Origin of the sequence: Streptomyces sp. B15 (assembly GCF_018070605.1) — a bacterium.
GTDB classification, from domain to species: Bacteria; Actinomycetota; Actinomycetes; order Streptomycetales; family Streptomycetaceae; genus Streptomyces; species Streptomyces smyrnaeus.
Genome location: NZ_JAGPXJ010000046.1, coordinates 1 through 56488, shown reverse-complemented (window position 1 = coordinate 56488; position 56488 = coordinate 1). Strand labels below are relative to the sequence as shown.

The 56488-nt window shown below is 71.0% G+C and carries 54 protein-coding genes and 1 pseudogene (1 of these 55 cut by a window edge); 40 read left to right on the top strand and 15 right to left on the bottom strand.

Annotated features, from left to right (window positions below; translation table 11 throughout):
- The 6 genes and pseudogenes from KBY19_RS20795 to KBY19_RS20775 form a co-directional block, all read left to right on the top strand.
- Positions 1–744, top strand: partial view of an acetoin utilization protein AcuC gene (locus tag KBY19_RS20795; protein WP_099883350.1) — the 3' portion only. It extends 435 nt beyond the left edge of the window; only the last 744 of its 1179 coding nucleotides appear in the window; the start codon falls outside the window, past its left edge; it ends in the stop codon at positions 742–744.
- A gap of 523 nt (positions 745–1267) precedes the next feature.
- Positions 1268–1444, top strand: a pseudogene (locus KBY19_RS37800) (hypothetical protein); the annotation flags it as partial.
- Positions 1445–1572: 128 nt separating this feature from the next.
- The gene (locus tag KBY19_RS20790) at positions 1573–1782 is read left to right on the top strand and encodes a helix-turn-helix domain-containing protein (protein WP_157846443.1); all 210 of its coding nucleotides are present in this window, start codon (positions 1573–1575) and stop codon (positions 1780–1782) included.
- 183 nt (positions 1783–1965) lie between these two features.
- Complete coding sequence (locus KBY19_RS20785; RefSeq protein ID WP_003948845.1) at positions 1966–2064, top strand: AURKAIP1/COX24 domain-containing protein; 99 nt, start codon at positions 1966–1968, stop codon at positions 2062–2064.
- Positions 2065–2197: 133 nt separating this feature from the next.
- Positions 2198–3265, top strand: coding sequence for an NAD-dependent epimerase/dehydratase family protein (locus KBY19_RS20780; RefSeq protein WP_099883351.1), 1068 nt, complete (start codon positions 2198–2200; stop codon positions 3263–3265).
- Positions 3258–4538, top strand: a complete 1281-nt coding sequence (locus tag KBY19_RS20775) for a lysophospholipid acyltransferase family protein (RefSeq protein ID WP_210966382.1) — start codon at positions 3258–3260, stop codon at positions 4536–4538. Before KBY19_RS20780 ends, KBY19_RS20775 begins: the two co-directional genes overlap by 8 nt.
- A 79-nt stretch (positions 4539–4617) precedes the next feature.
- Here the strand turns inward: KBY19_RS20775 and KBY19_RS20770 are convergent, their stop codons facing one another.
- The 3 genes from KBY19_RS20770 to KBY19_RS20760 all read right to left on the bottom strand — a co-directional run bounded on the left by KBY19_RS20770 (position 4618) and on the right by KBY19_RS20760 (position 8491).
- Positions 4618–5967: a DUF5667 domain-containing protein gene (locus tag KBY19_RS20770; RefSeq protein ID WP_099883352.1), complete on the bottom strand. Its 1350-nt coding sequence runs from the start codon at positions 5965–5967 to the stop codon at positions 4618–4620.
- A 216-nt stretch (positions 5968–6183) separates the two neighbouring features.
- A complete protein-coding gene (locus KBY19_RS20765; RefSeq protein ID WP_210966381.1) occupies positions 6184–7170 on the bottom strand; it encodes an ECF subfamily RNA polymerase sigma factor, BldN family in 987 nt (328 codons plus the stop codon).
- Between the two features lie 382 nt (positions 7171–7552).
- Entirely contained in the window at positions 7553–8491 is a 939-nt protein-coding gene (locus KBY19_RS20760) for an HAD family phosphatase (protein WP_185017823.1), read from the bottom strand.
- A 237-nt stretch (positions 8492–8728) separates the two neighbouring features.
- Here KBY19_RS20760 and KBY19_RS20755 point away from each other — a divergent pair, with 237 nt between their 5' ends.
- The 12 genes from KBY19_RS20755 (at position 8729) to KBY19_RS20700 (ending at position 19783) form a co-directional block, all read left to right on the top strand.
- Positions 8729–8965 carry a glutaredoxin family protein gene (locus KBY19_RS20755; RefSeq protein WP_099883355.1) on the top strand — a complete coding sequence of 79 codons (237 nt, stop codon included), beginning with the start codon at positions 8729–8731 and terminating at the stop codon, positions 8963–8965.
- 356 nt (positions 8966–9321) lie between these two features.
- A complete protein-coding gene (locus KBY19_RS20750) occupies positions 9322–10134 on the top strand; it encodes a redox-sensing transcriptional repressor Rex (RefSeq protein ID WP_099883356.1) in 813 nt (270 codons plus the stop codon).
- Entirely contained in the window at positions 10131–11438 is a 1308-nt protein-coding gene (locus tag KBY19_RS20745) for a glutamyl-tRNA reductase (RefSeq protein WP_099883357.1), read from the top strand. Before KBY19_RS20750 ends, KBY19_RS20745 begins: the two co-directional genes overlap by 4 nt.
- Complete coding sequence (gene hemC, locus KBY19_RS20740) at positions 11435–12445, top strand: hydroxymethylbilane synthase (RefSeq protein WP_099883358.1); 1011 nt, start codon at positions 11435–11437, stop codon at positions 12443–12445. The genes KBY19_RS20745 and hemC overlap by 4 nt, the downstream gene beginning before the upstream one ends.
- 86 nt (positions 12446–12531) lie before the next feature.
- Positions 12532–14184, top strand: coding sequence for a uroporphyrinogen-III synthase (locus KBY19_RS20735; protein ID WP_099886698.1), 1653 nt, complete (start codon positions 12532–12534; stop codon positions 14182–14184).
- Positions 14181–15209, top strand: coding sequence for a porphobilinogen synthase (gene hemB, locus KBY19_RS20730; protein ID WP_099883359.1), 1029 nt, complete (start codon positions 14181–14183; stop codon positions 15207–15209). The genes KBY19_RS20735 and hemB overlap by 4 nt, the downstream gene beginning before the upstream one ends.
- A gap of 327 nt (positions 15210–15536) precedes the next feature.
- A complete protein-coding gene (locus KBY19_RS20725) occupies positions 15537–15893 on the top strand; it encodes a cupin domain-containing protein (RefSeq protein WP_099883360.1) in 357 nt (118 codons plus the stop codon).
- Between the two features lie 245 nt (positions 15894–16138).
- A complete protein-coding gene (locus KBY19_RS20720) occupies positions 16139–17836 on the top strand; it encodes a sensor histidine kinase KdpD (RefSeq protein ID WP_143674906.1) in 1698 nt (565 codons plus the stop codon).
- Positions 17830–18249: a roadblock/LC7 domain-containing protein gene (locus KBY19_RS20715; protein WP_099886699.1), complete on the top strand. Its 420-nt coding sequence runs from the start codon at positions 17830–17832 to the stop codon at positions 18247–18249. The genes KBY19_RS20720 and KBY19_RS20715 overlap by 7 nt, the downstream gene beginning before the upstream one ends.
- Positions 18246–18650, top strand: coding sequence for a DUF742 domain-containing protein (locus KBY19_RS20710; protein WP_099886700.1), 405 nt, complete (start codon positions 18246–18248; stop codon positions 18648–18650). Before KBY19_RS20715 ends, KBY19_RS20710 begins: the two co-directional genes overlap by 4 nt.
- Entirely contained in the window at positions 18628–19239 is a 612-nt protein-coding gene (locus KBY19_RS20705; RefSeq protein WP_210966380.1) for an ATP/GTP-binding protein, read from the top strand. The genes KBY19_RS20710 and KBY19_RS20705 overlap by 23 nt, the downstream gene beginning before the upstream one ends.
- Positions 19220–19783, top strand: coding sequence for a GAF domain-containing protein (locus tag KBY19_RS20700; protein WP_099883363.1), 564 nt, complete (start codon positions 19220–19222; stop codon positions 19781–19783). Before KBY19_RS20705 ends, KBY19_RS20700 begins: the two co-directional genes overlap by 20 nt.
- A 35-nt stretch (positions 19784–19818) precedes the next feature.
- Here the strand turns inward: KBY19_RS20700 and argS are convergent, their stop codons facing one another.
- Entirely contained in the window at positions 19819–21597 is a 1779-nt protein-coding gene (argS, locus tag KBY19_RS20695) for an arginine--tRNA ligase (RefSeq protein ID WP_185017824.1), read from the bottom strand.
- Positions 21598–21744: 147 nt separating this feature from the next.
- Here argS and lysS point away from each other — a divergent pair, with 147 nt between their 5' ends.
- Positions 21745–23478 carry a lysine--tRNA ligase gene (gene lysS / locus KBY19_RS20690; RefSeq protein WP_185017825.1) on the top strand — a complete coding sequence of 578 codons (1734 nt, stop codon included), beginning with the start codon at positions 21745–21747 and terminating at the stop codon, positions 23476–23478.
- Between the two features lie 168 nt (positions 23479–23646).
- On the opposite strand, the gene KBY19_RS20685 is transcribed toward lysS, so the two are convergent.
- The 3 genes from KBY19_RS20685 to KBY19_RS20675 all read right to left on the bottom strand — a co-directional run bounded on the left by KBY19_RS20685 (position 23647) and on the right by KBY19_RS20675 (position 27025).
- Complete coding sequence (locus KBY19_RS20685; protein WP_307843571.1) at positions 23647–25053, bottom strand: DUF2637 domain-containing protein; 1407 nt, start codon at positions 25051–25053, stop codon at positions 23647–23649.
- A gap of 130 nt (positions 25054–25183) precedes the next feature.
- Positions 25184–25897: a DUF3558 domain-containing protein gene (locus KBY19_RS20680; protein ID WP_099883365.1), complete on the bottom strand. Its 714-nt coding sequence runs from the start codon at positions 25895–25897 to the stop codon at positions 25184–25186.
- Positions 25898–26143: 246 nt separating this feature from the next.
- Positions 26144–27025: a hypothetical protein gene (locus KBY19_RS20675; protein ID WP_307842620.1), complete on the bottom strand. Its 882-nt coding sequence runs from the start codon at positions 27023–27025 to the stop codon at positions 26144–26146.
- Between the two features lie 417 nt (positions 27026–27442).
- Here KBY19_RS20675 and KBY19_RS20670 point away from each other — a divergent pair, with 417 nt between their 5' ends.
- Positions 27443–29221 (top strand): BCCT family transporter, encoded by a 1779-nt coding sequence (locus KBY19_RS20670; protein ID WP_099883367.1) that lies wholly within the window; start codon positions 27443–27445, stop codon positions 29219–29221.
- A 128-nt stretch (positions 29222–29349) separates the two neighbouring features.
- Here the strand turns inward: KBY19_RS20670 and KBY19_RS36695 are convergent, their stop codons facing one another.
- Positions 29350–30078, bottom strand: a complete 729-nt coding sequence (locus tag KBY19_RS36695; protein WP_221506020.1) for a hypothetical protein — start codon at positions 30076–30078, stop codon at positions 29350–29352.
- Positions 30079–30205: 127 nt separating this feature from the next.
- Here KBY19_RS36695 and hemL point away from each other — a divergent pair, with 127 nt between their 5' ends.
- The 7 genes from hemL to KBY19_RS20630 all read left to right on the top strand — a co-directional run bounded on the left by hemL (position 30206) and on the right by KBY19_RS20630 (position 37404).
- Complete coding sequence (gene hemL / locus KBY19_RS20660; RefSeq protein ID WP_185017828.1) at positions 30206–31561, top strand: glutamate-1-semialdehyde 2,1-aminomutase; 1356 nt, start codon at positions 30206–30208, stop codon at positions 31559–31561.
- 95 nt (positions 31562–31656) lie between these two features.
- On the top strand, positions 31657–32313 hold the full coding sequence (locus tag KBY19_RS20655; RefSeq protein ID WP_247691227.1) for a histidine phosphatase family protein: 657 nt from the start codon (positions 31657–31659) through the stop codon (positions 32311–32313).
- A 92-nt stretch (positions 32314–32405) separates the two neighbouring features.
- Complete coding sequence (locus KBY19_RS20650; protein WP_099883370.1) at positions 32406–33008, top strand: TlpA disulfide reductase family protein; 603 nt, start codon at positions 32406–32408, stop codon at positions 33006–33008.
- Positions 33009–33081: 73 nt separating this feature from the next.
- Positions 33082–33828, top strand: coding sequence for a cytochrome c biogenesis CcdA family protein (locus KBY19_RS20645; protein ID WP_180289932.1), 747 nt, complete (start codon positions 33082–33084; stop codon positions 33826–33828).
- A 3-nt stretch (positions 33829–33831) separates the two neighbouring features.
- A complete protein-coding gene (locus KBY19_RS20640) occupies positions 33832–35667 on the top strand; it encodes a cytochrome c biogenesis protein ResB (protein ID WP_210966378.1) in 1836 nt (611 codons plus the stop codon).
- Positions 35664–36782: a c-type cytochrome biogenesis protein CcsB gene (ccsB, locus tag KBY19_RS20635; protein WP_185017830.1), complete on the top strand. Its 1119-nt coding sequence runs from the start codon at positions 35664–35666 to the stop codon at positions 36780–36782. Before KBY19_RS20640 ends, ccsB begins: the two co-directional genes overlap by 4 nt.
- Before the next feature lie 40 nt (positions 36783–36822).
- Complete coding sequence (locus KBY19_RS20630; protein WP_210966377.1) at positions 36823–37404, top strand: hypothetical protein; 582 nt, start codon at positions 36823–36825, stop codon at positions 37402–37404.
- A 175-nt stretch (positions 37405–37579) separates the two neighbouring features.
- On the opposite strand, the gene KBY19_RS20625 is transcribed toward KBY19_RS20630, so the two are convergent.
- Positions 37580–37966 carry a PLD nuclease N-terminal domain-containing protein gene (locus tag KBY19_RS20625; protein ID WP_210966385.1) on the bottom strand — a complete coding sequence of 129 codons (387 nt, stop codon included), beginning with the start codon at positions 37964–37966 and terminating at the stop codon, positions 37580–37582.
- Positions 37967–38112: 146 nt separating this feature from the next.
- On the opposite strand from KBY19_RS20625, the gene KBY19_RS20620 reads away from it, so the two are divergent.
- The 3 genes from KBY19_RS20620 to KBY19_RS36690 are packed head-to-tail and all read left to right on the top strand — an operon-like array spanning position 38113 to position 40769.
- Positions 38113–39564, top strand: a complete 1452-nt coding sequence (locus KBY19_RS20620) for a menaquinone biosynthesis decarboxylase (RefSeq protein WP_099883375.1) — start codon at positions 38113–38115, stop codon at positions 39562–39564.
- Between the two features lie 49 nt (positions 39565–39613).
- Positions 39614–40534 (top strand): menaquinone biosynthesis prenyltransferase MqnP, encoded by a 921-nt coding sequence (gene mqnP, locus KBY19_RS20615; RefSeq protein ID WP_099883376.1) that lies wholly within the window; start codon positions 39614–39616, stop codon positions 40532–40534.
- Between the two features lie 46 nt (positions 40535–40580).
- Entirely contained in the window at positions 40581–40769 is a 189-nt protein-coding gene (locus KBY19_RS36690) for a hypothetical protein (RefSeq protein WP_221507153.1), read from the top strand.
- A 19-nt stretch (positions 40770–40788) separates the two neighbouring features.
- Here KBY19_RS36690 and KBY19_RS20605 read toward each other — a convergent pair whose 3' ends face one another.
- Positions 40789–41403, bottom strand: a complete 615-nt coding sequence (locus tag KBY19_RS20605) for a rhomboid family intramembrane serine protease (protein ID WP_099883377.1) — start codon at positions 41401–41403, stop codon at positions 40789–40791.
- A 164-nt stretch (positions 41404–41567) separates the two neighbouring features.
- Complete coding sequence (locus tag KBY19_RS20600) at positions 41568–42740, bottom strand: hypothetical protein (protein ID WP_210966376.1); 1173 nt, start codon at positions 42738–42740, stop codon at positions 41568–41570.
- Positions 42741–42913: 173 nt separating this feature from the next.
- Between KBY19_RS20600 and KBY19_RS20595 the strand changes: the two genes are divergently transcribed.
- From KBY19_RS20595 to KBY19_RS20565, 7 genes are all read left to right on the top strand, one after another.
- Positions 42914–43612 carry a UbiX family flavin prenyltransferase gene (locus KBY19_RS20595; RefSeq protein WP_210966384.1) on the top strand — a complete coding sequence of 233 codons (699 nt, stop codon included), beginning with the start codon at positions 42914–42916 and terminating at the stop codon, positions 43610–43612.
- Between the two features lie 42 nt (positions 43613–43654).
- Complete coding sequence (locus tag KBY19_RS20590; RefSeq protein WP_099883380.1) at positions 43655–44107, top strand: Lrp/AsnC family transcriptional regulator; 453 nt, start codon at positions 43655–43657, stop codon at positions 44105–44107.
- A gap of 61 nt (positions 44108–44168) precedes the next feature.
- Complete coding sequence (locus tag KBY19_RS20585; protein ID WP_307843570.1) at positions 44169–45044, top strand: hypothetical protein; 876 nt, start codon at positions 44169–44171, stop codon at positions 45042–45044.
- 253 nt (positions 45045–45297) lie between these two features.
- Positions 45298–45996 (top strand): UdgX family uracil-DNA binding protein, encoded by a 699-nt coding sequence (locus tag KBY19_RS20580; protein ID WP_099883382.1) that lies wholly within the window; start codon positions 45298–45300, stop codon positions 45994–45996.
- A 109-nt stretch (positions 45997–46105) separates the two neighbouring features.
- Positions 46106–46447, top strand: a complete 342-nt coding sequence (locus KBY19_RS20575) for a DUF4229 domain-containing protein (protein ID WP_099883383.1) — start codon at positions 46106–46108, stop codon at positions 46445–46447.
- 530 nt (positions 46448–46977) lie between these two features.
- Positions 46978–48282 carry a dicarboxylate/amino acid:cation symporter gene (locus KBY19_RS20570; RefSeq protein ID WP_185019474.1) on the top strand — a complete coding sequence of 435 codons (1305 nt, stop codon included), beginning with the start codon at positions 46978–46980 and terminating at the stop codon, positions 48280–48282.
- Positions 48283–48469: 187 nt separating this feature from the next.
- Positions 48470–49123, top strand: a complete 654-nt coding sequence (locus KBY19_RS20565) for a TetR/AcrR family transcriptional regulator (RefSeq protein WP_210966383.1) — start codon at positions 48470–48472, stop codon at positions 49121–49123.
- Here KBY19_RS20565 and KBY19_RS20560 read toward each other — a convergent pair.
- Complete coding sequence (locus tag KBY19_RS20560) at positions 49092–49970, bottom strand: MaoC family dehydratase (protein WP_210966374.1); 879 nt, start codon at positions 49968–49970, stop codon at positions 49092–49094. The two genes, KBY19_RS20565 and KBY19_RS20560, sit on opposite strands and share 32 nt — an antisense overlap.
- Positions 49971–50095: 125 nt before the next feature.
- Here KBY19_RS20560 and KBY19_RS20555 point away from each other — a divergent pair, with 125 nt between their 5' ends.
- The 3 genes from KBY19_RS20555 (at position 50096) to KBY19_RS20545 (ending at position 54146) form a co-directional block, all read left to right on the top strand.
- Positions 50096–51979 (top strand): long-chain fatty acid--CoA ligase, encoded by a 1884-nt coding sequence (locus tag KBY19_RS20555; protein ID WP_099883385.1) that lies wholly within the window; start codon positions 50096–50098, stop codon positions 51977–51979.
- A gap of 109 nt (positions 51980–52088) precedes the next feature.
- Positions 52089–53060 (top strand): hypothetical protein, encoded by a 972-nt coding sequence (locus KBY19_RS20550; RefSeq protein WP_185017834.1) that lies wholly within the window; start codon positions 52089–52091, stop codon positions 53058–53060.
- Between the two features lie 96 nt (positions 53061–53156).
- Positions 53157–54146 (top strand): zinc-binding dehydrogenase, encoded by a 990-nt coding sequence (locus tag KBY19_RS20545; RefSeq protein ID WP_210966373.1) that lies wholly within the window; start codon positions 53157–53159, stop codon positions 54144–54146.
- Positions 54147–54245: 99 nt separating this feature from the next.
- On the opposite strand, the gene KBY19_RS20540 is transcribed toward KBY19_RS20545, so the two are convergent.
- The 3 genes from KBY19_RS20540 to KBY19_RS20530 all read right to left on the bottom strand — a co-directional run.
- A complete protein-coding gene (locus KBY19_RS20540) occupies positions 54246–55184 on the bottom strand; it encodes a TauD/TfdA family dioxygenase (RefSeq protein WP_210966372.1) in 939 nt (312 codons plus the stop codon).
- Positions 55185–55408: 224 nt separating this feature from the next.
- Positions 55409–55852, bottom strand: coding sequence for a thioesterase family protein (locus KBY19_RS20535; RefSeq protein WP_099883389.1), 444 nt, complete (start codon positions 55850–55852; stop codon positions 55409–55411).
- Positions 55849–56488: 3-hydroxyacyl-CoA dehydrogenase NAD-binding domain-containing protein (locus KBY19_RS20530; RefSeq protein ID WP_210966371.1), on the bottom strand; the 640-nt coding region annotated here is incomplete at its 5' end. The genes KBY19_RS20530 and KBY19_RS20535, both read right to left, overlap by 4 nt.

Genomic DNA, 56488 nt, shown 5'->3' with positions numbered 1-56488 from the left:
TACAACGATCCCGCGCTCGCCATCGCACGGCTCCTGGAGCTGGGGGCCGAGCGGGTGGCGTACGTCGATCTGGATGTGCATCACGGTGACGGCGTCGAGGCGGTGTTCTGGGACGACCCCCGTGTGCTGACCATCTCGCTGCACGAGCACCCGGGCACGCTCTTTCCGGGTACCGGGTGGCCGCAGGAGTGCGGTGGCGAGGGCGCGGAGGGCAGCGCGGTGAATGTTGCGCTGCCGCCCGGAACGGGCGACGAGGGCTGGCTGCGTGCGGTGCACGCGGTGGTGCCGGAGCTGCTGGAGGCCTTCGGGCCGCAGGTGCTGGTCTCGCAGCATGGTGCGGACACCCATGTCGAGGATCCGTTGGCGCACTTGGCGGTCAGCGTGGACGCCCAGCGGCTGGCGGCCGAGTCCGCGCACGAGTGGGCGCACACATATGCGGAGGGCCGGTGGCTGGCGACCGGGGGCGGGGGCTATGCGGTGGTCGACGTGGTGCCGCGGACGTGGACGCACCTGGTGGCCATCGCGGCGGGGACGCCCGTGCCGAGGGAGACCGAAGTGCCTGCCGAGTGGCGGCAGGAGGTGTACGCGCGTACGGGACGTGCCGGCGCCCAGCAGCGGATGACGGACGGGCTGGAGCCGCGCTGGCGGGGCTGGGGAGAGGGGTACGATCCCGCGGACCGGCTGGACCAGGCCGTACGGGCGACTCGTCGGGCGGTGTTCCCGGCACACGGCCTGCTGCCCTGAGCGTCGGCGGCTGCCCGGAGAGTTGTCAGCTGCCGTGACCGTCGGCGGCTGTGACGGTGTGGGAGCGAATGGTTCCGTAAGTGGGCCGGTTGAGGGCCGGACGGTGTGGGGTATCGGCAGTCCCGGGACTGTTTCCCGGCGCATCGTGGTCGGTTGTGTCAGCGTGAGGGCCGCGCCGCGGTGCGCTCGTCGTCGGCCCGGTGCTGTCTTCGGACCGACTCCCGGTCTACTACGTCACATTGGCCCCACCCCTGTCGTCGTCCGGATGTCTCGACCTAGCACCGACGCAGGGCGGACGTGTCGACATAGCGATGTGATTCGGGGTACGTCAGTGCGGCTCCTCCTACGTAAGGGGGGTTGTGCTGTTCTGTGAAACCGGCGCCTGCTCAACGGGCCGTGCGCGGGGCGCGAATGTGCGCGCCCCGCGACTCTCCCTGGGGGAGCCGACGGGAGTGGTTGCTGTGCGAGCTCGTCGGCCAAGGGATTTTCCGAAGGCGATGGTTGAGCTGTCAGTGCAGGTCAGCGCGGTAGCGGGACTCCGGGGCCGCCGGGTGCGCAGGGGGCGGCGCTCGGCGCGGGGCGGCGGGAGACAGCAGAGGGACGAGGGCGCTCGGGCGTTCCGTCGGATGACGCTGAGCAATCCGATTACTACCGCGCGCTTACTCGCTATGTACTCAATCGAGCGTGTCTGTCACGGTAGGCGGACGATCGCTACTCCTCTTCACCACTTGCATCACGCGCCCCTATTTTGGGGAGGAGCGCACATGCGAGCAGGAGGCACCGGAGGGGAAGCCGGTGCCCGACATGTGCGGAAGGTTCAGGTGTGACATGGCTGCTGACGAACGGCCGTTGAACGAGGTCGTGTTCCTGACCGTGGCGGAGGTCGCCGCGGTGATGCGAGTCTCCAAGATGACTGTGTACCGGCTGGTGCACAGCGGTCATCTGCCGGCGATCCGGGTGGGCAGGTCTTTCCGGGTGCCGGAGAAGGCTGTCCATGAGTACCTCGAGGAGTCGTACGTGGGGGTGGAGAGCGCCTAGGCCGACATCGGGTGTGATCGGTCACCGCTGCACCGGAACCCCGGTGCCCCTCGATTCACGACCATTCCCGCGTGGCGGGTAGGGTGGACCCATGTAGGTCGTGTGGGCTCGGACGCCCCGCACCGAGTATCGAAATGAGTTCGCCCCGCGTCCTGCGGGGGTGATTCGTGAGCGAGGGTAGTCGTGGGCTCTGTCATCAAGAAGCGGCGTAAGCGGATGGCTAAGAAGAAGCACCGCAAGCTGCTGAAGCGGACGCGAGTGCAGCGTCGCAACAAGAAGTGAGCGAGCGCACCGCACGCCACTGACCGCCGCCTTTCTCTCCGTTCAGTTCGGAGAGAAAGGCGGCGGTTCTGCTATGGATTCGCGGTATTGCCCCGCGGGGCGGCGACCGTGTCCGGGGTGTCAGGGAGGGAACGTGGGCAAGGTGGTGCTCGTCACCGGGGTGGCCAGACCGCTCGGTGGCCGTTTCGTGCGCCGTATCCAGCGTGAGCCCGACGTGAGCCGGGTGATCGGTGTGGACGCCCAGCCTCCCGTGCACGACCTCGGCGACGCGGAGTTCGTGCGGGCCGACATCCGGCAGCCGGCCATCGGCAAGGTGCTGGCCGAGCACGCCGTGGACACGGTTGTCCACATGGATGTGCACGGCACCCCGCCGACGCTGGGTGGTGGCGGGCGTGGCGCGGTCAAGGAGACCAATGTCATCGGTGCCATGCAGCTGCTCGGCGCCTGTCAGAAAGCGCCCACGATCAGTCGTCTGGTGATCAAATCGACGACGAGTGTGTACGGTTCCGCGCCCCGCGACCCCGCCGTCTTCGACGAGACGACCCCTGTCAGGGACCTGCCCAGCGGCGGCTTCGCCAAGGACGCCGTCGAGGTCGAGGGCTATGTACGCGGGTTCGCGCGGCGCCGACCGGATGTCGCGGTGACCGTGCTGCGGTTCGCCCACATCCTGGGTCCCGCCGCCGAGTCGCCACTCGCCGCCTACTTCGGGCTGCCCGTCCTGCCCACCGTCCTGGGGTACGACCCCCGGCTGCAGTTCGTGCACGACGACGACGTGATCGAGGTGCTGCGACTCGCGGCGGGCGAGCCGCGCCGGGGCACGCTCAACGCCGGGACGTTCAACATCGCCGGCGAGGGTGTGCTGCTGCTGTCGCAGTGCGCACGGCGTCTGGGCCGGCCGACTGCGCCGATGCTGCTGCCGGCGATCCGATGGAGCCGCAGTGTGCTGCGCTCGGTGGGCGCGACGGACTTCTCGCCCGAGCAGATACGGTTGCTCACCCACGGACGGGTGGTGCACACGGCGCACGCCCGCGACGTCCTCGGGTTCACGCCGCTCCGGACGACCGCCGAGACGCTCGACGCCTTCGTACGGGAACGCGGCCCGGGCCTGCTGCCGCCGCGCAGACTGGCCGAAACGGTCGACCGGTTCGCTGCGCTGCTGCCGGGGAAGCCGGGCCCGGAGGAGGTGCGCCAGGATGGCTGACGCGAAGGTCATACCCTTCGACGACGACAGGGACCGCTCGCGGGGCTCGGGGGCCTCCGGAGCCGCTGCTGGACGCGGGCCCTCGGGCGAGGGCCGCGCAGCGCGTACGGGCCGCTCCGGCGCCGCACAGCCCTCCGACACGGCCGGTTCCGCTACCGGTTCGGGCACCGCTTCCGATCCGGAGTCGACCTCCGGTCGGGGTACGGGGAGCGGCGGGCGGCGCAGAAGTGGCCGTACGGGCCGCCGCTCGCCTCTGACGACCGTGCCGGGGAAGCAGCCGGACGCGGTTGAGGAAGCCGAGGAGGCCGAGGAGGCCGAGGCGTCGCCGGAGCGGGGCGAGCCCGACCGTTCGGACCCTGGCGCCGGCCCGGAGGGGAGCGACCTGGCGGAGGGCGGCGCGCAGCCCGAGGGGCTGCTGGAGCGCGTGCTCGGTACGGACTGGGAGACCCGGGCCGCACGCGGCCTGGCCTTCCTGCGGCGCAGGCTCACCGGCGAGTACGAGGTCGACGACTTCGGCTACGACCAGGAGCTGACCGATCAGGTGTTGATGACGCTGCTGCGCCCGGTCTTCGAGAAGTACTTCCGCGTCGAGGTGCGCGGAGTGGAGAACATACCCGCGGACGGCGCGGCGCTGGTGGTCGCCAACCACTCCGGCACGCTCCCGCTTGACGGCCTGATGCTGCAGGTCGCCGTGCACGACCACCACCCCGCCGACCGCCATCTGCGGCTGCTCGGCGCCGACCTGGTGTTCGTGCTGCCGGTCGTCAACGAGCTGGCGCGCAAGGCCGGACACACGCTCGCCTGTGCGGAGGACGCCCAGACGCTGCTGGAGCGGGGGGAGGTCGTCGGCGTGATGCCGGAGGGCTTCAAGGGGCTGGGCAAGCCCTTCGCGGACCGCTACAAGCTGCAGCGGTTCGGCAGGGGCGGGTTCGTCTCCACGGCGCTGCGGGCGGGCGCGCCGATCGTGCCGTGCTCGATCGTGGGCGCCGAGGAGATCTATCCGATGGTCGGCAACTCCCGCACCCTCGCGCGGCTGCTCGGCTTCCCGTACTTCCCGATCACGCCGACCTTCCCCTGGCTCGGCCCGCTGGGTGCGGTGCCGTTGCCGACGAAGTGGACCATCCAGTTCGGCGAGCCGGTGCCCACCGACGACTATCCGCCGGAGGCGGCGGAGGATCCGATGCTGATGTTCAACCTCACCGACCAGGTGCGGGAAACGATCCAGCACACCCTCTACAAGCTGCTGGTGCGGCGGCGGTCGGTCTTCTTCTGAGCGAGTTTCCGGAAGCGCTTCTTCCGAGCGCTTCCGTGGCTGCTTCGAAACCGTCCGCCGCCGCACCGGGCTGCCGTGGCTACCTGTTGTCGCCGTCCAGGTCGAGGCGGGGCAGCACGTCGGGTACGAGGGGAGGCAGGGTCACCTTCGGCCCGCCGTCGGGGGTGGACGGGCTCTCGGAGTCGGGGTCGGAGTGCGACGGGCTGCCCTGCCTGCCGGACTCCTCGGGCGGCTCCAGCAGTCCGCCGCCGAGCAGGCCCTCGCGCTCCCGCTGCGAGTCGGAGGGTGACGGCTCCTCGCTGCTCCCGTCGCGCCGCCCGGACATGCCGTCCGCGGACGGGGAACTCGGTCGGGCGGAAGGCTCCTCCTCGCCCGTACGGTCGCCGGTGCCCGGCTCGCGTTCGGACGGGGCCTCCTCCCGATCGCGGGGGAGGAGCGAGCGCAGGGGGCTCACGTCCTGGTCTATGGCGTCGAAGACGGAGCTGACCTCGTCGCTCACGTCGTGCAGCTGCACCGGCAGCCGGTCGCGCAGCCGGGACCAGCTCGCCCGGTGGTTCTTGGAGAAGCTGGACAGGGACCGGATCGGGGCGAGGTCGCCGTTCTTCCGGAAGGCGGCGCTCAGCAGCCGGTGGCCCTCGGAGGCGTCCTGCCGCATCCCGGACAGCGTCTTGCGGACCTCGGCGAGCGCCTCGTGGTCCAGCCCGCCGGAGCGGTCCCGCTCCATGAGACGGCGGGCCTCGTTCATCCGCGTCGAGGCGTGGTCCAGCAGCAGGCTGCCGCGGTCGGCGTCGTCTCCGGCCAGATCGAGCCGGAGGTCCTCCATGCCGCGCTTGAGGCCGTAGAGCGAGTCGCCGGGCAGGGCGTCCGTGCTGGCCGCCGTGGCGCCGCCGAAGGCGCTGGCGGCCACCCCGACGCTCAGGCCGCCGGCTGCGAGTCCCTTGCCCAGCCGGGACTTGGGCCGCAGCTTGCCGAGCGGCCCGAGACCGGGCGCGCGGTGTGCGCCCCGGCCGCGGGAGCCGGTGCGGGCGTCGCGCTGCTCGGGGAAGTGCGCGCCGTGCGCCGCCGTCTCGCCCTCTCCGAACGCGGCTTCCATGGCCGCGATCAGCTGGGCGCGCTGGACAGTCTTGACCTGCGGGTCCAGCGTGGGACGGGGCACCCCGCCCAGTGAGTTCGCCAGGGCGAGCAGCGACCGGTCCGCACCGTCGTCGGCCCGGTGGCTGTGCGGTGTGCCCGTCGGCGGTGTCCCTTCGCCGTTCCCTCCCCCTGGGGGCGCCTCCCAGCGGGAGCTGGGGGAGTCGGGCCGGGAGGTACCCCCGGCCGGGGACTCCTCGGGCCCTGCCTCGGCCGCCGCGCCCGCGTCGCGCTCCTGCTCGTCCAGGGCTTGGGCGAAGGCGATGGCCCGTCGGCTCGTCGGCACGGATCCGATCACCGGCGGCACCTCCTCTCGTCAGCACGGTCGGCTCCCCACCACACAGGCGTGAGCGCGGCCGACCGCGTTCACTCAGGAGTGAGTGGACCCGGGCAGCCACGGCTTCGGGGAGTCTGCAACCCCGACAACGAGCGCAAGCCACTCGGGTTACGGAGTCGGATGTCACGATGATGTGACCGGTGCTGGACGCCGCTCGGCGGAGTGCTCGGCGGGTGCTCAGCGCGCGTCGTCGGGCAGGAGTCTGGCGAGCGTGCGGACGGCGCGGTACTGGAGTGTCTTGATGGCGCCCTCGTTCTTGCCCATCACCCGGGCCGTTTCGGCCACGGAGAGCCCCTGCAGAAATCGGAGCGTTACGCACTCCTGCTGTTGGGGGTTGAGCTTACGTACGGCCTCCAGCAGGGCGGCGTTGGAGAGGGACTCGAGGACCGACTCCTCCGGGGAGCGTTCGACCTCGTTGGCGTCGAGCATCTCGCCGGTGGTCACTTCGAGGCGGAAGCGGCTCGACTTGAAGTGGTCGGCGACGAGGTTCCGGGCGATGGTCACCAGCCACGCCCCGAAGTCGCGGCCCTGCCAGGTGAAGGTTCCGATGCGGCGGAGGGCGCGCAGAAAGGTCTCACTGGTCAGGTCCTCGGCGGTCGCCCGGCCGCCGACGCGGTAGTAGATGTAGCGGTAGACGGTGTCGCTGTACTGGTCGTACAACCTGCCGAACGCCTCGGCCTCGCCGTCCTGGGCGCGTTCGACCAGGTCCATCATCCGGCGGCTGTCGGTGTCCGAGGCGGCGGGGCGCCGTGCGGTCGCACCGGTGCCGCGGGCGCGCCTGCCGCTCGCGGTGGAGGTGCGGGAGGCGGTTACCGCGTTCGAGTGGGCTGCCGACGGAGTCGACGAGGAGGCCGCGGAGGCGGTGGAGGCGGCGGTGGTAGCGGCGGCGGCAGCGGAGGCGGACGACGCCGTACGGGACGAGACCGCCGGGGACGTGGCGGCGGCGGTCGGATCGGCTGCGGTGGTCAGGGCGCGGGCGGCGCGGCGGGCGAGGGCATGGCAGGGACCTGCGGGGACAGTTGAGGCTCCTGCGGGGACAGGTGCGGTTGTTGCGGCAAGGGCAGGGACGGCGTACGCGGTGGGGACGAACGCACGCAGTTGGTCGATGACTGTCGTGCGCAGCGTAGCCAGGCCCGAGGCGTCAACCCCGACGTGTGGGTACACGGGACTCCCAGAGGCAGAGCTTCCATCACGTGCAGTGCGGAACCGTTCACCCGGCGTAGGGACGGATGGGTACCGAATTGCGTCTGAGGAGAATAACGCTTCGTACAGGCTGCGCTACACCTAGTTGCCAAAAACGTCGCTTCGGTTCGTTCCGTTACGGATTGAAGCCGCATTCAGGTACGAATCGAGGATAGTTTTTGATCGTTTTCCTGGCTGAATCTGACGCCTACTTGATGTGTTCCGCCCGACCGAGCAGACCGTGACTGCCGGCCGGGAGTGCCGGGTAACACTGCTGGATTGCTCCGTCCACAGCGGCACACGCCGGACGCACCACGGGTGTTGCCCGCCGCGGGTGCGCGGACGGCGGCCCTAGTGAGGAGGGTCAGCGGCGACGGCGCTGGACCGCGGCCGCGGCGACCGCGCCGCCTGCCAGCGCGCCGACCCCGGCTGCCGCCGGGATGCCCACCTTGGCCGCCTTGCGGCCCCTGCGGTAGTCCCGCAGTCGCCAGCCCATTTCACGAGCATGCGCCCGAAGACGGCTGTCAGGATTGATCGCATACGGATAACCGACGAGCGACAGCATCGGGATGTCGTTCGCCGAGTCGCTGTACGCGGCACACCTGTCCAGGTCGAGCCCCTCGGCCGCGGCCAGTGCGCGTACGGCCTCCGCCTTCGCCGGACCGTGCAGCGGTTCGCCGACCAGCCGCCCGGTGTAGACGCCGCCCACCGATTCGGCGACCGTGCCCAGCGCGCCGGTCAGCCCCAGCCGGCGCGCGATGATCGTCGCCGTCTCCACCGGCGCCGCCGTCACCAGCCACACCTTCTGTCCCGCGTCCAGATGCGCCTGCGCGAGTGCGCGGGTGCCCGGCCAGATGCGGCCCGCCATGTACTCGTCGTAGATCTCCTCGCCGATCGCCATCAGCTCCGAGACCCGGTGCCCCTTGACGATGGACAGCGCGCTCTCCCGGGCGTCCTGCATGTGGTCGGCGTTCTCGGAGCCGGCCAGCCGGAAGTACGCCTGCTGCCAGGCGAAGCGGGTCAGTTCGCGCTTCCGGAAGAACTTCCGCTTGTAGAGGCCGCGGCCGAAATGGAAGAGCGCGGCACCCTGCATGACCGTGTTGTCCAGGTCGAAGAAGGCGGCAGCGCGCACGTCCCCCGCCACGGGGAACTCCGCCTCCCAGGCGCCCTCCGCGCCTTCCCGCCCGGCCGCCGCCAGCTCCTGCTCCTGCTTGCGCGCCGCTTCGGCGGCCGCCTCGCCTGCGAGCACGCTGCGCGCGGTCGCCGAGCGCTTGCGAGAGGTGAGCCATGCAGGAAGGGCCATGCCGCGAGCATAGCCAGTCTGTTCGGTCAGGCGGTTGCGTGTCGGTTGCCGGGGGTGTGGTGGCGGTGGAACGGCCGGGGTCCGGGGGTTGCCTCCGGGGATCGCAGCGTGAGGTCAGGCGGTTGCGTGTCGGTTGCCGGGGGTGTGGTGGCGGTGGAACGGCCGGGGGTGGTGGCGGTGGGCGGCCGGTCCGCTGGGGATTCGGGCCCGGCGGCGGGTGGGCTGGAGAATGGAGGGATGAAGACTGTGACCCTCATCGGAAAGCCCGGATGCCATCTGTGTGACGTGGCGCGGGACGTGGTGGTCCGGGTGTGCGACGAAGTGGGCGCCACCTGGGAGGAGAAGAACATCAACCAGGAGCCGGAGCTCTACCGCCTCTACTGGGAGCAGATCCCGGTGGTGCTGGTCGACGGCGAGCAGCACGACTTCTGGCGCGTCGACCCCGAACGTCTCCGCAGCGCGCTCACCGGGTGACGCGGCGCCGACACCCGCCGTACGTGCCCACATACGTGCCCGGCGCGGGACTCTTCCGTGGCCGCTCGAATTCCGCTCAAGGACCGCCGAGGGCGGGCTTGTCCAGTGGGAATGTGGTCAGGGTTCGAGTTCGTTTCGATTAGTATCGAGGGCGTTTTGCCGTCCGGGGGCGTATACGTGAGGAGTGTGGCCGGGTGTCCCCGTTGATGCCTGTGGCGCCGGTCACGTTGGCCGGACAAACCGGACACAATCTTTGTGCACGCGTTCACAAAGGCATAGCCTGGGCGCGACGGAGCGGTCCGGGAGAGTGCCTCACATACGACCGCTCACCGCTTCGCGCAACCGGCAGGAGCACCGTGGCAACTGGCCGAAATCATCGTCCGGCGACGAGTCGGAGCCGAGGGATCCCCGAGGCGACCGTCGCCCGCCTTCCGCTGTATCTGCGGGCGCTCACCGCGCTGTCCGAGCGCTCGGTGCCCACGGTCTCCTCGGAGGAGCTGGCCTCCGCGGCGGGCGTCAATTCGGCCAAGCTGCGCAAGGATTTCTCCTACCTGGGTTCGTACGGCACCCGCGGGGTCGGCTACGACGTCGAATATCTCGTCTACCAGATCTCCCGCGAGCTGGGCCTCACCCAGGACTGGCCGGTTGTGATCGTCGGTATCGGTAACCTCGGCGCGGCGCTCGCCAACTACGGCGGTTTCGCCTCACGCGGCTTCCGGGTGGCGGCGCTGATCGACGCCGACCCGGGTCTGGCCGGGAAGCCCGTCGCGGGCATCCCCGTCCAGCACACCGACGAGCTGGAGAAGATCATCTCCGACAACGGGGTGTCCATCGGGGTGATCGCCACCCCGGCCGGTGCGGCCCAGCAGGTGTGCGACCGGCTCGTCGCGGCCGGTATCACCTCCATCCTCAACTTCGCACCGACCGTGCTGTCCGTCCCCGAAGGGGTCGACGTACGCAAGGTCGACCTGTCGATAGAGCTGCAGATCCTCGCCTTCCACGAGCAGCGCAAGGCGGGGGAGGAGCTGGGAGCGCCTCCCGGCCGGAGACCGGGGGAGGGCCCCGAGGCGGACACGGCGCCGCCCGCCGCGCCGCCCGCCGTGGCCGTCACCAAGCGCCCTCCCGAGTCCGGAACTGACGGGGATCTGCCCGCCGTGATGCCGGCATGAGCCTGCTCGTCGTCGGCCTGAGCCACCGCAGCGCACCGGTCAGCGTGCTGGAGCGGGCGGCGCTGGCCCCGCAGGCCCGGGGGAAGTTGCTGCAGGACACCCTGGGGGCCGAGCCCGCGGCCGAGGCCGCCGTGCTCTCCACCTGCAACCGGATCGAGCTGTACGCGGACGTCGACAAGTTCCACGCCGGTGTCGCCGAGCTGTCGACGCTGCTGGCCCAGCACAGCGGGGTGGAGCTGGAGGAGCTCACTCCGTATCTGTACGTGCACTACGAGGACCGGGCCGTGCACCACCTGTTCTCGGTGGCGTGCGGGCTCGACTCGATGGTCGTGGGCGAGGGGCAGATCCTCGGCCAGATCAAGGACGCGCTCGCCGTCGCCCAGGAGCAGCACACCGCCGGGCGCCTGCTGAACGACCTGTTCCAGCAGGCCCTGCGGGTGGGCAAGCGCGCCCACTCGGAGACCGGTATCGACAAGGCCGGGCAGTCGCTGGTGACCTTCGGCCTCGAACAGCTGGCCCAGGGAGCGGCTGTCGACGCGTGGGTACGCGGGCGCCGGGCGCTGGTGATCGGCGCCGGATCCATGTCCTCGCTCGCCGCGGTGACGCTGGCGCGCGCCGGTGTGGGCGAACTGGTGATCGTCAACCGGACGTTGGAGAGGGCCCAGCGGCTGGCGGAGAGCCTGGGGGCGAGAGCGTTGCCGATGGCCGCCGTCGCCGAGGAGCTGGCCTCGGCCGACGTGGTGGTGTCCTGCACCGGCGCCGCGGGCCTGGTACTGGGCGCCGCCGACATCGAGGGCGCGGTGCGCGGGCGCACCTCCGCCCTGGCCGTGCTGGACCTCGCCATGCCCCGCGACGTCGAAGCAGCGGTGCACCGCATCGACGGAGTGCGGCTCGTGGACATCGAGTCGCTGGCCGACGCCGAGGCGAACGCGCCGATGGCGGGGGACGTGGAAGCCGTCCGCCGCATCGTCGCCGAGGAGGTCGCCGCGTTCGGCGCCGCGCAGCGGGCGGCGACGATCACGCCGACCGTCGTGGCGCTGCGCACCATGGCCGCCGATGTCGTCGCCAGTGAGATGGCGCGGCTGGAGGGGCGGCTGCACGGTATGGACGACAAGCAGCGCGCGGAGATCACGCAGACCGTGCGCCGTGTCGTGGACAAGCTGCTGCACGCGCCCACCGTGCGCGTCAAACAGCTCGCGGGCGAGCCCGGCGGTGCCGGGTACGCCGACGCGCTGCGTGAACTCTTCGACCTCGACCCGCAGGCGGTCGCCGCTGTCAGCAATCCGGAACAGGAGCGGCAATGAACACCGACGCCACAGCCAACCCCCCACTGAGGCTGGGCACCCGCCGCAGCAAGCTCGCGATGGCGCAGTCCGGGCTGGTCGCCGAGGAGGTGCGCAGGCGCACGGGGCGGCCCGTCGAGCTGGTGGAGATCACCACGTACGGGGACATCAGCAAGGAGCAGCTCGCGCAGATCGGCGGCACCGGGGTGTTCGTCAACGCGCTGCGGGACGCCCTTACGCGCGGTGAGATCGACTTCGCCGTGCACTCGCTGAAGGATCTGCCGACGACCCAGCCGGCGGAGTTCGCGCTGGCCGCCGTGCCCGCCCGGGCCGATGCCCGGGATGTGCTGGTGGGCCGGGACGGGCTCGGCTTCGAGGCGCTGATCGGCGCCTGCGCGCCCGGCGTCGCGCGTATCGGCACGGGCTCGCCCCGCAGGATGGCGCAATTGCACGCCTGGGCGCGTACCCTCGAGGTCGAGATCGAGACCGTACCGATCCGGGGGAATATCGACACCCGGATCGGGTACGTGCGCTCCGGTGAGCTCGACGGCGTCGTGCTCGCCGCCGCCGGTCTGGAGCGCATCGGTCGCCTCGACGAGGAGGCCGCCGAATTGATCGAGCCCGACCAGGTTCTTCCCGCCCCCGGACAGGGGGCACTGGCCGTCGAGTGTGTGGCGTCCGACACGCACCTGGCCGCACAGCTCGCGGAGTTGGACGACCCGTGCACACGGGCGGCCGTCACCGCTGAGCGAACCCTGCTCGCCGCCTTGGAGGCCGGCTGCAGCGCACCTGTGGGGGCGCTGGCCGACCTGCTTGTCGAGGGGCAGGTTGTCACTGAAATGCGCCTGCGCGGCGTCGTCGGCACCACCGACGGTCGCACGCTGGTGCAGTTGTCCACCACCGGTCCCGCACCGGCGTCCGACGGCGGTTCTGCCGACCTTGCGCCCTTCGCGCGCATGGGCCAGGAACTCGCCGAGGAGATGCTCGCCAAGGGTGCGGCCGGTCTGATGGGGGAGCGAGCACTTTGAGCCCCACCGCCGCCGACAGGTCGCGCGCCGACAAGCCAGCCACAGCGCGCGCCGACAAGTCGAGCACCGCACAGAAGACGGCAGTCGTGAACAGACAGCACCTGCACGGTGCACACGGACACGTCACCTTCCTGGGTGCCGGGCCCGGAGACCCGGGGCTGCTGACGTTGCGCGCCGTCGAGGCGCTGGGGCGGGCCGACGTCCTCGTCGCCGACCCACGCGTGTACGACGTCGTACGTGCCCATACCCGTCCAGGTGTGGACACACCGCTGCAGGCCGTGACTGATGAGACGTCAACTGCCAGTGCAGCGGCCGACGATGCAGCCCTCGACCCGGGCGAGTCTGCCATAGCCGCCGCACGCGCCGGCAGGCGGGTCGTCCGTGCGGTCGCGGGCGACCCCGGGCTGGACTCGGACGCCGCCCGCGAGATGCTCGCCCTGGCTGACGAGGGCATTCCGTTCGAGGTCGTACCGGGTGTCGCCGCCGTTGTGGGCGTGCCCGCGTACGCCGGGGTGCCGCTGCGCGACGCGCAGGGCACCGACGTGCGGTTCGTGGACGCGAGCACGGCGGACGACCGGTGCTGGACCGAGCTGGGGGTCAGCGACGCGACCGTCGTCGTCTCCACCACGCTGGAGAAGGTCACCTCCGCCGCGGGTGAGCTGGTGGCCGCCGGCCGCAAGCCGGACACCCCGCTGACCGTCACCCTGGCCGGGACGACCACCCGGCAGCGCACCTTCACCGCGACGCTCGGCGGGATCACCCAGGCCCTCAAGCAGGCCAAGGTGCTGCCCTCCGCCGACGGCGGGCAGCCGGTCATAGCCGTGGTCGGTGAGCGCAGCGCCGCGGCCCAGCGCGAGCAGCTGGCCTGGTTCGAGTCCAAGCCGCTGTTCGGCTGGCAGGTCCTGGTGCCCCGCACCAAGGAGCAGGCGGCCTCCCTCTCCGACCAGCTTCGCTCCTACGGCGCCGTACCGGCCGAGGTGCCGACCATCGCCGTGGAGCCGCCGCGCACGCCGCAGCAGATGGAGCGCGCGGTCAAGGGCCTGGTGACGGGCCGCTACGAGTGGATCGCGTTCACCTCCGTCAACGCCGTCAAGGCGGTCCGCGAGAAGTTCGAGGAGTACGGGCTGGACGCGCGCGCCTTCGCCGGGATCAAGGTCGCGGCGGTGGGCGAGCAGACGGCGAACGCGCTGATCGAGTTCGGCGTCAAGCCCGACTTGGTGCCCAGCGGCGAGCAGTCGGCGGCCGGGCTGCTGGAGGACTGGCCGCCCTACGACCCGGTCTTCGACCCGATCGACCGGGTGTTCCTGCCGCGCGCCGACATCGCCACCGAGACGCTGGTGGCCGGCCTGATCGAGCTGGGCTGGGAGGTGGACGACGTGACCGCCTACCGCACGGTGCGCGCCTCGCCGCCGCCCGCCGAGACCCGGGAGGCCATCAAGGGCGGCGGGTTCGACGCGGTGCTGTTCACCTCGTCGTCCACGGTGCGGAACCTGGTCGGTATCGCGGGCAAACCGCACAACGTCACGGTCATCGCCTGTATCGGTCCCGCCACCGCGAAGACCGCGGAGGAGCACGGGCTGCGGGTGGATGTGATGTCGCCCGAGCCGTCGGTGCACAAGCTGGCCGAGGCGCTCGCCGACTTCGGCGCCCAGCGCCGTGCCGCCGCCGTCGAGGCGGGTGAACAGGTGAAGCGGCCGAGCGAGAAGCGCCCGGCCAGGAGGAGGGCACGCACATCATGAGCACGTACGGCAGCTTCCCGGCGGCCCGGCCGAGGCGGCTGCGCTCCACGGCGGCCATCCGCCGCCTGGTCGCCGAGCACCACACCCGGCCCGCCGATCTGATCCTGCCCGCCTTCGTGCGGGAGGGCATCAGCGAGCCGGTGCCGGTGGGCTCGATGCCGGGGGTCGTGCAGCACACCCGCGACACCTTGCGCAAGGCCGCCGTGGAGGCCGTCGAGGCGGGCGTCGGCGGACTGATGCTCTTCGGCGTGCCGGACGAAGCGAAGAAGGACGCCCAGGGCAGCGCGGGCACCGACCCGGAGGGCATCCTCCAGGTCGCGCTGCGCGACGTCCGGGCCGAGGTGGGCGACGAGTTGGTGCTCATGTCCGACCTGTGCCTGGACGAGTACACCGACCACGGCCACTGCGGGGTGCTGACCGCCGACCGGGGGCACCACCCGGCCGAAGGCTGGGGGAAGGTGGACAACGACGCGACGCTGGAGCGGTACGCCGAGATGGCCCGCGTACAGGCCGAGGCGGGCGCCCATGTGCTGGGCCCCAGCGGCATGATGGACGGCCAGATCGCGCACGTGCGCGCCGCGCTGGAGGAGGCCGGGCACACCGATGTGGCGGTGTTCGCCTACACCGCCAAGTACTCCTCCGCGTTCTACGGGCCCTTCCGGGAGGCCGTCGGCTCCTCGCTGCAGGGCGACCGCAAGACCTACCAGCAGGACCCGGCCAACGCCCGGGAGGCGCTGCGCGAGCTGTCGCTCGACCTCGCCGAGGGCGCGGACATGGTGATGGTCAAGCCGGGGCTGCCGTACCTGGACATCCTGCGGGACTTCGCCGAGCGGGTGGAGGTCCCCGTCGGCGTCTACCAGATCTCCGGCGAGTACGCGATGGTCGAGGCCGCCGCGGAGAAGGGGTGGATCGACCGCGAGGCGGCCATCCTGGAGACGCTGACGAGCTTCACCCGCGCCGGGGCGAACATGATCCTCACGTACTGGGCGACGGAGGCCGCCGGGCTGCTGCGCGCACGGCGCTGAACCGATCCGGCAGTGTGCTTCGGGCGCCATCCGCTGAGCGGATGGCGCCTTTTCGCTTTGTGTGTCCGTTTTTCGCATTGCGCGTTCGTGAATGACGCATGGTGCCCCTGTGCTGAACGGACGTTGTTGTTGTGGCCATGCGGAAGGATCACTTACGCTCGTCCCGCTTTCGAACGGGCGCCGGGCAAATTCCGCCGGTGCCCGGGTAGTTGACGTCATGTCAGCGCACTGTGCTGGGCGGCTGACCCCGCGCGACTCGGCGGTGCACTCTTCCGTCTCGCGAGTCCCCTTTGTCGCAGCGCCATCGCAGAGAAAGAGGAGCACACCATGAGGACTCTCGACCGCCCCGACTTCCACGTGGTCGACACCGAGGCGCTGGGCCGGATCGACCCGATAGAGCTGTACCCCGGGGTGACGGCGCAGGTGGTCGACTGGAGCAGCCCGGCCGACGGTTCGGACCCGCTGCCGCGCGAGGCCTTCGTGCGGTTCGCACCCGGCTCCGGCTACACCGAGCCCGACCACCACGGCGACAGCAGCGAGATCGTGGTCGTCGTGGAGGGCGAACTGCAGGACGAGGCGGGTAGCTATCCCGTCGGCAGCCGGGTCCGCGGGGCCCGGGGCTCCACCCACACCCCGCGAAGCGAACGAGGATGCCTGCTGTACGTCTACTTCCCGCAGCGGTGAGACCGGCAGCCGGCGACCGGGGCCCGGGTACGAGAGCCTGAAGCAGGAGGCCCGAAGGCAGGGTCCGGGCTCGGTGCACAACGTCAACGCTGAGAAATGTGTGGCAGTTGTGACGACGTCGCTTCCGGGCCCCGCCACCGCACAACCGTGGCTAGACTCGCCACCTCGTGGGGAGAAGGAGTGTTCTCCGCCACGCGGAAGCTCTCCTTCCCCCACCCCCCCCACCAGACCGTTCGAGGGAATCGATGTCCGGATCTCCTTCTTCCTCGACACCCACGCTGCGGGAAGCGCCCGCCGGAGCGGGCGCCGCGGGGGAGGCGGCACTGCGCCGCCGCATGGTGCGACTGGCCTGCACGCCCGCCCTCGTCGTGGCACTCGCGGCTGCCGGAGTGGTGACCTACCTGTGGGCCACCTGGGAGCCGGACGACGCCACCGCCGTGAACACCGACCTCGGAGACGCCGCCGCGCTGAGCGTCCTGGCGGGTGCGCTGCTGGTCACCGTGGCGGCACTGGTGGGGGGCGTGCGGGGCGCGTTGACGCAGGCGCGTACGGCACGCGAACAGCACGCCGCGCTGCGAGGCACCGCGGAGGCGGCGGTGGCCAGGGCCGCGGCCCTGGAACGGCGGGAGCGGGCCGCGACCGCCGCAGGCGCCGGGGAGGGCGACAGCACACAGGGGCTGCAGGCCGTCGACCGGGTCGCGGTGTTCGTCAATCTCGCCCGCCGCCTCCAGTCGCTGCTCCACCGCGAGATCAAGGTGCTGGACGAACTGGAGAACCAGATCGAGGATCCGGAGATCCTCAAGGGCGTCTTCCAGGTCGACCACTTGGCCACCCGCATCCGCCGCTACGCCGAGAATCTGGCGGTGCTCGGCGGCGCCGTCTCCCGCCGCCAGTGGACGCGGCCCGTCCCGCTCACCGAGATCCTGCGCTCCTCCGCCGCCGAGGTGGAGCACTACCAGCGGGTCAAACTGGTGCCGCCGATCGAGGGCACCATTCGCGGGCAGGCCGTCGCCGACGTCATCCACCTGCTCTCCGAACTGGTGGAGAACGCCACCGTCTACTCCGCGCCGCAGACCCAGGTACTGCTGCGCACCAGCCACGTCACCGCCGGTCTCGCCATCGAGGTCGAGGACCGGGGCCTGGGCATGACCGACGACGAGCAGCGGCGGATGAACGCCTTGCTGGCCGACCCCGAGCACGTCGACGTCGCGGCGCTGCTGACGGACGGCCGGATAGGCCTCTACGTCGTCGGCACGCTGGCCCGGCGGCACGGCATCGCCGTACAGCTGCGCGGCAACATCTACGGCGGCCTCCAGGCCGTCCTCGTGCTGCCCCACACGATGCTGGGCGGCCAGGAGAACCAGACCGCCCCCGGTGCGGCAGCCCCGGCCGACACAGCCCTGGACGCCCCGGCCCCGACTTCGGCCGCCGCCGCGACCGCCGCTTCCGCCGCCCGCCCGCAGCGCGGTCGCCACGCCGCACCAGCGGCACCCCCATCCCCACCTCCGGCTCCCCCCGCGGATACGGCTCCCGGCGCGGACGCCGGAGCCCGCGGCCGTCCACCGGTGGACCGGGACGAGGGCACTGCCCCGGCGTCCTGCGTCGGACCGGCCGCCCGCCCCCACCCGTCAGCGCCCGACGGAGAGGCGCCCGCCGGGGAACGCGCGGACCGGCGTGGACCGGCGTCCGCAGGCGGGCCGGTCGGGCGGCAGCAGGAGGCGCCCGAGGGGCGGCCCCGGTTGCCGCAGCGCCGAAAGCAGGAGCACATCGCTCCTCAGCTGCGGGAGACGCAGACGTCCGGGACACCCGGCGCGGACGCCGTGCACGATCCCGGGCTCATGGCCGCCTTCCAGCGCGGAGTCGGCCGCGCCGACGCCGAAGCGTCCGGCCGGACGCCGTACGACGGCGACAGCTCGCCCCACCAGGAGGAGACCCGATCATGACTGAAGCACCCACGAGTCGGACGGTGGCGGACCTGTCCTGGCTGTTGACCGGACTCGTCGAGCGCGTGCCGCACACGCGCAGTGCTCTCCTGCTGTCGTCGGACGGCCTGGTCAAGGCCGCGCACGGACTGGAGACCGACACGGCGGACCAGATGGCGGCGCTCGCCTCGGGGCTGTACTCGCTGGGCCGCAGCGCGGGTGTGCGGTTCGCCGACGGGGACGGGGTCCGCCAGGTCGTGGTCGAGCTGGACACCTCGCTGCTGTTCGTCACCACCGCAGGCCAAGGTGCCTGTCTGGCCGTGTTCGCCGGGAGTGAGGCGGACGCGGGCGTGTTGGGCTACGAGATGGCCATGCTGGTCAAGAGCGTCCGTCCGTACCTGGTCACCCCCGCGCGGCAATCCAGCGGCGCATGACGGCGCTCCCAGGCGCCGCCGGTCCGGGCTCCGGAGACGAACCGTGGCTCGACGACGACGCGGGCCGGCTGGTCCGCCCGTACACCGTCTGTGAGGGCCGCACCAAGCCGTCGGCTCCGCTGGACCTGCTGACCATGGTGCGGGCCACCGGGGTGCCTCCGGACGGCTATCTGGGCCCGGAGCACACCGAGGTGCTGCGGCTGTGCGGCGGGCCGGTGTCCGTGGCGGAGATCGCCGCCACCATCCGGCAGCCCGCGACGGTGACCAAAGTGGTGCTGTCCGACCTGGTGGACTGCGGCGCCGTCGCCACCCGAGGGCCCGTGCATCTGCAGCAGGGGTCGAATCCGAACGACCGAGAAGTGCTGGAGGCGGTGCTGGATGGGCTCCGTAGACGACTCTGATCCCCCGCCGACGGCGTCGAATTCCTTTCCCACCGCGCTGAAGGTCCTGGTGGCCGGGGGCTTCGGGGTCGGCAAGACCACCTTCGTGGGAGCCGTCAGCGAGATCGAGCCGCTGAGCACCGAGGAGTTGCTGACGCAGGTGAGCGCGGCCACCGACAGCCTGGAGGGCGTCGAGCAGAAGTCCACCACCACGGTCGCGATGGACTTCGGCCGGATCACCCTCGAGGCCGGCTATGTGCTCCACCTCTTCGGCACCCCCGGCCAGGACCGGTTCTGGTTCATGTGGGACGAGCTGTCGGCCGGGGCGCTGGGCGCGGTGGTGCTCGCCGACACCCGTCGGCTGGAGCACAGCTTTCCCGCCGTGGACTACTTCGAGCGGCGCGGAATCCGCTTCGTCCTGGCCGTCAACGAGTTCGACGGCTCCTACCGCTACACCCCCGACGAGGTACGTGCCGCGATCGATCTCGACCCGGGGGTCCCCGTGGTGCTCTGCGACGCGCGGCAGCGTGACTCCGCGACCGAGGCCCTCATCTCTCTCATCCAGCACCTGCTCGACCCGAGGAGCGCGTATGCCGCCCACACCGCTTGACCTGACGGCTCGTCTGCTGTTGACCCCGCAGGACCCCGAGGGCCCGGCGCGGGCGGCCCGGCTCAAGGAGCTGGGGCTGGGCGACGAGCCGATACCGGAGCTCGACGCGTACGCCCATGAGCTGGCCCGGATCACCGGCGCGCCGGTCGCGGCGGTCAACGTCATCGACGAGCAGCGCCAGTACTTCGCCGGGCTCTACGACGCGACCATGGACCCGGCCAAGGGGCCGGTCGACCCGAACGGCGGACTGGGCCGGGTGATGCCGCGCGAACTCGGGTACTGCGTGCACGTCGTCGCGCGGCGCACCGCGCTGGTGCTGGAGGACGTGAGCGACTTCGCGCGGTTCGCGGTCAACGCCGTGGTGGACGAGGTGGGCGTCGCCACCTACCTGGGCGCGCCGCTCATCGACCCCCTGTCGGGCATGGCGCTCGGCACGGTCTGCGCCGTCGATCAGCGACCGCGCCCCTGGGGACAGGAGGGCCTGCGGACCGTCAAGGCGATGGCGGCGGAGGTCCAGCAGGAGATCCTGCGCCGGAGCCGGTGACTCCTCGACCGGCTCCGGCGGACGGGCTCGGCGGATCAGAGCCGCTCGGGGGTGCGGATGCCCAGCAGCGCCAGGCCCTGGTGGAGGACCTTGGCGGTCAGGTCGCACAGGAACAGCCGGTTCTCGGTCTGCTCCCGGGTGTCCGCCTTGAGCACCGGGCAGTTCTCGAAGAACCGGCTGTAGAGCGTTGCCAGTTCGTACAGATACGCCGTCACCTTGTGCGGCTCGTACTCGTCGGCCGCCGTCACCAGCGTGTCCCCGAACGCGTCCAGATGCAGGGCCAGCGCCCGCTCGGCCGGGGCCAGCTCCAAGTCGGGGTGCGGCACCGGCTCCAGCTCGCCCGCCTTGCGGAAGATCGAGTTGACCCGCGCGTAGGCGTACTGCAGGTAGACGCTGGTGTCGCCCTGGAGGGAGACCATCCGGTCCAGGTCGAAGACGTAGTCCCGGGTCATCGAGTTGGACAGGTCCGCGTACTTGACCGCGCCGATGCCCACCTGCTGCGCCCGCCGCCGGATCTCGTCCTCGCCGACGCTCTCGTCGGCCTTCTCCCGTACGACGGCCGCCGCGCGCTCGACCGCCTCGTCCAGCAGGTCGACCAGCCGTACCGTCTCGCCCTCGCGGGTCTTGAACGGCTTGCCGTCCTTGCCCAGGACGGTGCCGAACGGCAGCTGCCGCGCCGCGCCCTCGGGCAGCCAGCCCGCGCGCTGCGCCGTCTCGAAGACCATCCGGAAGTGCAGCGACTGCCGGGCGTCCACCACGTACAACAGGGTGTCGGCCGCCAGCTCGCCGATGCGGTTGCGGATGGCGGCCAGGTCGGTGGCCGCGTAGCCGAAGCCGCCGTTGGACTTCTGGACGATCAGCGGCGTGGGGGTGCCGTCCGGGCCCTTGACGTCCTCGAAGAACACGCACAGCGCGCCCTCGGAGCGGACGGCCACACCGGACTCCTCCAGGTCCTTGACCACCTGCTGGAGGTCGTCGTTGTAGGCGCTCTCGCCGACGATGTCCGGGTCCCGGATCTCCACGTCGAGCTGGTCGTAGACGCCCTGGAAGTACGTCTTCGACTCGTCGACGATCTTGTGCCAGAGCGCCAGTGTCTCCGGGTCGCCGCTCTGCAGCGCGGGCACCCGGTCCCGGGCGCGGGACTTGAAGTCCTCGTCGGAGTCGAACAGGGCGCGCGAGGACTTGTACAGCCGGTTGAGCCGGGCCATGGCGGCCTCACCGGCGTCCTTGGCGCCCGCCGTGTCCGACTCGTGGTCCAGCTCGTGCGGATGCTCGATCAGATACTGGATGAGCATGCCGAAGTTGGTGCCCCAGTCGCCGATGTGGTGGCGGCGGATCACCTTCTCGCCCCGGTGCTCCAGCAGGTGCACGATCGCGTCGCCGATCACGGTCGAACGCAGGTGCCCGACGTGCATCTCCTTGGCCACGTTCGGCTGCGAGTAGTCGATCACCGTGGTGCCCGGATCGTCCTTGTACGGCACGCCCAGGCGCTCGTCCCGCTGCCGCGCCACCAGGTTCTCCATGATCGCCTTGTCGGCGACGGAGATGTTGAGGAAGCCGGGGCCCGAGACCTCGATGTTGGCGATCACCGCGTTCTCGTCGTGCGCCGGCAGCGCCTCGGTGACCTTGGCGGCCAGCTCCCGCGGATTGCCCTTGAGCTGCTTGGCCAGCGCCAGCATCCCGTTGGCCTGGAAGTCCGCCCGGTCGCTGCGTCGCAGCAGCGGGTCGGCGGAGGCGGCCTCCGGCAGCGCTGCCGAGAGGGCGTCCGAGACACGCTGGTGGACCGTAGCGGCGAGAGAGGGGACCGTAGCCATGAAGTGCTGACCGTTCCGTCGGGGTGGCTGGATACGGGGCCCAGTATCCCACGCGCGCACAGGGGGCCGCCGCCGAGTTCCGGGGTGGGACAATGGGCCCGCAGGCTTGAAGAGTCCCCCGAGAAGAACGAGAAGGAAGTGCCGGACGTGGCTCAGACCACCCATGAGGCCGACTGGGTCTCCCGTATCGCCGATGAGGTCATCGCAGCGGCGGAACGTCGCGGTCTGAAAACAGTGGTCTGCGCGTCCGGTCTGAGCCCCTCGGGCCCCATCCACCTGGGGAACCTGCGCGAGGTGATGGTGCCGCACCTGGTCGCCGACGAGATCAGGCGCCGGGGCGTCCCGTGCGAGCACATCCTGTCCTGGGACGACTACGACCGGTTCCGCAAGGTCCCGGCCGGTGTCGAGGGCGTGGACGAGTCCTTCAGCGAGCACATCGGCCGCCCGCTGACCGCCGTGCCCGCGCCGCCCGGCAGCCCGTACGCCAGCTGGGCCGAGCACTTCAAGGCCGCCATGGAGGCGTCCTTGCTGGAGCTGGGCGTGCAGTACCGGGGCATCAGCCAGACCGAGCAGTACACCTCGGGCGCCTACCGCGAGCAGATCCTCTTCGCGATGCGCGAGCGTGCCCGTATCGACGCCGTGCTCGACCGCTACCGGACGCTGGAGAAGGGCGCGAAGGGCGGCAAGAAGCAGCAGAAGCCCGCCGACACAGCGGAGATCGAGGCCGCCGAGGGCTCGGGCGCCGCCGCCGAGGACGACGGCTCGGGCGCCGGAGCGGGCTCCGCCTACTACCCGTACAAGCCCTACTGCACCGTCTGCGGCCGCGACCTGACGACCGTCAAGGCGTACGACGACGAGACCACCGAGCTGTCCTACACCTGCCGGTGCGGGCACGGCGAGACGGTGGAGCTGCGCACCTTCGACCACGGCAAGCTGGTGTGGAAGGTCGACTGGCCGATGCGCTGGGCGTACGAGGGCGTCGTCTTCGAACCGTCCGGGGTCGACCACCAGTCGCCCGGCTCGTCGTTCGTCGTCGGCGGACAGCTGGTGAAGGAGATCTTCGGCGGCGAGCAGCCCATCGGCCCGATGTACGCCTTCGTGGGCATCAGCGGCATGGCCAAGATGTCCTCCTCCAAGGGCGGCGTGCCCACCCCGGCCGATGCCCTCCAGATCATGGAGGCGCCGCTGCTGCGCTGGATGTACGCCCGTCGCAAGCCGAACCAGTCCTTCAAGGTCGCCTTCGACCAGGAGATCCAGCGCACCTACGACGAGTGGGACGCACTCGGCCGCAAGATTGCCGACGGCTCGGCGCAGCCCGCCGACATCGCCGCGCACACCCGCGCCTCGTCCACCGCGCTGGGCCCGCTGCCCCTCACCCCGCGCCCGCTGCCCTACCGCACGCTGGCCTCGGTCACCGACATCACCGGCGGCCATGAGGAGCAGACGCTGCGCATCCTCAGCGAGCTGGACCCGGAGCACCCGGTGCACTCGCTGGACGAGGTCCGCCCGCGGCTGGACCGCGCACAGCGCTGGATCAACACCCAGGTCCCGGCCGACCAGCGCACCCGGGTCCGCGAGGAGCCGGACACCGAGCTGCTGGACTCGCTGGACGAGGAGCAGCGCGATTCGCTGCGGCTGCTGCTCGACGGACTGGACGAGCACTGGTCGCTGGAGGGGCTGACCTCGCTGGTGTACGGCGTACCGAAGGTGCGGGCCGGGTTCGCGCCGGACGCCAAGCCCACCCCGGAGATGAAGGTGGCGCAGCGCGGGTTCTTCGCCCTGCTCTACCGCCTGCTGGTCGGCCGTGAGACGGGTCCCCGGCTGCCCACGCTCCTGCTGGCGGTGGGCGCCGACCGCGTCCGCAAGCTGCTGGGGGCGTAGCGCCAAGCGGCTGCCGCCGAGTGGAGGGCGTGCCACTGGCTGTGCGTGGCGGGCTGCGGGTGCTCCCCCAAGCTCTTCGAGCAGGGAGGTGCCCCCAGGTTGCGCGCGCCCGCGCGGGGCGGAGCCGCACATCAGTATGGCCCCGCGCCCCTTCCGGGGCGCTTCGCCTCAGCCCGCGAGGCCCATCTCGGTGTTGTAGCGGTCCTTGAACTCCCGCATGTACCCGCCGAGATAGGTCTCGCTCAGCAGATTGCCGTCCGCGGAGGTGACCCCGAAGCCCTCGTAGAGGGTGCGGGAGAGGAGTCGCGCCGTCGGGAACTCGCCGTGCGAGGCGACGTACTCGCGGTACGCGGAGAAGTAGAACTCCTCGCGCGGCACCCCGTCGGGTATACCGACGGGCTCGTCACCGAGATCGGGCGCGTCGGCGTACCCCGGCGGGTCGGTGTACGCGGGCGGGTCCGCGTACCCTGCCTCCGGCTCCGGCTCCGGCTCCGGCTCCGGCTCCGGCTCGGCCTCCGCTTCCGGCCGGAGCGGGGCGGGTTCGATGAACAGCTCCTGTTCGCGGGCCGGGGCGGGCACGGCGAGGGTGCGGTAGCGGCCGGGGGCCACGGGTACGGGGAACTCGGTGGCGGGCGGCACGGACTCCACCGCGGTGTCGGCCTCCGGCGCCGGCGCGGCCTCCGGCACGGCCTCGGCCTTGGTCATCTGTACGGCCTCCGCCGTCGGCGCGGGCTCGGGCGCCGGCTCCGGTTCGGGCGCCGGTACGTGCTCGTGGGCGGGTTCGGCGCCGGTGCCGTGCGCGGTCTGATGAGGGGCCGGTTTCCGGTCGGCCACGTCCTGCCCGGTCACCGGGCCGGGCACGACGTCCGGGTCCGCGATCGGTATCGGCTCCGGCTCCGGCAGCGCCGTCGCCCGGGGCGCCGTCCGGTGCAGCGGTACTCCGTAGCGGGTGAGTTTGAGGGGCATCAGTGCTTCGACGGGGGCTTTGCGGCGCCAGGAGCGGCCGTAGCGGGCGCGCAGTCTGGTTTCGTAGATGAGGCGGTCCTGTTCCATGCGGATCACCTCGTCGTAGTTGCGCAGTTCCCACAGTTTCATCCGTCGCCACAGCAGGAAGGTCGAGGGGAAGGCCAGCAGCCAGCGGGAGAGGCGTACGCCTTCCATGTGCTTGTCGGCGGTGATGGCGGCCACCCGTCCGGTGGCGTGCCGGGCGGCTTCCACGGTGACGACGAAGAGCACCGGGATCACCGCGTGCATGCCGACTCCGAGGGGGTCGGGCCAGGCGGCGGCGCCGTTGAAGGCGATCGTGGCGGCCGTCAGCAGCCAGGCGGTCTGGCGCAGCAGCGGGAAGGGGATGCGGATCCAGGTCAGCAGCAGGTCCAGGGCGAGCAGGACGACGATCCCCGCGTCCACGCCGATGGGGAAGAAGGGGGCGAACGCCCCGAAACCCTTCCGTTCCGCCAGATCACGGACCGCCGCATAGGAACCCGCGAAACCGATCGCCGCGATCACCATGGCACCCGCGATCACCACGGCGATGAGTATGCGGTGTATTCGGGTCAGTTGTACGCCCTGCACAGGAGTTGTCCCCCACCCTCGGAAACTGGCGGGCCCAGCCTGGCACATGTGGCGGGCGCGGATGCGCGCAGGAGCCCGGCCCTCACGGGGAGGGCCGGGCTCCGATGCGGCGGGGGAAGGCGACGGGCGGTTACTTGATCTGCTTGACCGCTTCCTCGGCCGCCTTCTCGGCCTGCTTGTTCACCTCGTCGGCGTCGGGCTTCTTGGCGTCCTCGAAGCCTGCTCCCTCGTAGTCGACGGTGATCACCACATTGGCGGTGCGGGCGATCAGGCGCTCGGCGCGGTACTCCTCCGACTTGTCCTTGGCGTCCTTCTTCTTGGTCTCGTACGCGACCGAGACCGCGTCGTCGCCGATGCCGGAGACCTGCTTCTGCTTCGGCTTCTTGTTGTCCTTGTTGCCGGTCTTCTCCTCGACCTGCTGCTTGACGTAGTCCGCGGCCCGCTTGTCGCCGGAGCCGATCGCCGGGTCGGAGTCGAAACGCTTGAAGGAGAGGGTGAGCTGCCGGTAGTCGTACTTGTCCAGCCCGCTCCACAGACAGCTGTTGGAGTCGTTGGTGTCACCGGTGCCGACGCGCTTGCCCGAGGCGTTGTCCGTGCCGGGTACCAGGTCCTTCACGGTCTTCTTGCCCAGGCTCTTGCACGAGTCGGGCAGCTCCTTGAACTTCGCGGGCGCCACGGTGGGGGACTTGCTCGCGGAGGCCGAGGGGCTGTCGGCCTCCTTGTCCTGGTCGGAGTCGGAGCAGCCGGCGACCAGCAGGACGGGGAGCGCCACTGCCGCACAGGCGAGCGAGTTCCTGACGGTCTTGCTCCGTCGAGGGGCGTTGCGCGGGGCGTTACGGTGCATGGTTCCTTCGCTTCCGGGGTCTTCACCAGTTGTGCCGAGCCGAAAGTGGCCGCGGTGCTGACGGCACGGTACGCGGCGCCTGGGGCGGTGTGGGCGTTTCATGGCACCTTCCACAGCGTGGGACTGCCCACAGGTGGGACTGGCCACATGGGCCGGCCGCAGCGGGAGCGGCCCGCGAGCGGGGTCGGCCGCGTAGCGGGGGAGTCCGCCGTGGTGGGAGTCGTCACAGGGTCGGACGAGGCGGGATCAGTCCTCCTCGAAGCGCCCGGCGAGCTGCTCGGCGAGCTCGCGTGCCTTCTCCTGGAGTTCGTGGCTGTCGGGGATCCGGTGCTTGTCGGTCACCCACTGGTCGTACTCGACGGTGGCGATCACATTGGCCTTCCGGAAGACCAGGGTGATGTCCCGGTGCAGACCGGAGTCCGCGGTGTGCAGGCTGTCGTCGACGTAGGCGGCGTCACCGATGTCGTCCAGGGTGCGGGGGGCCAGGTCCTCGTCCGGGGTGGGGGAGGTGCTCTCCTCGGTGTCGCCTTCCGGGTCCTGGGAGCCGCCCTTGTCACCATCCTCGTCCGAACTGCCCTTTTTGTCGGTGGGGGAGGCGTGGCCCTCAGGTGTCTTCCCGGACGGGCTGCCCGAGGCGGAGCCCTCGGAGGCGACGGCGATACCGGCCTTGCGTGCCTTCTTGGCGTACAGCCGTTCGGCTTGCTCGTCGTCGCTGACGGCGGGGTCGTAGGAGACCACCCGCTCGAAGTCGACTGCCAGGTGCCGGGTGCTGAGCGTGGTGGCGCTCTTCCAGCGGCAACCCACCCGCCGGTCGGTGTCGTAGGTGACGCTCGCCTCGCCCTCGTAGGGGCCGGCGCTGTCGCTGGGGGCCGGGGTGCCCTCTTCCTCGGCCGCCGCGGCGCCGGGGAGCATGTCGCGCAGCTGGCTGACGGCGACCGTGCCGCATGGCTCGGGGAGGGTGTCGTACTTGCCGGGTGCCGCCGCCGAGGGCGAGGCGGAGGAGCTGCCCTGCTTGCCGTCCCCGCCGTCGTCGGGGCCGGAGGAGCCGGTGCAGGCGGTGAGGGCTCCGGCCAGGGTGAGGGCCAGTGCGGCGCTGGTCGCGTACGACGCGAATGTCCCGCGCGTCACATACCTCTTTGCCCTCCGCGGCACGGCTGGCCTCCTCGTTCGGGGTCGTCCTCCGGGTCGTCCGGGTCACCGGGATCGGGGTACGCCCGGAAAGCGTTCCGCCGACGGGGCGACGGCACATGTTTACCGCACCCGCAGCTCAGACGTCCGGTCGCCTGGCCTCTATGGTGCGTGAAGTCAGTTTTTTCCGGTCCGTCACCTTTCCGGGTTTCCCCGCCCGGACTGTCGCGTCCCGGCCGGCCGGCTCCAACGGTTGTGCGAAACAGGGTAGTTGGGCGGGATTTCTCAGCTCGGAGAGGGGTTTTCGGCCGGACTATTTTCCTATCTGCCGGGTAGCGGCCCCCCGAACCATGGGAGCCTCCCCTTCATCAATTCGGAGCCTCCCCGATCCCTCGGAGGAAGGGGCAACAGACAAACGTGAAGCATGAGACAGAGGAGGCACCCGCCTCCAACGGGGGACTGCCCCGGGGACCGCAGACCGACCGGCTCGTGTTCGGTGTCACCGCGCTCCTCACGCTCGCCTTCGTCGTCTGGGGCGCAGTCGGAACGGACTCCCTGGGCGACGTCTCGTCCGAGATGCTGAGCTGGACGATGCACAACGGAGGCTGGGCCTTCGTGCTCGCCGCCACCGGCTTCGTCGTCTTCTCGCTGTGGCTGGCCTTCAGCCGCTACGGCAGGATCACCCTCGGCAAGGAGGGGGAGGAGCCGGAGTTCAGGACGGTGTCCTGGATCGCGATGATGTTCAGCGCGGGCATGGGCATCGGTCTGATGTTCTACGGGGTCAGCGAGCCGCTGAGTCACTTCGGTGCCCCTCCGCCCGGTACCGACCCGGGCAACGACGCGGCCCGCATGGAGACCTCGCTGGCCACCACGCTCTTCCACTGGACGCTGCACCCCTGGGCGATCTACGCGGTCGTGGGCCTGGCCATCGCCTACAGCTGCTTCCGGCGGGGCCGGCGGCAGACGATCAGCGCCGTGTTCACCCCGCTCATCGGTGAGCGGGCGGCCAACGGCGGTATCGGCAAGGTCATCGACATCCTGGCGATCTTCGCCACCCTGTTCGGCTCCGCGGCCTCGCTGGGTCTGGGCGCGCTCCAGATCGGCAGCGGCATGGAGCAGGCCGGCTGGGCGAGCAAGGTCAGCACCGGTGTGCTGGTCGCCATCATCGCCGTGCTGACCGTCGCCTTCGTGGCCTCGGCCGTCTCCGGCGTGGAGAAGGGCATCCAGTGGCTGTCCAACATCAACATGGTGCTGGCAGCGCTGCTGGTGGTCTTCCTGTTCGTCGTCGGGCCGACGATCCTGATGCTCAACATGGTCCCGACCTCGATCGGCAGCTATCTGGGGGATCTGCCCCAGATGATCGGGCGCACCGACTCCAGCAGCGGCAAGGGAGTCGCCGAGTGGCTCTCCGGCTGGACGGTCTTCTACTGGGCGTGGTGGATCTCCTGGACGCCGTTCGTGGGCATGTTCATCGCCCGGATCAGCCGGGGACGCACCATCCGCCAGTTCGTCGGCGGTGTGATCCTGGTCCCCAGCGTCGTGAGCCTCATCTGGTTCTCGATCTTCGGCGGTACCGCCATGAAGCTGCAGTCGGACGGCGTGCAGCTGGGCGACACCCAGGAGGCCCAGCTCTTCAATGTGCTGAACGAGTACCCGATCGCCAGCGTCACCGGCCTCATCGTGATGATCCTGGTCGGCATCTTCTTCGTCTCCGGTGCGGACGCCGCCTCGATCGTGATGGGCACGCTCTCCCAGAAGGGCACGCTGGAGCCCGGCCGGGGAGTCGTCATCATCTGGGGTGTCCTCACGGGCGCCGTCGGCGCGATCATGCTGATGATCGGCGGCGGTGGTGACGAGGCGCTGGAAGGGCTGAAGAACCTCACGATCCTGGTGGCGGTGCCGTTCACGGTCGTGATGGTCGCACTGTGCATCGCGCTCACCAAGGATCTGCGCCGGGACCCGCTGATCATCCTTACCGAGCGGGGCGAGGAGGCCGTGGGCAGCGCGGTCGTCGCCGCCCACGAGCAGTACGGCGGCGAGTTCGAGTTCCGTATCGGCCCGGTGGACCCCGACGCCCCGAAGCTGGACGCCGAGGTGCTGGACGAGGAGGTCGCCCAGGCCGTCGCCGACGCCGCTGTCTCGGCGGAGGACTCCGGCGGCTCGGACGACGCAGGAGCGGACCGGAACAAGGGCTGAACCTGCGGATCCTGCCCGGCTCGCGTACGACGGGCGCCCCGCCACCGCAACAACGCCGGTGCCGGGGCGCCCGTCGTGTGCGTCGTACACCGGGCGCCCCCGTCACCGGGGCGCCACGCGGTGCTGTGCTAGGGCCAGACCAGGCAGTACGCCTGATGGCCCGCCTCGTGCAGGCGGTCGGAGAAGTCCTGCCAGCGGTGCAGGAGCTGGTAGACGTTGAAGGCGTCCTGCGGTCCGGCGCGGTCGGGGACCGTGGACCAGATGAAGGCCGCGGCGCCGACCGTCTCCTCCCCGACGCCGCGGAGCGGGTCCACGACCGTCATCGGGAGCTTCACCACCGCGTAGTCCGGGTGCAGGACGACGAGTTCGAGCGGCGGTACGCGGTGCAGCGGTATCCCCTCGATCCCCGTCAGCACCATCGCCGCCATCGTCTCGGGCTTGATCTTGGTGAACATGCCCTGTCCCAGCTCGTCCCCGCCCAGTTCCTCGGGGCGCATCGAGATGGGTACGCGTGCGGCCGTGGCACCGTCCGGTGCCCCGAAGTACTTGTAGGTCACCCCCACTCGGCCGCCACCCCTGCCGCTCCTGGTCTTCGCCGTGCTCCCGATGCCCGCGAGGCCGCCGCCCCGCACGATCCCGCTGCCGCTGGTGGTGCTGCCGCTCGTGGCGCCGCCCGCCGTGCCGCTCTCGGACGGTGTGCCGCCGCCCGTCGTTCCCCCGTCCCCCGTACCGCTGTTCGCGCCGCTCCCCGCCGTGGTTCCACTCTCGGCCGCAGTGCGCCTGTGGCGCCCCTGGGCTCGCTCCGGGCCAGTCTCCGAGGGGCCGGGCCCCTCTCCCAGTCCGCCACCGCGATGCATGTCACCACCCGACTGCTCATCCGGGCCGCACAGCCGTCCCCGTGCGGCCCGATCATCGTGTCAGAGACCTCCCCGCCCCGCGGAGTGTGAAACGCCCCCAGGCCCCCGCACACCGGGCTCTGACACCATGGCTTTCGTGACTTACTCGTACAGCGCCCCAGTATCGCAGTCGCTCTTCGACCGCGCCGCCGCCGTGACGCCAGGAGGCGTGAACTCCCCGGTCCGCGCCTTCCGCGGAGTGGGCGGTACGCCCCGGTTCATGGTGTCCGGTTCCGGTCCCTACCTCACGGACGCGGACGGCAGGGAGTACGTCGACCTGGTCTGCTCCTGGGGGCCGATGATCCTCGGCCATTCACACCCCGAGGTGACGGACGCCGCGCGCAGGGCCGTCGAGCGCGGTACCTCCTTCGGTACGCCCGTGGAGGACGAGGTGGCGCTCGCCGAGGAGATCGTGCACCGTATCGACCCCGTTGAGCAGGTACGACTCGTCTCCTCCGGCACCGAGGCGACCATGTCGGCGATCCGGCTGGCGCGCGGTTTCACCGGCCGTTCCAAGGTGGTGAAGTTCGCCGGGTGCTACCACGGGCACGTCGACGCGCTGCTCGCCTCGGCCGGCTCCGGCGTCGCCACCCTCGGTCTGCCGGACACCCCGGGCGTCACCGGCGCACAGGCGGGCGACACCATCGTGCTGCCGTATAACGATCTGGACGCGGTCCGCGAAGCGTTCGCCGCGTACCCCCGCGAGATCGCCTGTGTGATCACCGAGGCCTCCCCCGGCAACATGGGCATCGTTCCGCCGCTGCCCGCCGCCGACGGCAGGCCGAGCTTCAACCAGGGGCTGAAGGACCTGTGCCGGGCGGACGGCGCGCTGTTCATCTCCGACGAGGTGATGACCGGCTTCCGCGCCGGACCGCGCGGCTGGTACGGCATCGACGGCGTCACCCCGGACCTGATGACCTTCGGCAAGGTGATGGGCGGCGGCTTCCCGGCGGCCGCGTTCGGCGGCCGCAAGGACGTGATGGACCACCTGGCGCCGGCCGGCCCCGTCTACCAGGCGGGCACCCTGTCCGGGAACCCGGTCGCCACCGCCGCCGGACTGGCCCAGCTGCGGCTGCTGGCCGCCGACGACTTCGCCGCGCACGCCGTGGTGGACGCCGCCTCCCGCCAGGTGCGGCAGCTGGCCACCGAGGCGCTGAACAAGGAGGGCGTGGCGCACACGGTGCAGACGGCGGGCAGCATGTTCTCCGTCTTCTTCGGGGACTTCGGCCACGCCGGCGTCACCGACTACGCGGCGGCCCGGCGCCAGGAGTCCTTCCGCTTCACCGCCTTCTTCCACTCGATGCTCTCCCAAGGCGTCTACCTGCCGCCCTCCGGGTTCGAGGCGTGGTTCGTCTCCGCCGCGCACGACGAGCGGGCCCTGGAGCGCATCGCCGACGCGCTGCCCGCCGCAGCGCGCGCCGCGGCCGAGGCGGTGCCGGCATGAGCGAGCACATCGACCGAGCACGGGAGAGACTCGATGGCGCGGCCTTCGACGGCGGGGGCGAGGCCGCCGACAAGACCGTCACCGTCGTCCATGTGATGCGGCACGGCGAGGTCCACAATCCCGAGGGCATCCTCTACGGGCGGCTGCCCGGGTACCACCTCTCCGACCTGGGCCGCCGGATGGCCGACCGGGTCGCCGAGCACCTGGACCGGCGCGACATCACCCATGTCGTGGCCTCCCCGCTGGAGCGCGCGCAGGAGACCGCGGCGCCGATCGCCAAGACGCACGGTCTGGACGTCGGCACCGACCAGCGGCTGCTCGAGGCCGGGAACGTCTTCCAGGGCAAGACCTTCGGCGTCGGTGACGGGGCACTGCGCAGCCCGGAGAACTGGCGCCATCTGCGCAACCCCTTCCGGCCCTCCTGGGGCGAGCCGTACATCGATCAGGTCGTACGGATGCGGGGGGCGATCGAGAGCGCCAAGGACGCGGCGCGCGGTCACGAGGCCGTCTGCGTCAGCCACCAGCTGCCCATCTGGATCCTGCGCAGCTTCGTCGAGCACCGCAGGCTGTGGCACGATCCGCGCCGGCGCCAGTGCACGCTCGCCTCGCTGACGAGCTTCACCTTCCTCGGCGACCGCATCGTCTCCGTCGGCTACACCGAGCCGGCCCGCGATCTGGTGCCCGCCCATCTGCGGGCCGGCGCCAAGCGCCAGAAGGGCGGCGGCGCCCAGAATCGGGCCGCCGGCGCCTGACCGCTACCGTCCGGGGCCCCGCCGCGGGTGGGCGGCGGCGAGGGGGAGGGGGGCGCGGAAGATCCCCGACGGGCGCATGCGAAACTTTTCACATGAGCCAGACCCGCGCCTCCCGCCGCCGCACCACCCTGCTGGCCGCCGGGGTCGCCGCCGGTGCGCTGCTGCTGTCCGGCTGCGGCGACGAGCAGACCGGTTCGTCCTCCGGCGACACCAAGTTCGTGCAGGGGACGGGCCAGATCACCAAGGTCGCCAAGGACGAGCGCACCTCGGTGCCGAATCTGACCGGCCCCTCGGTCGACGGGAAGAAGCTGAAGCTCTCCGACTACAAGGGCAAGGTCATCGTGCTGAACGTCTGGGGCTCGTGGTGCAGTCCCTGCCGTGCCGAGGCACCCAACCTCGCCAAGGTCGCCCGGGACACCAAGGACGAGGGCGTCCAGTTCCTCGGCATCAACACCCGCGATCTGGACAAGGCCAACGCCAAGGCGTTCGAGCGGAACTACGACATCGACTACCCGAGCTTCTACGACCCCAGTGGCAAGCTCATCCTCAAGTTCCCCAAGAACACCCTCTCCCCGCAGGCCATCCCCTCCACCCTGATCCTCGACAAGGACGGGAAGGTCGCGGTGCGGGCCCTGAAGGAACTGAGCGAGAAGGAACTGCGCTCGGCGCTAGCCCCCCTGATCGACGCGAAGTGACCACCCCATGACCTTGCTCGCGGCCCCGCTGGCGACGGCCTCGCCGGCGACGATCCCGCTGGCGGCAGCCGGGATGAACGGCACCGTCCTCAACGGCGCACTGCTGCTGGCCCTGCCCATCGCCCTCCTCGGCGGGCTGGTCTCCTTCTTCTCGCCGTGCGTGCTGCCGCTGGTCCCCGGCTACCTCTCCTACGTCACCGGCGTCAGCGGCACCGACCTGGCCGAGGCGCGGCGGGGACGGATGTTCCTGGGCGCCGGACTGTTCGTGCTCGGCTTCACCGCGGTCTTCGTCTCCGGCGGCGCCCTCTTCGGCGGCTTCGGCGCCACTCTCCAGGAGAACCGCGTCCTCATCTCCCGGGTGATGGGCGGACTGACGATCCTGCTCGGGCTCGCCTTCATGGGTGCGCTGGGGCCGCTGACCCGCTTCACCCAGCGGGAGGTGCGCATCCACAAGCGGCCGGCGATAGGGCTGGCCGGTGCGCCGATGCTCGGGGTGCTCTTCGGTATCGGCTGGACGCCCTGCATCGGGCCCACGCTCGCCGCCGTTTTGACGCTCTCCTCGAACCAGGCGAGCGCCGGGCGGGGCGCGCTGCTGACGGTGGCCTACTGCCTGGGCCTGGGCGTCCCGTTCGTCGTCGCCGCCGTCGCCTTCCGCCGTGCGCTGGGCGCCTTCGGCTGGGTGAAGCGGCACTACGCGTGGGTCATGCGGATCGGTGGCGGGATGCTCGTCGCCGTCGGTGTCCTGCTCGTCACAGGCATCTGGGACCGGATCGTCTACGAGATCACGGTCTGGTCGTCCGACTTCACGGTGGGGATCTGATCCATGAGCACGACCGGTAGCGGCAAGGGCGTCGTCGAGGCGGCAGCCGACCAGACCGGTGAGGCGACCGGGGCCGCTCAGGAGCGTACGGCCGCCGCCGAGCGGGAGTCCGCCGGTGACCGGGCGGCCTCGGCCCAGCTGTCGACGGCTCCCACCGAGGAGCGGCTGAACGTTCCCTCGCTCGGCCCGCTGGGCTGGCTGCGCTGGTTCTGGCGGCAGCTGACCTCGATGCGGGTGGCGCTGATCCTGCTCTTCCTGCTGTCGCTGGGGGCCATTCCCGGCTCGGTCATCCCGCAGACGCCCGTCGACGCGCTCAAGGTCGAGCGGTTCCGCGAGGAGCACACCACCCTGGCCCCGCTCTACGACAAGCTCCAGCTCTTCGACGTCTACACGTCGGTCTGGTTCTCGGCGATCTACATCCTGCTGTTCATCTCGCTGATCGGCTGCATCGTCCCGCGCACCTGGCAGTTCGTCGGCCAGCTGCGCGCCCGTCCGCCGCGCGCCCCGCGCCGGTTGGACCGGATGCCGGTCTACACGACCTGGCGCACCGAGGCGGAGCCGGAGAAGGTGCTGGGGGCGGCCCGCTCGCTGCTGGGGCGCAGGCGGTTCCGTACGCACCAGGACGGCAACGCCGTCGCCTCGGAGAAGGGGTATCTGCGCGAGGTCGGCAATCTGCTGTTCCATATCGCGCTGATCGTGCTGCTGCTGGCCTTCGCCTCGGGGCAGCTGTTCAAGTCCGAGGGCCGCAAGCTGATCGTGCAGGGCGACGGCTTCTCCAACGTGCTGACGCAGTACGACGACTTCCAGTCGGGCTCGCTGTTCAGCCCCGACATGCTCGACCCGTTCGCCTTCCGGCTGAAGAAGTTCCACGCCACCTACGAGGAGAGCGGTCCCAACAAGGGCACCCCGCGCGACTACCGCGCCGACATCGCCTACACCGAGGGCGCGAGCGGCAAGGAGGAGCACACCTCGATCAAGGTGAACCACCCGCTGCAGATCGGCTCCTCCAAGGTCTATCTGATCGCCAACGGCTACGCGCCCTCCGTCACCGTCAAGGACGGCAAGGGCAACATCGCCTACCGCGGCCCGGTGCCCTTCCTGCAGCAGGACAACAACCAGACCTCCAGCGGCGTGGTGAAGGTCACCGACTATGTGAACGCCAAGGGGCGCAAGGACCAGCTCGGTTTCCAGGGCTTCTTCGTCCCCGACTTCGAGCCGAACAGCGGCACCATGTTCTCCCAGTCGCCCAGCCTGAAGAACCCCACGATGTTCCTGACCGCCTACCACGGCAACCTGGGCGTCGACGGCGGGCCGGCCCAGAACGTGTACCAGCTGAACACCGAGAACATGACCAAGTTCAAGGACAAGGACGGCGACCCCTTCGCCAAGAAGCTCACTCCCGGCGACACCATGACCCTCCCGAACGGCGCCGGCAGCCTCACCTTCGACGGGGTCAAGAAGTGGGCCAACTTCCAGGTCTCCCACCAGGTGGGCAACGGCTGGGCGCTGGGCGGTGCCCTCACCGCCATCGCGGGCCTCGCGGGCTCGCTGTTCATCCAGCGCCGCAGGGTGTGGGTGCGGGCCTACGCCGCCGACGACGGGCGTACGGTCGTCGAGATGGCCGGGCTCGGCCGTAGCGAGTCGGCCCGCCTGCCCGACGAACTCGCCTCCCTGGCCACCGCCATGCAAGACGCGGCGCCCGTCGCGGCCGCGGACGCCGCGGAGCCTGCCGACGCCGCGGAGTCCTCCGACGCCGCCGAGTCCTCCGACGCTGCGGAGTCCTCCGACCCTGCGGACACCGCCGATCCTGCTGATGCCCCCGAAGGAGCAGGCAAGTGAACCTCCTCGCAGCCGACCCCAACGAGCAGCTCGCCCAGATCAGCAACTATCTGATCTACTCGGCGATGGCCGTCTATGTACTGGCCTTCTTCGGCTACATCGCCGAATGGACGTTCGGCTCCCGCAGCAAGGTCGGCCGTACGGCCGCCGCGCTGACGAAGCAGCCCACGGCCGAGGCCGCCGTTCCGGCCCAGGAGGGCGGCGCCGCCGTCCGTGCCGAGGCGAAGGGCGGCAGCACGGCGGTGCTGGAGAAGCCGGCCCCGCCGAAGATCGTCACCCGCTCCGGCAACGGTCGCCGCGGCGAGCTGCCCGATGGCCCCGGCGCGGCGGCGGGCGACGAGCAGGGCGACATGTACGGGCGGATCGCCGTCTCCCTCACGGTGCTGGCGTTCCTGCTGCACTTCGCCGGGGTGCTGACCCGCTCGCTGTCGGTGCAGCGTGCCCCCTGGGGCAACATGTACGAGTTCTCGACGGCCTTCTCGATGGTGGCCGTCGGTGCCTACCTGGGCTTCCTGCTGGCCAAGAAGAACGTCCGCTGGATCGGGCTGCCGCTGGTCACCACCGTCCTGCTGGACCTCGGTCTGGCCGTCACCGTCCTGTACACCGACAGCGACCAGCTCGTCCCCGCGCTCCACTCCTACTGGCTGTGGATCCATGTCTCGCTGGCCATCATCTGCGGCGCGCTGCTCTACCTCGGCTTCGTCGCCTCCGCGCTCTACCTGTTCCGGGACGCCTACGAGACGCATCTGCTGGCCGGCCGCAAGCCCGGAAAGCTGCGCTCCTCGATCATGGAGCGGCTGCCCTCGGCGAACTCGCTGGACAAGTTCGCCTACCGGATCAACGCGACCGTCTTCCCCTTCTGGACCTTCACCATCGTCGCGGGCGCCATCTGGGCGGGAGACGCCTGGGGCCGCTACTGGGGCTGGGACCCCAAGGAGGTCTGGTCGTTCATCACCTGGGTCGCCTACGCTACCTACCTGCACGCGCGTGCCACAGCGGGCTGGAAGGGCCGTAAGGCGGCATACCTCGCGCTTCTCGCCTTCGCCTGCTTCCTGTTCAACTACTACGGCGTCAACATCTTCTTCAACGGCAAGCACTCGTACGCGGGCGTCTGACACACCCGCCGATACCCGGGCGAGCGACGAAGGCGGAGCTATGAGCACCGAAAGCCGGCCGCGGGCCCTCTCCTACGACATCCCGCACGGCACCGCGCGCAGCAGCGCAGACGGTGCGGCGCACACGATCGGCTTCGAGCTGTCCTTCCCGCATCCGCTGGAGAGCGTCTGGGCGGCTGTCGCCACCCCCGCCGGGCTGCGGGGGTGGCTGGCCGCCGCCGATCCGTTCGAACCGGGCCCCGGTGGAGCTGTCACGCTGCGCTGGCTGAACCGCGGCCCGCAGGGAGCCCTACGGGAGGGCGGCCCCGCCTCGGACGAGGGCTTCGCCACGGCCGGGCGGATCACCGCCTGGTCGCGGCGACGACTCGCCGAGTACACCGTCGACGGACGTGGCTCCTTCGGCTTCACCCTGCGCGGCACGCTCGACGACGACCGCACCCGGGTGCGCTTCCGCAACGACTTCACGGGGGACGCCGACTCCCTCCCCGACACCCTCGCCGACTGGCACCAGCACTTCGAACTGCTGGGCGAGGAGCTGCGGGGCCGCCCCGTGGACTGGGCCACCTGGACCCCGGCCCGCTTCGCGGAACTCCGCGGCGAGTACGCACTCTCTCTGAGCTGAGCTGCACTTACCCCGCCGCGAACTTCTTTCGCCGCAACGGCGGCACGCCACCACGAGACAGGGTTCGGCGGAATGACGACGGGCTCGGCCCGTCGCGTATGCCGCCGGACCCTCGCCTTCGTGGCTGGGCGCCGTCGCGGCGACCAAAAGGGCGGGACCCGCGAAGACGGGAGGGTCAGCCCTCGTCGGCGTCCCGTCGATTGCGGAGCTCTTCATCAGAGCGGTCCGGGCGTGGCGGCTCCGCACGGGGCGGCTCCGTCTCATCCGTCGGCCGGCCCCCCGCAGGGGACTCGCCCAGGGACTTGAGGAAGTCCGGGTTGTCGTCCGGTGCGACCCACCTGCGCTCATCGGCGCGCACCGCGCCGTACGGCGCGTTCCGGCGCGGGCGCCCCACCACCAACCAGGCGATGGGTCCCAGCAGAACCTGGCCGAACAGCAGGATGATGATGACCCACACCACCTTCGGCAGCTTGCGCACCTCGTTCTCCGGGGTGTTCAGGCAGTCGATGAAGGCGTAGATCCACAGGGCGAGGATCAGAAGAAAGGGCAAGAGCCTGATGATCACGCGGAACGCCCCCTGGGTGCGAGATGCCGCCGGACGGATGCGGGACGGGGGCCCGACTCGCGGGTCCCCACGGGCCCAGCGTAATGGTCCGGGACAAACCCCCGGCGCTCAGGCCGCGGACATCGGGGAGGATACTGAGGCGTATGGCATACGACGATCTCCGCTCGCTCCTGCGGGCCCTGGAGCGTGACCGCGATCTCGTACGGGTCAAGGCCGAGGTCGATCCCCGGCTGGAGGTGGGGGAAATCGTCGACCGGGTGAACAAGGCCGGTGGCCCCGCGCTGCTGTTCGAGAACGTCAAGGGCTCGGACCTGCCGCTGGCCATGAACGTCTTCGGCACCGACCGGCGCCTGCTCAAGGCGCTCGGCCTGGCCTCCTACGACGAGATCAGCGAGAAGATCGGCGGTCTGCTCAAGCCCGAGCTGCCGCAGGGCTTCGTCGGCTTCCGGGAGGCGTTCGGAAAGCTCGGCGCGATGACGCACGTACCGCCGAAGAAGGTGAAGGACGCGCCCGTCCAGGAGGTCGTCCAGCAGGGCGACGAGGTGGACCTGGACCGGCTGCCCGCGCTGTTCACCTGGCCCGAGGACGGCGGCTCGTTCTTCAACCTGGGCCTCACCCACACCAAGGACCCCGACACCGGCGTACGGAACCTGGGCCTCTACCGGCTCCAGCGGCACGACCGCCGCACCATCGGGATGCACTGGCAGATCCACAAGGACAGCCGCAACCACTACCAGGTCGCCGCCCGGCGCGGCGAGAAGCTGCCCGTCGCCATCGCCTTCGGCTGCCCGCCCGCCGTCACCTACGCGTCCACGGCCCCGCTGCCCGCCGACATCGACGAGTATCTGCTGGCGGGCTTCCTGCAGGGCAAGCGCGTCGAGATGGTCGACTGCAAGACGGTCCCGCTCCAGGTGCCCGCCGCGGCCGAGGTCGTACTGGAGGGCTGGCTGGAGCCGGGCGAGATGCGGCCGGAGGGCCCGTTCGGCGACCACACCGGCTTCTACACGCCGCAGGAGCCCTTCCCGGCGCTGACCATCGACTGCGTGACGACACGGAAGCGCCCGCTGCTGCAGTCCATCGTGGTGGGCCGGCCGCCGACCGAGGACGGGCCGCTGGGCCGGGCCACGGAGCGGTTCTTCCTGCCGCTGCTGAAGGTCGTCGTCCCCGACATCGTCGACTACCACCTGCCGGAGTCGGGCGGCTTCCACAACTGCGCCATCGTCGCCATCGACAAGCGGTACCCCAAGCATGCGCAGAAGGTCATGCACGCCATCTGGGGCGCGCACATGATGTCGCTGACCAAGCTCATCGTGATCGTGGACAAGGACTGCGATGTGCGCAACCTGCACGAGGTGTCCTGGCGGGCGCTGGGCAACGTGGACTACGCGCGCGACCTGACGGTGGTCGAGGGCCCCGTCGACCATCTCGACCACGCCTCCTACCAGCAGTTCTGGGGCGGCAAGGCAGGCATCGACGCCACTCGCAAGCTGCCCGAGGAGGGCTACACACGCGACGGGGGCTGGCCGGAGATGGTCGAGTCGGACCCGCGGGTGGCCGAGCTGGTGAGCCGCCGCTGGAAGGAGTACGGCCTGTGAACCGCGGGTACCCCCGGCCGGAGGTCGAAAGAGGCGAACGGAGAGACGCGTGAGCAGCACAGCTGAGGGAGTGCTCGGGCCCGGTCCGGGCGCGGACATCGGCCGGGTAAGGGCCTTCCTCCGCCTGGTGGTCATCGAGCACTCGGTCTTCGCGCTGCCGTTCGCCTACATCGCCGCACTCACCGCGATGTACCGCGACAGCCGCAGCGTGCACTGGTGGCAGCTGTTCCTGGTGACCGTCGCCATGGTGGGCATGCGGACGTTCGCGATGGCCGCCAACCGGATCATCGACCGCGAGATCGACGCCCGCAACCCGCGCACCGCCGGGCGCGAGCTGGTCACCGGCGCGGTGTCCGTCCGCACGGCCTGGACGGGCGCCGTCGTCGCCCTCGTGGTCTTTGTGGGCGCCGCGGCCCTGCTCAATCCGCTGTGCCTCGCCCTGGCGCCGCTCGCCGTCCTCCCGATGGTCGTCTACCCGTACGGGAAGCGGTTCACCAACTACCCGCACGCCATCCTGGGGCTGGCCCAGGCCATCGGGCCCACCGGCGCCTGGATCGCCGTCACCGGCGTCTGGTCGTGGCACGCCGTGCTCCTCGGGCTGGCCGTGGGCATCTGGATCGGCGGCTTCGACCTCATCTACGCCTGCCAGGACGTGACGGCCGACCGCGCCAACGGGGTCAAGTCGGTGCCCGCCCGCTTCGGCACCGCGGCGGCCATCCACGCCACCCGCGCCGCCCACCTGGTCACCACGGCCCTGCTGCTCGCCTTCGGCCTGGTCACCGACGCGGGCGCCTTCTACTGGCTCGGCCTGCTGATCGTCGCGGTCGCCTTCGTCTACGAGCACACCATCGTCCGCCCCCACGACCTCTCCCGCCTCAACCGCGCCTTCTTCCAGGTCAACAGCTTCATCGGGATTGCCCTGTTCGGGTGTGCCCTGCTCGATCTGGCGGTGCGCGGATTCAGCGTCTGAGTAACCTGCCCCCCTCCACCATCGGGAGCAGGGAAGGGAGAGCGCCGTGACGAGCTCGGAAACCGACCGCCTGCGCTCGCAGCTCAGCCGTCTGGAAGACCGGTTCCCGGGCTACCGGACGGAAATCGCGGGCGGCAAGCCCGTCGAGGTCGCGCTGGAGATCGGCAGGGCGAAGATCGAGACGGACGAGCTGCCCATCGACCGGGAGACCCGCATCCAGCGCCGGGACATGTGACCCGGCGCCGGGAGCCGCGTCAGTGCCAGGCGGGTTTGCCCGCGTCCAGGCGGCGGGGTTCGGCGGTGAGGCGGGCGGCGAGGAGGCCGCCGATCAGCCCGAAGAGGTGGCCCTGCCAGGAGATGCCGGAGTCGGTGGGCAGGACGCCCCACAGGATGGAGCCGTAGAAGACGGCGACGACCGTGCCGAGGGCGACGTCGGTGATACGGCGGTCGACGAAACCGCGGGCCAGCAGATAGCCGAAGAGGCCGAAGATCAGGCCGGAGGCACCGGCGGTGTTGCTGTGCTCCGGGGCGATCAGCCAGACACCGAGTCCGCTGACCACGACGATGATCGCGGCGACGACGAGGAAGCGCCCCACCCCGCGCAGTGCCGCCAGGAAGCCGAGGACCAGCAGCGGCAGCGTATTGGCTATCAGGTGTTCGAAGCCGAAGTGCATGAAGGCGCTGGGGATCACATCCACCAGCTCACCGACGCGGCGGGGCCGTATGCCGAAGGAGTCCAGCGCGTTGCCCGACGCCTGGTCCGCGGCCTCCAGGACCCACAGCAGCGCCACCCAGCCGACGATCAGCTTCCCGGCCGCCAACGCCTTGGCGCCGCCCGTGCTGCCGGTGCCCCCTGAGCCCTTCGCCATGCTCGCCTCCCTCGCGAGGAGCGTCCCTGGCAGGACATGCCTCGTCACGCTCTACAACGGCGCGCGGTGCGCCGACGGTTCCCGTCCCTCCGGAAAACCGCAACCTGCGCCCCGGAGAACCGGCGCCCCGGCAACCGGCGAACCGTCCTGGTCTCCAGGATGCCTCAGATGCCGCCCGTGCCCAGGGCGCCGTACATCACGGCGGCCATCAGGTCCTGCGGCTTCAGCTCCCGTGCGCCGTCGGGCGCCTGCACGGTGACGGCGTCGCCGCTGCCGAAGACCATCCGCAGCGGGAGGTCCACCTTCTCGGCCTGCTTCCCGCTGAGGAACTGCCCCAGGTCGACGGTGAGGCCCGTCAGCTGGCCGCGCCGGATCTGGAGGTCGGCGCTGACGGTCTTGTCGGGCACCGTCGAGGGGTCCAGCCGGGCGCCCAGGGCCTCCAGTGCCCGCGACAGGTCGGGGGCGGCCCTGCGTGCGGGCATGGAGACCGTCACATGCTCGGCGCCGCCGTACTCGCCCGCCTTGCGGAACCGGGCGTGCTCGCCCAGGGTCTTCTCCAGGCCCTCCAGGAACTCCCGCTCGGACTCCCCGTTGAGCGCGCGGCCTGCCGCCGTCGCCCGGCTCAGGCGCTTGCTCGTCTCGTCGCTCTGCTCGGAGCCGCCCGCGCCCGCGGCCCTGCGGTGGTGCCGGCCGAACTCGCCCTTCTTCTCGCCCCTCTTCTCCTCGGCGGCGATCTGCCGCGCGGCCCGTGCGAAGTCGTCGAACGCCTCCGGGTCGATCTCCACCCACTTGCCCTTGAGCGCGTCCTTGGCCGAACCGAGCGACGTGGGCAGGTCCTTGGCGAGGGCGACGATGGTGCGGGCGCGCTGCCGGTCCGCCGCCGAGCCGCCCGTCTGCGCGACGAGGGAGCGCAGGTTCATCCGGACGTAGAGCTTCTCCTCCACCGACTTGGCCGCCAGCACGTCCCTGCCGCCGAAGTTGAGGGCTGTGGCGAACCGGAGGCGTTCGGAGCGGCTGAGCTCCTTGAGGGGGGTCTCCTCCCGGTCGGAGCCGACGGCGAAGGTGAGTTCGCCCCGGGTCAGCAGCCGGGCCGCCTGGCGGGTCGAGGAGTCGTCGTCCGCACCCGCGGCGCGCAGGAACTTCTCGGCCTCGGCCCTGTTGCCGTCCACGGAGACCAGCACGGAGGCCGCAGGCTGCTCGCCCAGCTTCTCGAAGGCGTGCTTGACCTTGAGTCCCGTGGTCACCTTCTCGGCGAGCGAGCAGCCGGTGACGGCGACGGCCAGCACGGTCACGCACGTTGCAGCCGCGGCGGTGTGGCTGGGGCGGGAGACACGCATGCCTCAGAGCGTACGCGTCTTCGCGCGCATGGACGTACGCATCCTTCGGGTGCGCGGACGACCGGCCGGCGGCAGTCCGCACGGCCCGGGACGTGGCCGGTCCCGGCGAGCGGCGCGAGGGTGCGTGCGGCGGCGGGGCGCGGCCGGGACGTAGGGTCGGCGGTGTGAGTGACATGGGACGGGTCCCCTGGGTCGTGGGGGTTTCCGGGGCGTCGGGTACGCCCTATGCGGCAGCGGTCCTCCGGGGACTGCTGGACGCGGGCGAGGATGTGGACCTCATCGTGAGCCGCGCGTCCCGGCTGACGATTCTGGACGAGACCGGGCATCCCTTCCGCGACGCCCACGCGGAGGAGGACCTGCGCCGCTGGCTGGCCCGCGGCGCGGACGGCAGCCCGGACGCGTTCGAGGCGGACCCGGCCCGGGTGCGGCACTGGTCGCCGGGCGATCTGGCGGCGGGACCGTCGTCCGGCTCGTACCCGGTCAAGGGCATGCTGGTGGTTCCGGCGAGTACGGCGTGCGTGGCCGGGGTGGCGCTGGGGCTGTCGAAGGACCTGCTGCAGCGCGCGGCCGGTGTGACGCTCAAGGAGCGCCGCCCGCTCGTCGTCGCGGTACGCGAGACCCCGCTCAACGGCCAGACGCTGCGGCACCTGGTGACGCTGGACGAGGCCGGTGCCGTCGTGCTCCCCGCCTCGCCCGCCTTCTACGCGGGTGCCCGGCACATCCAGGACCTGGTCGACTTCGTGGCCGGTCGGGTGCTGGACGCGGCCGGGGTGCCGCACGAGCTGTACCGGCGGTGGGAGGGGGAGCTCGGGCGGGACAGCAGCCGGGGGGCGGGAGGTACGGGGCGGGGCGGTACCGGGCCGATGCCTTAGATTCGTTCCCCGGACTTCTATGTACAGGAGGCAGCGGCATCCATGGACGCGGTGGACAGGCAGCTCATCCAGGCGCTGCGGGAGAACGGCAGAGCCTCCTACGCCGAACTGGGGCGGCTGGTGGGCCTGTCGGGCCCCAGCGTCACCGACCGGATCAACCGGCTGGAGGCCGCCGGGGTGATCACCGGCTACCGCGCGACCGTCGACGCACCCTCCCTCGGCCTGGGGGTGACGGCGCTGATCGGTATCCAGCTCTCCGACGCCACCGACCACGAGGAGGTGGCCACCCGGCTGCGTGACCTGCAGGAGGTCGAGGACTGCTGGTTCATCGCCGGTGACGACTCGTACATGCTCAAGGTGCGCGCCGGTGACGTGGACGATCTGGAGCGCACCATCCGCCGGCTGTCGGGCACCAAGGGCGTCTCGCGGACGCGTACCACGATCGTGCTGTCGACCAAGTGGGAGAACAGGGTCGGGGAGCTGCCCGAGGAATAGCCGCGGGCGGGGCCTGGCGTAGTGTCGGGCGCGGGGATCAGGACGGACGACGGCACGACGGATGACGGACCGAGGCAGGCAGGTGGCGCGAGGAATGGACGCGGCGGACATCGAGCGGAAGGTCCGCTCCGGCGAGCGGCTGAGCCGCGAGGACGGTATCGCCCTGTACGGCTGCGACGACCTGGCCTGGCTCGGCGGCCTCGCACACGAGGTGCGGACGCGGCACAGCGGCGACGTCGCGTACTTCGCCGCCCGCTGCCCGCAGGATGTGACGGACTTGCAAGAGGCGGTGGCGCTCGCCCCCCGGTGGGCGGCCGACGGCGTCACCGAACTGCGGCTGGGCGCCGGCACGGAGGTGGACGGCAGCACCCTCGCGGAGGGGGTGCGCGTGCTGCGGGCGGCGCTGCCCGAGGGTCTCGCGCTGACGGCGTACGCCCTGCGCTACGGCGGCGCGGGCGCCCCCGTCGACCCGGTGGCCCTCGTCGAGCAGCTGCTGCGGCTGCGCGAACTGCAGGACGAGACGGGCGGGTTCCACGTCGCCGTACCGCTGCTGCAGGACGGGCCGCAGGGCGCGACCGGGGCCGAGGTGCTCAAGGCGTTCGCCGTCGCCCGGCTGCTGCTGGACAACGTGCCGCACCTGGCGGCCGACTGGGCGCTGCACACCGAGCAGACCGCGCAGCTCGCGCTCCAGCACGGCGCGGACGAGCTGACCGGCCGCGTCGTGGGCGATGACGTGGACGACGCCGTGGTCGAGGTCGTGGACGACGGGAGCGCGGCGGAGCAGGATGCCGGTGCGCTCACCCGCGAGGATTTGCTGGCGGCGATCCGCGACGCCGGTTTCCGGCCCGTCGAGCGGGACGCCCACCACGGCGCGGTGCGCAGCCACGAGGGGCCGGACCCGCAGCGGCGCGAGTCCCCCCAGCCCATGCGGGTTTGACGTGCTTCCCCCGGCCTCGCGGCTGGGGAGTCCGGCCTGAGTCGGTCGACCCGTCCGGGGGCTTCACGGTCGAGGTCGGGACCCCCGCCGCGTGCGCCTCTTTGCGACCCGCAGACACGCGGAAACGCGCGGCGGAAGAACTCGATGAGGCCCTGGAAATTTAAAAGTAATTATTATTTCTGCTGGCTGGAGAATGCGCAATCTGCTGCGAAGGCGCTGTTGAGTCAGCGTTCCGCGGGGTACCGCGAGCCGTATGGCAGCGAAGGCAGCAAAAGGCGCTACGGACGGTGAGCGGCCCGAGGACGCGTACGACGCCACGCCCTTTCTCCCCGGGCCCGGACGGCGGGCGAGCGGGAACGTCGGGCTCAACGCGCTGCGGGAGGCGGCGGCCGGGTGCCGGGGCTGTCCGTTGCACGAGAACGCGACGCAGACCGTCTTCGGTACCGGTGACGCGCACGCGCGGGTCTTCCTCGTCGGGGAGCAGCCGGGCGACCAGGAGGACCGGAAGGGAGCCCCGTTCGTCGGCCCGGCGGGCCGGATGCTGGACCGGGCGCTGGACGAGGCCGGCATCGACCCCGCGCAGACGTACGTCACCAACGCCGTCAAGCACTTCAAGTGGGCGCACGAGGAGGGGCGCGGGAAGCGGCGCATCCACAAGCCGCCGACGCTGCGCGAGATGACGGCCTGCGGGCCGTGGCTCGCGGCCGAGCTCGCGCTGACCGAGCCCGAGGTGCTCGTGGTCCTGGGGGCGACGGCGGGCAAGGCGCTGTTCGGTTCGGCGTTCCGGGTCACCAAGGAGCGGGGTTCCTGCACGGAGCGTGAGATACACGGGCGGACCGAGCTGGTCGTCCCCACGATCCACCCCTCGGCGATCCTGCGGGCGGACGACCAGGAACAGGTCTACGGGGGCTTCCTCGCCGACCTGCGGGTGGCGGCGCGGATGCTGGAGTGAGGGCGCTGCGGGCGGCGGGCCGGACTACCGAGGGTCGACGAAGATCGCTTCGTCGCCTGTGCTTGACTGGTGAAGAACCGCGAAACGCCCGAATGCATGGAGAACTCCCGTGAGCAGCAGCACTTCGCACGCGACGCTCCGCTACACCGCCATGCGGATCGGTATCTTCGTCGGCTGCCTCGTCGTCGTCGGGCTGCTGACACACTTCGGCGTCGTTCCCGCCGGGGTGGGCAAGTCGAACCCGATCTGGGTGGTGCTCCTCGCGCTCATCATCTCGGCGCCGCTCAGCTATGTGCTGCTGCGCAAGCAGCGGGCCGCCATGGCGGATCAGATCGCGGGCGGCGTGGGCCGGGCCAAGGCGCGGCTGGCGGCCAACCAGAGCCAGGAGGACGAGGTCCAGGCCCCCCAGGCCGCGAAGTCGCAGGCGGAACCGCGGACGGGCTCCGCCTGAGCGGTCCCGCCTGTACGCCGGCCCCTGAGCGCACGCCGGGGCGGAGTACCGGGCCGAGGCCCGTGTAACCCTCGTCACACCGTCGTCGACGCCCCATCGGGAATGTGCTTTCCCCGGTGGGGCGTTGAGCTTTTCCGTAACTGCCCCCCAAAGGAGAACTTTGGGTAAGCCAAAGACGGAGTGTTAGCGTGACGGCCATGACGAACGCAGCCACCACTTCCGACGCGCATCCGGCCCGGCCGGGCCTGGCGCTCGTGGCGCGGCTGCATGTCGATCTCTGCCGCTGCATGTCGGCGACCTGTCGCTGACAGCGCGGCCGGACTACCCTCCGGCGCGACCGCATCGCCGCGCGGCCGCACGCTCCTGCGACCGCCTCGTTACGCGATCTCCTGCTCGCGACGTCCCTTCCCCCAAGAGTCCGCTTCCTGACGCCCCGGAGTCTGTCCGTGTCTTCGTCCTCGTCGTCCTCACCTTCTTCGCCGTCCGCGGCCGCCGCCGTCGGCGGTGCCGCGCCCGACAAGCGGTCCCGCATACCCAAAGTGCCGTTCTGGGCGCAGATCCTGCTCGGTCTCGTCCTCGGTGTGGTCCTCGGCTGGGCCGCGCGCAACTGGGACGTGGCCTGGCTCGGCACCACCCTCACCAAGATCGGTGAGATCTTCGTCCAGCTGCTGAAGCTGGCCGTCGCACCGCTGGTGTTCTTCGCGATCACCATCTCCATCACCAACCTGCGCAATGTGCACAACGCGGCACGGCTCGCCACCAGGACCCTGCTGTGGTTCATGGCGACCTCGTTGATCGCGGTGGCGATCGGGCTGGTCATCGGTCTGCTGACCAACCCGGGCTCCGGCACCGGGCTGTCGGCGAAGGACGCGGCCAAGCCGGAGACCCAGGGCTCCTGGCTGGACTTCCTCACCGGGATCATCCCGACCGACGTGATCACGCCGTTCACCGAGCTGAAGGTGTTGCAGATCGTCTTCATGGCGGTCGTCGTCGGTATCGCCGCTCTCAAGCTGGGCGAGAAGGCCGAACCCATCCTCAATCTGGGCGAGTCCGTACTGGCGCTGCTGCAGAAGGCGCTGTGGTGGATCATCCGGCTGGCCCCGATCGGCACCATCGGCCTGATCGGCACCGCGATCAAGGACTACGGCTGGGATCTGATCGGCAGCTACGCGACCTTCACGGCCGACATCTACATCGGCTGCGCTCTGGTCCTCTTCGGTGTCTACCCGCTGCTGCTCGGCACGGTCGCCAAGGTCAACCCGATCCAGTTCTTCAAGGGCGCCTGGCCCGCCATCCAGCTGGCGTTCGTCTCCCGCTCCTCGGTGGGCACCATGCCGCTGACCCAGAAGGTCACCGAGCGGCTCGGCGTGCCGAAGGAGTACGCGTCCTTCGCGGTGCCGTTCGGCTCGACGACGAAGATGGACGGCTGCGCCTCCATCTACCCGGCCATCGCGGCGATCTTCGTGGGCGAGTTCTTCCATGTGGACATGGGCGTCAAGGAGTACCTGCTGATCGTCTTCGTCTCGGTCATCGGTTCGGCCGCCACCGCGGGCCTCACCGGCGCCACCGTGATGCTGACGCTCACCCTCTCCACGCTGGGCCTGCCGCTGGAAGGCGTCGGGCTGCTGCTGGCCATCGACCCGATCCTGGACATGATGCGTACGGCCACCAACGTGGCGGGCCAGGCGGTGATCCCGGTCCTCGTCTCGGCCAAGGAGAAGATCCTGGACCGCGAGGCGTTCGCCACCGCGCGCAGCTTCTCCATCGAGGAGGCCGACGACACCGCGGCGAAGCCGCGTGTGACCGCCCCCAGGGAACCGGCCACAACAAGCTGACCTGAAGTTTTCCCTCCGTCCCGCGTCCCGACTCGCGCCCCCGGCCCCGCCGCCGGGGGCGCGTACGCTTGCGGGGAGCCGGAGTCGGCGGGGGAACGGGGCGCTGTCCGAGTCGGCGTCACCGGACCGGCAGGGGGGTCACGGGGCACACGGGGCGAAGGGATGGAAGCGCGTGGGGCAGAAGCGCATGCCGCGCGAGGTGAGGGAGCGCCAGATGCTGGACGCCGCGGCGGCGGCGTTCGCGCGGCAGGGGTACCAGGCCGCCTCCATGGACGACATAGCCGAGGCGGCGGGTGTCTCCAAACCGCTGGTCTATCTGTATCTCAAGTCCAAGGAAGACCTGTTCATGGCCTGCGTCCGGCGGGAGGTCGGAGCACTGGTCGCGGCCGTACGGCAGGGCACGCGGGAGCGCGGGCTCCCGGCCGACCAGCAGCTGTGGAACGGTCTGACCGCGTTCTTCACCCACACGGCGGCCCGCCCGGACGGTGTGGCGGTGCTCTACCGCGCCCGTACACAGGGCGAGCCCTTCGCCCGCGAGGTCGCCGCGATGCGGGTGGAGGTCGTCACGATCGTGACGACGCTGCTGGGTCAGGCGGCGCAGGACGCGGGGTGCGACGGCGAACTGGCCGAACGGGAGGTCTCCGGCCTCGCGCATGCGCTCGTCGGTGCGGCCGAGTCGCTTGCCGAGTGGGCCAACTCCCGTACCGGCGAGCACATCGAAGCGCCCTCGGCGAAGGAGACCGCGGCGACGCTGATGAACTTCTGCTGGGCGGGCCTGGAGAATCTGATGAAGGGCGCCCGGTGGGTGCCTAGCGTGGCGCCGACCCCGCACGGCCGGTGAGGTGCGGCTTCCCGGAATCCGGGCCGCCCCGTAGGGCGAAGGCGCCGGTGGCCGGGTCCAGGGCGTAGTCGACCTGCGCGGGCAGCAGCACGGGGGCCTTGAACTCCGCCTCCGCCCAGCCGATTCCACCGCTCGCCCGGCCGGCCGTCCTCTCCAGCTCCGCCAGGCAGCGGGCGAACGTCCACATCCCGTGTGCGAGGGCGCGGGGGAAGCCGAACGGCCGGGCCGTGAGCGGGTGCAGGTGGATCGGGTTGTGGTCCCCCGAGACGGCGGCGTACCGCCGGCCGAGGTCGGACGGCAGCCGCCAGCGGGCGGCGAGCGGCGGGGCCGGGGCGAGGGTCGGCGAAGCGGGGGCCGAAGGGCGCGCGGTGCGGTGCCGGCACAGATAGGTGCTGCGGGAGTGCCAGACCCGCTCCCCGTCCAGCGCGGCTTCCGTCACGAGGTCGAACGCCGTACCGCCGCGGTGCGGTGCGGGGCCCTCCGCGTGGACGGTCAGCCGCGGGCGGTCCGTGCGGCGCAGCGGCCGGTGCTGCGTCAACTCGATGCGCAGATGCACCAGTCCCGGCAGGGGGAACGGGAAGTGCCGGGCCGCCAGCAGCCGGACGGCCGACGGGAAGGCCATGACGTGCGGGTAGGCGGGGGGCAGCGCCTCGGATCCCGGGTCGTGGCCGCACAGCTGCGCGTAGCGGCGGACCCGCTCCGGGTCCACGGCGGTGGGCGGGAGGGAGATCCGCTCCTGCGGCAGCCGGGCTCCGGTGTACGGGCCGCGCTTGAGCGGTGCGGTGACAGCGGCCGTGGCGAGGTGGCGGAGCGGTGTGTGCGTCCGATGAAGGTGGCGACCGGCCATTCCCCGAACTCCCTCGACTCCCGTAGCTTTACCTCTCAGTAAGGTTACCGAAACGAAGGTTACTGTCCCGTCAGGAGTTTGGCCCAGGCACAGCTGTCCGCACCTGTGATGAAGGAGCCATCACCATGCAACCGGTGCAACTGGTCGAGCCGCACAAGAAGGTGGAGGACGGCAGGGTCCGCGAGGCCTTCGTCCCGCCGCTGGCGCCCCGGGTGACCGGCGGCTCGCTCGCCGACATCCCCTTCACCAACGCCGCCGAGGCCCCTGACGAACCGGTCCTCGGCCGCAAGGGACGGGACGGCGCCTGGTGGGACATGGCGGCCCGCGACTTCGCCGCCGAGGTCCAGGCGATGGCCAAGGGCCTGATCGCGCTGGGGCTGCAGCCGGGGGACCGGCTGGCCATCATGGCCCGTACGACCTACGAATGGACCCTCACCGACTTCGCCGCCTGGGCGGCGGGCCTGGTCACGGTGCCGGTCTACCCCACCTCGTCGGCCTCGCAGGCCCGGCACATCCTGCAGGACTCCCAAACCCGGGCCTGCTTCGTGGAGGACGTCGAACAGACCCGGATGCTCAGCGCCGAGCGGGGCAATCTGCCGGCGCTGGAGCATCTGTGGCAGTTCACCGCGGGCGCGGTGGGCCATGTGATGGACGCGGGACGGGAGATACCCGACGCGCTGGTCACGGAGCGCCGTGCACAGCTGGGTCCGCGGAACATCGCGACGCTCATCTACACCTCGGGCACCACCGGCCCGCCCAAGGGCTGCGTCCTCACCCACGGCAACTTCTTCGCCGAGGTCGACAACGCGATCGAGTTGCTGCACCCGGTCTTCAGAGCCGAACACTCCGAGCCCGCCTCGACGCTGCTGTTCCTGCCGCTGTCGCACGTGTTCGGCCGGATGGTGGCCATCGGCTGTCTGCGGGCCCGGGTCCGGCTCGCGCACGCGCCGAGCATCAGGACCGAGGATCTGCTCCCCGATCTGGCGGGCTTCGCGCCGACGTTCCTGCTGGGGATTCCGTATGTGCTGGAAAAGATCTACAACACCGGCCGGGCGACGGCCGAGCAGATGGGCCGCGCCTCGTCCTTCGACCGGGGCGCCCGTATCGCGCAGCGGTACGGAGAGGCCGTCGAGGCGCAGGAGCACGGTTTCGGCAGCGGCCCGGGGTTCGGGCTGCGTGCCGCGCGCGGCCTCTACGACGCGCTCATCTACCGGCGGATCCGGGCGGCGCTCGGCGGGCGCTGCCGCTATGTGATCTGCGGCGGCTCGCCGCTGGGGCACCGGCTCGCGGCGTTCTTCGAGGGCGCGGGGGTCACGGTGTTCGAGGGCTACGGCCTCACCGAGACCACCGCGGCGACCACCGCCACACCACCCCTCAAACCGCGCCTGGGCACGGTCGGCTGGCCGGTGCCGGGCACGGCGGTGCGGATCGCCGACGACGGCGAGGTGCTGATCAAGGGCGACCACGTCTTCGCCGGTTACTGGGACGCCCGTACCGGGAGCGTGACCCCGCACCGGGACGCGGAGGGGTGGATGCCCACCGGGGACCTGGGCGCGCTCGACTCGGAGGGGTATCTGAGCATCACCGGGCGCAAGAAGGACGTCATCATCACCTCCGCGGGCAAGAACCTGGCGCCGGCCCCGCTGGAGGACTGGCTGCGGGCGCATCCGCTGGTCAGCCAGTGCCTGGTGATCGGTGACAACCGGCCGTACGTGACGGCGCTGGTGACGCTGGAGCCGGACGGGCTCGCGCACTGGCAGCGGATGCACAAGAAGCAGCATCTGAGCGTGGCCGAACTGGTCGTCGACGGCGATCTGCTGCGCAGTCTCCAGCAGGCCGTGGACGAGGCCAACTCGCTGGTGTCGCGGGCCGAGTCGATCCGGCGATTCGCCGTGCTGCAGCGCGACTTCAGCGAGGAGGGCGGACATCTGACGCCGTCGATGAAGCTGCGACGTGCAGCGATCGTGCGGGACTTCGCCGCGGAGATCGACAAGCTCTACGTGCGCTGAGGGGGTATCCCGAGAGTCATCCTCTGGCCAACGGCGGTACCGTGACCTCAGCGCAGGCAGAGCACGGCCGGGGGACGGGGAACTCCTCCCTCGCCGGGAGGGACACGGGATGACGACACCCCCGCAGCCACCGAATCAGCCCCCGGGCCACCCTCCGGGCGGCGGTGGTTTCGGCCCCCCGTCCGGGGGTGGCTTCGGCGAGCCGCAGAACGGCGGTTTCGGCGGGCCGCCGGGCGGCGGTTACGGGCAGCCACCGGGCGGGCCCGGAGCACCGGTCGGCCCTGGCGCACCGGGCGGGCCCGGAGCGCCGTACGGCCCCGGTGGCTTCCCGGCCCCGTACGGCAGCCCGCCGCCGCCCTCACCGAACCGCAGCAACAAGGTCGTCGGCATCGTGGTGGCCGCCGTCCTGGTCGTCGCCGTCGCGGTGGCGGGGACGTTGCTGGCCCTCTCGGGCGGTGACGACGACAAGAACGACTCCGCCGACAACAAGGCGTCCTCCGAGCAGTCCGGGTCTCCCTCCGACGAGTCCTCCGGCGAGCCCTCCGACGAGCCCTCCGACGACGAGGAGCCGACGCCGAGCCCCAGCGAGTCGAAAACCACCTACAAGCTGAGCTTCCCCAAGACGCTGGAGGACGGCCGGTACCGGCTCCGCAAGGACCTCAGCGACTCGGTCAAGCCCGCACAGCCGGGCGAGACGGCCCATCTGGGCTCCTACTCCAACTCCTCCGACACCTCCCGCCTCCTCTACGGCGCGGCCACCGGCGAGGACTACGGAAACCCGGAGCTGTCCAAGAACCAGATGATGGACGGCATGGAGTCGGGCTCGGCCATGGAGGTGGCCGTCAAGCGCCGCGACATCACCCCGGCCGGCGGCGACCCGCTGACCTGCGAGGTGCTGGTCAAGTCGCAGGCCGGCCGGAAGCTGACGATCCCCGTCTGCGCCTGGAGCGACCCGGGCACCGCGGCCTACGTCGCCAAGGACAGCGCCGACACCTACTCGGTCGACCCGAAGAGCGTGGATCTTGAGGCTTGGGCGGAGCGGGTCAGCCGCATCCGCGACGAGGTGCGTACGCCCGCCTGACCGCCTCGCCCGCGCGAGTTGACCTCAACCTTTGTTCAAGTTGAAGACTGCTCTCGTGTCCAGCCGACAGTCGTCGGCGTGAGGAGAGTGGTTGCAATGCGTGGAATCCAGGTATCGCGCTTCGGCGGTCCCGAAGTGCTGGAGGTCGTCGAACTGCCCGATCCCGCCCCCGGCCCCGGGCAGGTGGTCATCGAGGTGGCCTACGCCGACGTGATCTTTTTGGATACCCAGATCAGGCGGGACGGTGCCTTCTTCGACCCCGCGCTGCCGTTGGTACCCGGCGGCGCGGTCGGCGGCCGGATCGACCTGCTGGGCGCGGACATCGGTGCCGCCTGGCGGGGAAGGCAGGTCGTCGGCAAGACCGCCGCGCCCGCCGCGGGCGGGTACGCGCAGCGCGCGCTCGCCCCGATCGAGACGGTCAGCGTCGTACCCGCTGGGCTCGAGCTGCGCACGGCGACCGCGCTGGTGCACGACGGCCCCACCGCCGTACGGCTCTTCGACAACGCCGTCGGCGCGGGCAATCTGCGCCCCGGCGCCTGGGTGCTCGTCCTCGCGGCGGGCGGCGGACTCGGCGCACTGCTGGTGCAGTTGGCCAAGGCCGCCGGCGCCCGGGTCGTCGCGGCTGCTCGCGGCGAACGGAAACTCGCCCTCGTCCAGCAGGAGCTGGGCGCCGACGCGGTGGTCGACTACGCGCGGCCCGACTGGCCGGACCGGGTGCGGGAGGCGGTCGGCGAAGCCGGCGTCCATGTGGTGTTCGACGGCGTGGGCGGCACCATCGGCAGCCAGGCCTTCGAGCTGGCCGCTCGCGGAGCCCGCTTCTCCGCGCACGGGGCGCCCTCCGGCGGCTTCGCGGAAGTGGACCCGGAGGCGGCCGAGGCCCGGGAGGTCACGCTGGCAGGTATCGAACAGGTCCAGCTGTCCCCGGCCGAGGCGAAGCCCCTGCTGGACCGCGCCCTGTCCGAGGCAGCGGCAGGCCGGCTGCGCCCGGTGGTCGGGCAGACCTTTCCGCTGGAGGACGCCGCCAAGGCGCACACCGCCATCGAGGCCCGCGAAGTGCTGGGCAAGACGCTGCTGACGGTGGGGTGAAACACGCGCGGGGGACGGCTTCGCCCGCGCGTCCGGGGAACTGCTTCGCCCGCCCCTCCGGGGGAAGGGGGGCGGGCGAAGCGGCTGGAGGTCGGCGGCTCAGAAGGGCCTGTCGCCGACGATGGCCACCCGTTCGGCCACCCGCCGGTGCGGCGCGTAGTCGAACAGGGCGTAGTGCTGGGTGGCCCGGTTGTCCCAGAACGCGATGTCACCGGGCTGCCAGGCGAACCGCACCTGGTACTCCGGGACATGCGCCTGACGGACCAGCTCGGCCAGCAGCTGGTCGCTCTCCTCGCGCTCCATCCCCACGATGTGGGTGGTGAACGAGGTGTTCACGAACAGCATCCTGCGGCCCGTCTCCGGGTGTGTACGCACCACCGGGTGCTCGACCGGCGGGAACTGCTCCTGCAGCTCGGCCAGCCGCTGGGCCGAGGTGAACCGTGCGAACCCGGGGATGAAGTCGTGCACCGCCGTCGCCCCGTCGATCCGCTCCCGCACATGGGACGGCAGATTGTCGTACGCGGCGGCCATGTCGGCCCACATGGTGTGCCCACCCAGCGGCGGCACCTCCCGCAGCTGCAGCACCGCACCCATCGCGGGCCGCTCGCGGAAGGTGACATCGGTGTGCCACACGTTCTCGTACGTGGGCCGCGTCGCGGCGCCCTTGTCGAAGCGGACGATCTCGTCGCTGGAGCCGCGCGCCAGCAGCGGGTTGGTCTCCAACTCGCCCCAGTGCCGCGCGAACGCGGCCTGCTGCTGCGGGGTGAGGTCGGCGCCGCGGAAGAAGAGGACCTTCCACTCCAGCAGCGCCCGGTTCAGCTCCGCACGCAGCGCGGGGCTCAGCGGCCGGGACAGATCGGCGCCCCGGATCTCCGCGCCGATGACGCGCGTCTGCGGCACGACCTCGATCAGCTCGTAGGGGTGCTCCTCCCAGCTCTCGGGGAAGGGCCGCAGAATACGCACGCCTTCGTACAGACCGCCCTCCGGAACGCGGGCGTCACGAAGGGCGGCAGTCGTCTCAGGGATGGTGGTGCTCATGAAAGGTCCTCCAGCGGATCCGATCAACGGTGGACAATGCACCTACCGCGCCATGGCGCGGTGGCTCCGTCGCTCCCGCACGGGGAGCCGGCGTCGCACCTAGAGACCGGATCGCTCGCACCCACGCCGCCACGGGACGCCGTGGCGTCCGAGCGGGGAGGTGGAGTGCGCGACCATGGGGCTCATTGTCGGATTCCCACCCTGAAACGTCAACATCGCCCAGGTCAGCCGACCGGCGCGATGGCGCGCCCCGCCCACTCCGGTGCCTCCTCGACGAGGTCCGCGAGCCGCTGCTCCACCTCGTCGGGGAACGGCACGCTGCCTGCGGCCCCGACATGCAGCGCGAACAGCTCGCTGGTGGCGACCACCCGGTCCTCGACGTTCATCTCGTGCACGAACCGGAGCTTCTTCCCGGCGACACCGAGAACACGGGTCCGCACCGCGAGCGGCGCTCCCTCCGGCACCTCGCTCAGATACCGCACATGTGCTTCGACGGTGTACAACGAACAGCCCGTGCGCTCCCGGTACGTGGGGCCCAGGCCCACAGCGTCCATCATCGCGTCGGTCGCGTGGCCGAAGACGAGGACGTAGAACGCCTCGCTCATATGGCCGTTGTAGTCGATCCACTCGGGGCGGACCGTCTGTTCGAAGGAGGGCAGCCGCGTCATCGGGCATCCCCACCCGGCAGCCGGCCGGTGGCCCGCAGTACGTCGATGACGCCCTGGTCCCGCTCGGCGACCAGTTCGGCGATGCTGCGCCCGTCGGCCGCCTCCTCGCACCCCGCGACCATCGCCTCCCGCAGGGCGGAGTCCAGCTCGGGAGCCTCCAGCCGGGTCCACGGAGACTTCAGGGACGGCCCGAAGTGGTCGAGCATATGGCCCATCCCACCTTCGCCGCCCGCCAGCGCGAACGTCAGGCACGGGCCCATGAACGCCCATCGCAGCCCCGGACCCTCGGTGATCGAGTCGTCGATCTCCTTCACCGTCGCCTCTCCGTTGGCGACCATGTGCAGCGCCTCCCGCCACAGCGCCTCCTGCAGCCGGTTGGCGATGAACCCGGGCAGCTCCCGTTCCATCGTGATCACCGACTTGCCCGCCACCTCGTAGAACCGCGACGCCCACTCGACGGCCCACTGCGCGGTGCTCCGCCCGCCGACCACCTCGACCAGCGGGATCAGATACGGCGGGTTGAACGGGTGCCCCACCAGCAGCCGCTGCGGGTCCGCGGCCTGCGTCTGCATGTCCGTCATCGGGTAGCCGGACGTGGACGAGGCGATGACGACATCCTTCGGCGTCGCCTCGTCC

Coding starts and splice junctions, on each gene's coding strand:
- KBY19_RS20790 (WP_157846443.1), top strand. CDS start 1,573: ATGGCTGCTGACGAACGGCCGTTGAACGAGGTCGTGTTCCTGACCGTG.
- KBY19_RS20775 (WP_210966382.1), top strand. CDS start 3,258: ATGGCTGACGCGAAGGTCATACCCTTCGACGACGACAGGGACCGCTCG.
- KBY19_RS20760 (WP_185017823.1), bottom strand. CDS start 8,491: ATGGCCCTTCCTGCATGGCTCACCTCTCGCAAGCGCTCGGCGACCGCG.
- KBY19_RS20755 (WP_099883355.1), top strand. CDS start 8,729: ATGAAGACTGTGACCCTCATCGGAAAGCCCGGATGCCATCTGTGTGAC.
- KBY19_RS20745 (WP_099883357.1), top strand. CDS start 10,131: ATGAGCCTGCTCGTCGTCGGCCTGAGCCACCGCAGCGCACCGGTCAGC.
- hemC (WP_099883358.1), top strand. CDS start 11,435: ATGAACACCGACGCCACAGCCAACCCCCCACTGAGGCTGGGCACCCGC.
- hemB (WP_099883359.1), top strand. CDS start 14,181: ATGAGCACGTACGGCAGCTTCCCGGCGGCCCGGCCGAGGCGGCTGCGC.
- KBY19_RS20725 (WP_099883360.1), top strand. CDS start 15,537: ATGAGGACTCTCGACCGCCCCGACTTCCACGTGGTCGACACCGAGGCG.
- KBY19_RS20720 (WP_143674906.1), top strand. CDS start 16,139: ATGTCCGGATCTCCTTCTTCCTCGACACCCACGCTGCGGGAAGCGCCC.
- KBY19_RS20710 (WP_099886700.1), top strand. CDS start 18,246: ATGACGGCGCTCCCAGGCGCCGCCGGTCCGGGCTCCGGAGACGAACCG.
- KBY19_RS20705 (WP_210966380.1), top strand. CDS start 18,628: ATGGGCTCCGTAGACGACTCTGATCCCCCGCCGACGGCGTCGAATTCC.
- KBY19_RS20700 (WP_099883363.1), top strand. CDS start 19,220: ATGCCGCCCACACCGCTTGACCTGACGGCTCGTCTGCTGTTGACCCCG.
- argS (WP_185017824.1), bottom strand. CDS start 21,597: ATGGCTACGGTCCCCTCTCTCGCCGCTACGGTCCACCAGCGTGTCTCG.
- KBY19_RS20680 (WP_099883365.1), bottom strand. CDS start 25,897: ATGCACCGTAACGCCCCGCGCAACGCCCCTCGACGGAGCAAGACCGTC.
- KBY19_RS36695 (WP_221506020.1), bottom strand. CDS start 30,078: ATGCATCGCGGTGGCGGACTGGGAGAGGGGCCCGGCCCCTCGGAGACT.
- hemL (WP_185017828.1), top strand. CDS start 30,206: ATGGCTTTCGTGACTTACTCGTACAGCGCCCCAGTATCGCAGTCGCTC.
- KBY19_RS20655 (WP_247691227.1), top strand. CDS start 31,657: ATGCGGCACGGCGAGGTCCACAATCCCGAGGGCATCCTCTACGGGCGG.
- KBY19_RS20650 (WP_099883370.1), top strand. CDS start 32,406: ATGAGCCAGACCCGCGCCTCCCGCCGCCGCACCACCCTGCTGGCCGCC.
- KBY19_RS20645 (WP_180289932.1), top strand. CDS start 33,082: ATGAACGGCACCGTCCTCAACGGCGCACTGCTGCTGGCCCTGCCCATC.
- KBY19_RS20640 (WP_210966378.1), top strand. CDS start 33,832: ATGAGCACGACCGGTAGCGGCAAGGGCGTCGTCGAGGCGGCAGCCGAC.
- KBY19_RS20630 (WP_210966377.1), top strand. CDS start 36,823: ATGAGCACCGAAAGCCGGCCGCGGGCCCTCTCCTACGACATCCCGCAC.
- KBY19_RS20620 (WP_099883375.1), top strand. CDS start 38,113: ATGGCATACGACGATCTCCGCTCGCTCCTGCGGGCCCTGGAGCGTGAC.
- KBY19_RS20605 (WP_099883377.1), bottom strand. CDS start 41,403: ATGGCGAAGGGCTCAGGGGGCACCGGCAGCACGGGCGGCGCCAAGGCG.
- KBY19_RS20600 (WP_210966376.1), bottom strand. CDS start 42,740: ATGCGTGTCTCCCGCCCCAGCCACACCGCCGCGGCTGCAACGTGCGTG.
- KBY19_RS20595 (WP_210966384.1), top strand. CDS start 42,914: ATGGGACGGGTCCCCTGGGTCGTGGGGGTTTCCGGGGCGTCGGGTACG.
- KBY19_RS20590 (WP_099883380.1), top strand. CDS start 43,655: ATGGACGCGGTGGACAGGCAGCTCATCCAGGCGCTGCGGGAGAACGGC.
- KBY19_RS20585 (WP_307843570.1), top strand. CDS start 44,169: ATGACGGACCGAGGCAGGCAGGTGGCGCGAGGAATGGACGCGGCGGAC.
- KBY19_RS20580 (WP_099883382.1), top strand. CDS start 45,298: ATGGCAGCGAAGGCAGCAAAAGGCGCTACGGACGGTGAGCGGCCCGAG.
- KBY19_RS20565 (WP_210966383.1), top strand. CDS start 48,470: ATGCCGCGCGAGGTGAGGGAGCGCCAGATGCTGGACGCCGCGGCGGCG.
- KBY19_RS20560 (WP_210966374.1), bottom strand. CDS start 49,970: ATGGCCGGTCGCCACCTTCATCGGACGCACACACCGCTCCGCCACCTC.
- KBY19_RS20555 (WP_099883385.1), top strand. CDS start 50,096: ATGCAACCGGTGCAACTGGTCGAGCCGCACAAGAAGGTGGAGGACGGC.
- KBY19_RS20550 (WP_185017834.1), top strand. CDS start 52,089: ATGACGACACCCCCGCAGCCACCGAATCAGCCCCCGGGCCACCCTCCG.
- KBY19_RS20545 (WP_210966373.1), top strand. CDS start 53,157: ATGCGTGGAATCCAGGTATCGCGCTTCGGCGGTCCCGAAGTGCTGGAG.
- KBY19_RS20540 (WP_210966372.1), bottom strand. CDS start 55,184: ATGAGCACCACCATCCCTGAGACGACTGCCGCCCTTCGTGACGCCCGC.
- KBY19_RS20535 (WP_099883389.1), bottom strand. CDS start 55,852: ATGACGCGGCTGCCCTCCTTCGAACAGACGGTCCGCCCCGAGTGGATC.